Raw genomic sequence first — 57,671 nt, 5'->3', positions numbered from 1 at the left:
GGCTGAGAAGATCAAAGCTGTGAGGAGCACACGATGAGCACACAGGCTGTTCCCGAACAGGACCTGTCCCCGGCGCGCTCCGCTGCAAGGCCGCAGCAGTCCCTCGGCCTGGCTGCGCCGGCCCTGCGTGCGCTGCCGAAGGTGCGCCGCCGCCATCGTGGTCTCACCGCCGGCATCATCGCCCTGATGGTCGCCGCGCTCGCCGTGGTGCTCGCGGTCAACATCCACGTGTCGAACGCCCAGTATCGGGTCGTGGAGCTCAGCAACCAGCACCAGCTGCTCACCCAGCAGAATCAGGCGCTCGAGCAGCAGGTCCTGCACCTGCAGTCGCCCCAGGTGCTCTCCGACACGGCCGTCTCGCTGGGCATGGTGATGCCGTCCGAGGCGGGTGCGTTCGATCTCGCCACCGCTGAGGTCAGCGGATCGGCCGAGGCCGCGGACTCGGCCGATCGCCCGTCCCGCTTCGTCTCGACACCGGTGCAGCCCGGGGACGAGATGGCGCCTTCGCTGGATGTCGCGGAGCAGGCCGGCGGCTCGCCCTCCGGGATGCTCGGGACCGGCGCGTTGAACACCTTGACCCTGCCCGCCCCGGGGCACAATGGACAGCAGGCGGCGGAGGAGCCGGCCACAGATGGCGGATCCGATGACAGTCCTCAGCGGCTCAACGGCGGGACCATCCCGGCTCCCGGACTGAACTGACGGCGTTCGGCCGTCGGGCTCCGCACCGTCGGTGCCCGGTCCCGTCCGCCGACCGCCCCTCAGACCTCGGAGGATCCCAGCAGCGATGGTGACGTCGAATCAGAGCGTGGACGACCGCCGCACGCGTGAGGGGAAGGTCATGTCCCAGCGCATGCGTATCGGCCTCGCGGCACTGATCGCGCTGCTGCTCGTGCTCGGGGTGAGGCTGTTCCACGTGCAGGGGCTCGACCCCTCCGGACACGCCCAGGCCGCCGTCTCCGAGCGTCTGCGCAGCATTCCGCTGCCCGCCGAGCGTGGAGACATCCTTGACGCCGAGGGGCGCACCCTGGCGACCAGCGTGCAGCGCTACGACCTGGTGGTCGACCAGCGGCTCGTCGATGACTTCAGAGTCCGTGACGAGGTCACCGGTCTGTGGACCACCATGCCCCTGCAGACGGCCATCGCGGACCTCGCCGAGATCCTGGATGCCGAACCGGATGACCTGGAGGAGCGGATGAGCGGAGACCGCGCCTATTCGGTCCTCGCGCGTTCCATCACCCCCGACGAGCGTCGACGTGCCGAGGACCTGGACATCCCCGGGCTCTATGCCGAGCCGGTGTCCCAGCGCACCTACCCCTCCGGGGCGGTCGCGGGCTCCATCCTGGGCTTCGTCGGGTCCGACGGCGCCCCGCTGGAGGGCCTCGAGCTCGCTCAGGACTCTGCACTCTCCGGCACCGACGGAGAACGCACCTTCGAGATCGCCGCCGACGGCGTCCGGATCCCCACCGCGCCCTTCGAGGAGATCCCTGCCGAGGACGGACAGGACGTGCGCCTGACGGTGGACCAGGACCTGCAGTGGTTCGCCCAGGAGGCGATCGCCCAGAAGGCCAATGAGTACAGCGCCGTCTGGGGCAACGTCACGATCATGGACGTCCGGACCGGCGAGATCCTGGCGATGGCAGACTCGGAGACGGTGGATCCGGCTGACCCCGGCGCCACCGATGAGCTGTTCCGGAGGCCCATCGCGCTCACCCAGGACTTCGAACCAGGTTCCACCGGCAAGGGCATCACCTTCGCCCTGGCACTGGAGGAGGGCGCAGTCCTGCCCACCGACGCGTTCACGGTGCCGAACCGTCAGGAGTTCGACGGCCAGGTCATCAACGACTCCATGCGCCATGAGACCTTCGACATGACGGCCGCCGGCATCTTCGCCCGGTCCTACAACACCGGCACGGTGATGATCGGCAACGAAGTGTCCGAGCAGGACCGCTACGACTGGATGCGCCGGGTCGGCATCGGAGAGGAGCTCGACGTCGGGCTGACCTCCTCCGCGGACTCCGTGCTGCGTCCTCCCGAGGAGTGGGACGCCCGGCAGCCCTTCACCACGCAGTTCGGCCAGGGCTACACCACCACGGTCCTGCACAACATCAGCCAGTTCCAGACCTTCGTCAACGACGGCGTCCGGGTGGATCCCACGCTCATCGACTCCTACATCGACCCGGACGGCACCGAGCATCCCGTGGAGGGCGGCTCCGAGCGTGTCTTCTCCTCAGAGACCTCCGAGGAGATGCTCAAGCTCATGGAGGGCGTGGTGGATCACGGAACCGCGAGGGCCGCGCAGATCCCGGGCTACCGCGTGGGCGGCAAGACCGGCACGGGGCAGGCTGCCGGAGAGGGGGGAGGCTTCGACGGGCATACGACGTCCTTCATCGGCGTCGCACCGCTGGACGACCCGCAGTATCTGGTGTCCGTGACCGTGCACCGCCCGCAGGGCAACTGGCGGGACTGGACGGTGGCCGACACCTTCTCCGATGTGATGTCCTACGTGCTGAGCACACGGAACGTCCCGCCCTCCGGAGAGGAGTCGGAGGCCTACGACGCCTTCGTCGGTGACGATCAGGACAGGCCATGGTGAGCGCCGCGATGATCGTCCGATGACCCTCGGATGACAGCCGGAAGGGCAGCTCCGTGCAGGTCACCGGCGGTGTCACCGATGTCGCATCCCGAGCTGCCCACCGGAGCTGCGGTGTCGTGATAGAACTTTCAACGGTCCAGCCCATCTGCCCCCCCCCACCGGAACGAGAGACTCGATGCCCACCCCAGACGCCACGCTCTCCATCGCGGAGCAGGACAGCGTGTTCAGGCCCCGGAAGGTGCACGGCACCACTGTGGGCGTCCTCACCGAGGAGCTGCAGGCGGCCGGCTATGAGCCGCTGCTCACGCCTGTGGGGCGTCGCGAACACGAGACGCGGCTGAGCGGAGCCGCCATGAACCCCCAGGCCGTCGGACCGGGGGACCTGTTCGTCGCGGTCAGCGGTGCTCGCGCGCACGGCGCGGACTACTCCCGGCAGGCCGTCGACGCCGGCGCCGCGGCGGTGCTCACCGATGCCGCAGGGGTGGACCGTGTCCGGCATCAGGTGGGCTACCGAGTCCCGGTGCTGCAGGTGCAGCGCGTCCGCGAGGCCGTCGGACCGGCCGCCGCGGTCATCTACGGGAACACCGCGGCCTCCGAGCCGGCGCTGTTCGGGGTGACCGGCACCAACGGCAAGACCACCACCACCTACTTCCTGCGCTCGCTCCTCGAGGAGCTGCATCGTCCGCGGGGCCAGCACACCGGGCTGATCGGCACCATCGAGATCAGCGCGGGCCAAGACGCCATCCCCTCCCAGCTGACCACCCCCGAGGCGGTTCAGCTGCACAGTCTCATGGCGTTGTTCCGGGAGCGTGGCATCGCCGCGGCCGCCATGGAAGTCTCCTCACATGCCATCAGCTATCGGCGGACCGCGGGCCTGTACTACGACGTCGCCGGATTCACCAACCTCACGCAGGACCATCTGGATCTGCACGGCACCATGGAGGAGTACTTCGCGGCCAAGGCGGAGCTCTTCACCCGTCGTCGCACGCGGACCTCGGTGATCACCGTGGACGACCTTTGGGGCCACCAGATGGCCTCGGTGGCCACCGGCCGCGTGGTCACTCTGGCGACTGCTGGGCAGGCCGCGGAGGTGGACTGGCAGGTCGTCGACGTCGAGTCTGACGGGATGGGGCACCGCTTCACGCTGCATCATGCCCGCACCGGTGAGCGCCTCCGGACCCGTACGGGCCTGCCCGGGCTGTTCAACGTCTCCAACGCGGCACTTGCGGCCGTCATGGTCCTGGAGGCGCCTGATGCTCCCTATGGGCGACAGGAGGTGGCCGAAGTCCTTCAGGAGCGTGACCCCTTCACGATCAGCGTGCCGGGTCGCATGCAGGTCCTGTGTGAGACGCCGGCGGCGATCGTGGACTTCGCCCACAACCCCGACGCGATGATCCGTACCCTGGACGCGGCCGCCGCGACGAAGCGAGAGGGCCGGATCATCCTGGTCATCGGCGCCGCGGGGGAGCGGGATCGCAGCAAGCGCCCCACGATGGGGGCGATCGCAGCCCGCATGGCTGATCACGTGATCATCAGCGACGATGATCCCCACGGGGAGGACCCGGCGCAGATCCGCGCCGAGGTGATGGCCGGCGCCCGAGAGGCCGTGGAGTCAGGCGGCCTCACCACGCAGCTGGAGGAGATCGCCCCGCGCGCCGAGGCGATCGAGCGCGCCGTCGCCGTGGCCTCTCCCGACGACACCGTCATACTGGCCGGGCGTGGCCACGAGGTGCACCAGGACTTCGCCGGGGAGCACCGCCCGATCGATGACCGGGTGGAGCTGAGCGAGGCGCTGCTCCGGCACGGCCACTCCCCATGGGAGATCATGGACTCCACCGTGCGGCAGAGCAGCCTCCAGACCGACGGCGTCCGGAACAGTCCAGCCCAGCAGTCCGACGACCATGGGTGACGCCGCCCACCGCCGGACCGCACTGCCCGACACGACCCCACAGATCGGACCCGAGACAGCATGATCGAGCTCTCCGCGGCTGAGATCGCCGAGATCACCTCCGGCCGACTCTCCGGCCTCGATGACCCGCAGGCGGTGATCGTCTCCGCCGCGGAGACGGATTCGCGCGCCATGGAACCGGGTTCCCTATTCATCGCGAAGCCCGGCGAGATCACCGACGGCCACCTGTTCATCGACGCCGCGCTCGCGGCCGGAGCCTCCCTGGTGCTCGCTGAGCGGGAGACCACCGATCCGGCGGGGAGGCCGCATCCGGCCGTCATCGTCGACGACGTCGTCGAGGCGATGGGACGCCTCGCCGCGCAGGTCGTGAGCCGCATCAGGGCTCACTCTCCGACCACCGTCATCGGCATCACCGGCTCGGCCGGCAAGACCACCACCAAGGACCTCCTCCGAGCCGTGCTCGAGAAGGAGGGACCCACCGTGGCGCCGAAGGGCTCTTACAACGGCGAGGTGGGCGTCCCGCTGACGGTCTTCACCGCGTCGTTGGACACCCGATACCTCGTGGTCGAGATGGGCGCGGACGCACCCGGAAACATCCGCTACCTGGCGCAGATGGTGCGTCCCGACGTCGGCGTGGTCCTGATGGTCGGCTCCGCCCACGCCGGCAAGTTCGGCGGCGCGGACCACATCGCCGAGGTCAAGCAGGAGCTGGTCGAGGAGGTCGGCGCCCAGGGGGTGGTCATCCTCAACGACGACGATCCGCAGGTCCGTCGCATGGCCGACGTCGCCTCCGCCCCGGTGACCTGGTTCTCCGCGGACTCCATGGACGCCGTCGAGGGCGCGGTCACGGCCAAGGAGGTCCGTCTGGACGACGACGGCCACGTCCGGTTCACCCTGTTCCTCGGTCAGGAGATGCACGAGCTCACCAGCGGTCTGACCGGCACCCACCACGTGACCAACCTTCTGGCCGCGGTCGCCGCGGCACGAGCCGTCGGAGTGGCGGGCGAGCGCATCGTCGAGAGGCTTGACGGCCTGGGCCCCGGGAGCCGCTGGCGCATGGAGCGCACCGAGCGGCCCGACGGGGTCACGGTCATCAACGATGCCTACAACGCCAATCCTGAGTCCATGCGTGAGGCGCTGCGCACCCTGGCGATGGTCACCCGGCCCTCCGGGCGTCGCTCGGTGGCGGTGCTCGGAGCGATGCTCGAACTCGGTGACGAGTCGATCATCCGGCACGCCCAGCTGGGCGAGACCGTCGTCCGGCTCAACATCGACCGCCTGCTGGTGGTCGGTGACGCCGCCTATCCGCTCTACCGAGGTGCCGTGGCCGAGGGCAGCTGGGGTTCCGAGGTGCACTGGGTCGCCACCGCCGAGGAGGCTGAGGCTCACCTCGACCAGGAGCTGGTCAGCGGCGATGTCGTGTTGTTCAAGTCGTCGAACGGCGCAGGACTTAGACTGCTGGGAGATCGGATCGCCGCGAAGGGCTCCGACGACGTCGACGGCGGGAAGGCAGGTGCCTCGTGGTAGCAGTGGTGATCGGCTCGGTCCTGGGCCTGATCCTGACCCTCCTCGGCACCCCGCTGTTCATCCGGCTGCTGGTGAAGCGCAGCTACGGCCAGTTCATCCGGGACGACGGTCCGACCTCGCATCACGTCAAGCGGGGAACACCGACCATGGGCGGCGCGGTCATCGTGCTGGCCGTGGTGGTCGCCTATTTCGTGACGCACCTGTTCCTGGTGCTGACCCGTGAGCAGACCACCGGACCGACCGCCTCGGGCATGCTCCTGCTGCTGCTCATGGTCGGCATGGGCCTGGTGGGCTTCGCCGACGACTTCGCGAAGATCAGCAGGAAGCAGTCCCTGGGTCTGACCCCATGGGCGAAGATCACCGGCCAGGCCGTGGTCGGTGTGCTCTTCGCGGTGCTCGCGCTGAACTTCCCTGACCCCCGCGGGATCACTCCCGGCTCCACGGCGATCTCCTTCGTCCGGGAGACCGCTCTGGACCTGGCCTTCGCGGGCCCGATCCTCGGGGCGATCCTGTTCGTGATCTGGGCCAACGTCATCGCCACGGCGACCACCAACGGAGTGAACCTCACCGACGGACTCGACGGCCTGGCCGCCGGCGCCACGGCCATGGTCACCGCCGCCTACACGATCATGTCGATCTGGCAGTCGAACCAGTCCTGCGGCGGAGTCCGTGCAGTCGACGCGGTCTGCTACCAGGTGCGAGACCCCATGGACCTTGCGCTGCTGGCAGGCATCGTCACCGGCGCGCTGATCGGATTCCTGTGGTGGAACACGTCTCCTGCGAAGATCTTCATGGGTGACACCGGATCTCTGGCGCTGGGCGGTGCGCTGGCCGCCTTCGCGATCCTCAGCCACACCCAGCTGCTGTTCGTCATCCTCGGCGGACTCTTCGTCATCATCACCCTCTCGGTGATCATCCAGGTCGGATTCTTCAAGATCTCCGGGGGGCGTCGCGTGTTTCTGATGGCGCCGCTGCAGCACCATTTCGAGCTCAAGGGCTGGGCCGAGGTCACCGTGGTGGTCCGCTTCTGGATCATCGGCGCTCTGACCGTCGGCATGGGCATGGCCGTCTTCTACGGCGAGTGGGTGCTCACGCAGTGAGCGGGGCGCTCCACCCCCCGGCACCTCAGGAGCAGGGGCCGCCACAGGATCGTCGGCTCCCGGTCGTCCGTCCCGACCTCCTCGGCTGGGACGCTGGCTGGGAGGGTCTGCGCGTCGTGGTGACCGGGCTGGGCGTCTCGGGCTTCGCGGCCGCGGACACCTTGGCCGAGCTCGGAGCCCGGGTCGTCGTCGTCGACGGCGGGACGGGCGAGGCCCAGCGGAGGTACGCCGAGACCCTGGAGCTCGTCGGCGTGGTCGAGGTCCTGCTCGGCGCCGGACACACCGCCGAGCTGCCCGCCGTGGAGGGCGAGCCTGCCGAGCTGGTCGTCACGTCCCCGGGCTGGAGGCCCGATGCGCCGATCATCGCCGCAGCGCTGCGGCAGCAGGTGCCGGTCTGGTCCGAGGTGGAGCTGGCCTGGCGCCTCGGGGCACGGCCCGGGGCCCGGCAGCCGGACTGGCTGGTGCTCACCGGCACCAACGGCAAGACCACCACGGTGGGTCTGCTGGAATCGATGCTGCGGGCCGACGGCCGCCGTGCTGTGGCCTGCGGCAATGTCGGCACGCCGGTGCTGGACGCCATCCGTGACCCCGAGGGCTTCGAGACGCTGGCGGTCGAGCTCTCGAGCTTCCAACTGCATTACACCGAGCTGCTCGATCCGGTGGCCTCTGCCGTGCTGAACATCGCCGCCGACCACGTGGACTGGCACGGAGGGTTCGAGCAGTACCGGGCGGACAAGGCTCGGATCTTCGAGAACACCCGAGTCGCCTGCGTGTACAACGCGGAGGACCTCGCCACCGAGCAGATGGTGGCCGAGGCCGATGTCCAGGAGGGCTGCCGGGCGATCGGATTCACCACGGCCACGCCCGGCCCCTCCATGCTGGGTGTGGTGGAGGACGTCCTGGTGGATCGCGCCTTCCTCGCGGAACGACACCGCCAGGCCCTGGAGATCGGCCAGCTGGCCGACTTCGGTCCCATGGCGCCTCAGCACCTGGTGGCCAATGCGCTGGCCGCGGCCGCTCTGGCGCGCGCCGCCGGAGTCTCACCGGAGGCCGTCCGGGAGGGCATCCGTGCCTATGAACCGGGGGAGCATCGGATCCAGCCGGTGGCCAAGTCCCAGGACGTGCTGTGGGTCAACGACACCAAGGCCACGAACCCGCATGCCGCGGCGGCCTCGCTGAAGAGCTTCCAGGACGTCGTCTGGATCGCCGGAGGGCTGCCCAAGGGTGTCGTCTACGACGAGCTCGTCGCTGAGGTGGCCCCGCGGCTCAGGCAGGTCATCCTGCTGGGCAGGGACTCTTCCCAGCTGAGATCCAGCCTGGAGCGACACGCGCCCGGCGTGCCGGTGGTCGGTGGACGCGTGGGGGATGATGGGGACGGCGGCCCGCTCCCTGCGCTGGAGCGGCGGCTCCGTGGAGAGGACGGCGCCGACGCGATGCGCGCCGCCGTCGACGTGGCCGTCGAGCGGGCGGAGCCGAACCAGACCGTTCTGCTGGCTCCCGCCGCAGCGTCGATGGACCAGTTCGCCTCCTACGGGGCGCGCGGTGAGGCCTTCATCGAGGCGGTCGCCGCGCTCATGGACCGGCGCCACGCCGGCGAGGCCCGGCCGGGGCCGGCGCACGCGGAACAGGCTGAGCAGGAGCGGACCGAGGACCGCTGAGGAGAGCACCACGGATCAGGAGGACGGCATGGACGACCGACGACCCCGTCTCCCCTCCGTCAGGCGGCCCGCACCATCGGCTCCGGACTCGCGTCCGGAGGCGGCCCCTGCCGAGCACGGGCCGACCACGGCCGCGGATGCGGAGGACGCCGCAGCAGGCGCCTCCCGTCCGGCCGCGGAGCCCTCCCCGGAGGAGCTGCGCAGCCGCATCCACGTCGTCGAGACCGCCGGGCCCCACGCAGGAGGCGTGACGGAGGCGCAGGCGCCCGCCGGGGAGCCCGGCGGATGGAAGGTCGAGCGTGCCTCCCGCTGGTCCGGCAGGATCCGCCGCTTCTGGCGCTTCACGGAGGGTGGCAGCGCCCACACCAACTTCTGGCTCGTGCTCGGCTCCACCCTGGCACTGACCGCCATCGGACTGACCATGGTGCTCTCCTCCTCCTCGGTGGACGCCTTCGGAAACTCCGGAAGCTCCTTCACCCTGTTCATCCGCCAGGGGATGTGGGCCGGAGTCGGGCTGATCGGCATGTTCCTGATCTCCCGGCTGCCCGACCGTGCCCTGGGCCTGTTCGGCTGGGTGCTGATGATCTTCTCCGGGCTGCTGCTGGCGCTGGTCGTCTTCACCCCGCTGGGGCATGAGGTCAACGGCTCCAAGAACTGGCTTCGCCTGGGCCCGGTCCAGGGACAGCCCTCGGAGCTGGCCAAACTCGCGTTGGTCCTGTGGGGCGCGGCGGTGCTCACCCGGAAGGGACGACTGGTCCGGCAATTCGTCCACTGCGTCATGCCGCTGGTGCTGCCCGGTGCCCTGTCGATCCTGGTGCTGGTCCTGCTTGGTGGTGACCTGGGCACCAGCCTGATCATCCTGCTGATGGTGGGCACGCTGCTGTTCACCGTGGGCGTCTCCTGGCGCTACTTCGCGGTGACCGCGGTCTCCGCCGTCGTCGCCGTCCTGCTCCTGGCCTGGACGAGCTCTAACCGGCTCTTCCGCATCCAGGCCTGGCTGGGCATGAACTGTGACCACGCCTCGGACCCTTGCCACCAGTCCCAGCAGGGCATCTACGCGCTGGCCACCGGCGGCTTCTGGGGCGTGGGCCTGGGCCAGTCCCGGCAGAAGTGGCACTACATCCCTGAGGTGGAGAACGACTTCATCCTCACGATCCTCGGCGAAGAGCTGGGGCTGTTGGGCACCCTGGTGGTCCTGCTGCTCTTCGGCGCGCTGATCCTGGGGATCTTCCGGGTCGCTACCAACACCACGGACCGCTTCGCCCGGCTGGCGTGCATGGGCATCGCCGCCTGGCTGGTGGGCCAGGCGTCCATCAACATCGGGATGGTCACCGGTCTGCTGCCGGTCATCGGGGTGCCTCTGCCGTTCATCTCCTATGGCGGCTCCGCGCTGACCTGTGCCCTGCTGGCGGTCGGGGTGGTGCTGAACTTCGCGCACCGACGCCGCCGCGAGGATCGCGATCGGGGCCATGCTCGACCCGAGGAGACTCGAACAGGGGAGAGCCGCACCTCCTCTCGCGTGACCCGCTCCCGGGTCCCGGAACACAGTCCAGAACGGAGTCGGCGTCCTGCCGGCCAGAACAGGAAGAAGGCCGTCTCTCCATGAGCACACCCTCTGTGGTCCTCGCCGGCGGCGGCACCGCCGGCCACGTCAGCCCGATGATCGCCGTCGCCCGAGCCGTGGAGCGGCTCGCGCCCCAGGCGCGAGTGGCGATGATCGGCACCGAAACAGGGCTGGAGACGCGTCTGGTGCCGGAGGCGGGATATGCGTTGGAGACCATCGAGAAGGTCCCCATGCCCCGGCGGCCCTCGCGGGACCTGGTGCGCTTCCCCGGACGATTCCGGAAGGCGGTCGACGACGCCGCCGCGATCCTCACCGCCCGGGACGCCGATGTGGTCATCGGTGTCGGGGGATACGTGTGCACTCCTGTCTATCTCGCGGCCCGGCGTCTGGGAGTGCCTGTGGTCATCCACGAGGCCAACGCCCGGCCCGGTCTGGCGAACCGCCTGGGCTCCCGGCTGGCGATGTTCAGCGGTGTGGCCTTCGAGGGCACCCCGCTCAAGGGAGCCCGGTGGGTGGGCATGCCGATGTCCCGGGAGATCTCCCAGCTCGACCGCTCCGCAGCGCGCGAGACGGCTCGCCGTGAGCTGGCCCTGGATCCGGAGCAGGTGACGCTGGTGGTCACCGGAGGCTCCTCGGGCGCGGCTTCGGTCAACCGAGCGGTCGCCGACTCGCTCGACGAGCTGCTGGCCGCCGGGGCACAGGTGCTGCACCTGACCGGCCGGGACAAGATCGTGCGTGACGAGTCCGGCGTGCCCGTGGCGCGTGAGGGGTATCATCAGCGCGAGTACCTCGACGGGATGCAGCAGGCCTATGCGGCCGCGGACCTCATCGTCGCCCGGTCCGGGGCGGCCACCGTCTGCGAGATCGCCGCGGTGGGCTTGCCGGCGGTCTTCGTCCCGCTGCCCATCGGCAACGGTGAGCAGGAGCTCAACGCCCGAGAGCTCGTCGACGCCGGAGGGGCTCTGCTGGTCAAGGACGAGCACTTCACCAAGGACTGGATCAGGCGCAATGTGGCCCCGCTGCTGGCCGACCCGCGGCTGCTGCGCACCATGGAGGGTCACGCCGCCGAGCGAGGGATCACCGACGCCGACGAACGCATGGCCCGGGCCGCGCTGGACGCCGCAGGACGCGGGGAGGGAGAGCGATGAGCGACGGAACCGCCTCTGAGGAGCCCATGCAGGAGCCCGTGCAGGAGCCGCTGACCCCCGCACAGCTGGGACGGGTCCACCTTCTGGGTCTGGCCGGTGTCGGCGTCTCGGCCGTGGCGCGTCTGCTGCAGGCCGCCGACGTGCCGATCTCCGGCACGGACGGCAAGGAGCTGCCGGTGCTCGACGAGTTCCGCGCGGCAGGGGCCGCAGTTCGCGTGGGCTACCGTTCCGAGAACATCGCGTCCGTCGAGCGGGAGACCGGGGAGAGGATCAGCACGATCATCGCCTCATCGGTCGCCGCCGAGGGGAACCCGGAGTACGACGAGGCCCAGCGCCGTGGCCTGCGCGTGCTGCACCGCTCCGAGGGGCTGGCCGCGGTGATGGTCGGACGCCGCTCCGTGGCGGTGGCCGGCACCCATGGCAAGACCACCACCTCGTCGATGACCACGGTGCTGCTGGAGCAGAGCGGACTGGAGCCGAGCTTCGCCGTGGGCGCGACGGTGGCCGGACTCGGCGTCAACGCGGCCTCTGGGGCGGGTGACTGGTTCGTGGCCGAGGCCGACGAGTCCGACGGGTCGCTGCTGAACTATCGCCCGGAGGTCGCGATCATCACGAACGTGGAGGCCGATCACCTGGACCATCACGGCACCGCCGAGGCCGTCCACCAGGTCTTCGTGGACTTCACCCAGCGCATCCTCGACGGCGGTGAGCTCATCATCTGCCGTGATGACTCCGGAGCCCGCCGACTGCTCGAGCAGGTCTCGTCCGACCTGACGGCCCGGGGCGTCACGGTGACGTCCTACGGGACGTCCTCGGAGGCGGATCTGCGCCTGGAGGGCCACGCCGAGGCGGCCGTCGGCGCGCTCGGGCAACGGTTCACCGTGCGCACCGGGCAGGGGCCCGATGCCGAGCAGGCGCAGGTGAGCCTCGCCGTGCCGGGTCTGCACAACGCCATGAACGCGCTGGCAGCGCTGGCCGTGGGCCTGCGCGCTGGTCTGGACCTCCACGAGGGCGCCCAGGCGCTGGAGCACTTCCAAGGCGCCGCGCGGCGCTTCGACCACCGCGGCGAACACCGCGGTGTGCGGGTCTACGACGACTACGCGCATCACCCGACGGAGGTCGCCGCCGTCCTGACGGCCGCTCGCTCCGCAGTGGGGGAGCAGGGCCGGGTCCACGTGGTCTTCCAGCCGCACCTCTTCAGCCGGACCCAGCTCTTCGCCCAGGACTTCGCCCAGGCGTTGGCGGCCGCGGACACGGTGGCGGTGCTCGACGTCTATCCGGCTCGGGAGGAGCCCATCGCTGGAGTGACCTCCGAGCTCATCGCCGAACCCCTGTTCGCCCGTGCCGGTGCCCCCGCGGGAGGACGGCTGGATCGCCGGGAGGCGATCCGAGTCGTCGCAGGAGCAGCCGGTTCCGGGGACATCATCCTCACGCTCGGGGCCGGTGACGTCACCGCGCTGGGCCCTGACCTGGTGGAGGCGCTGCGCGGATGAGTCCCCGCCGCCCTCGTCGCCCCTACGCACCGCGTCCCGGGGGGACCCCGTCAATCACGCCCATGGAGCCCGATGCCGAGGAGTCCCGGGAGGATCTCCGCGCAGCGGATCCTGGCGGTACGGACCCCAGTGGTGACGTGCCGGGATCTGAACGTCGTGCCGCCGCTGACCCGCAGCTGGAGGAGGACGGCACGGTCGTCGCCCTGGGGGCGGAGCGGCCACGCCGCGCGAGGATCGCCGCTGAGGAGGTCTTCGACGACGGAGGCGGGCCCGAGGAGGACCAGCAGTGGAGCTCTGCCGACTCGGAGACTGCCGATTCGGAGACTGCCGAGCCGCTGCCGTTCCCCGAGCCGGAGGTCGTCGGGGCGCGCCGCCGCCGTCGTCGGCGCTTCGGCTGGGCCGCGGGCGTGCTGGGTGTGCTGGTCGCCGTCGTCGCGGTGCTCTATTTCTCCCCGCTGCTGACGATCCAGCAGGTGCAGGTGGAGCGCAACGACCTGCTCACCGATGAGCGCGCCCAGGAGCTGCTCCAGCCCCTCTACGGCCGACCCCTGCCGCAGGTCGGCAACGCGCAGGTCCAGGACCTGCTGGCCGAGGAGGCGGTCGTCGAGGACGTCATCGTCCAGGGAGAGCTGCCGGACACGCTGACGGTGGAGGTCGTCGAGCATCCGCCGGTGGCGGAGGTGCGTGAGGGCGACGGGCTGCTGTTCTACAACGAGCACGGCGAGGTCATCCGCAGCTTCGAGGACGCCGGCGACGATGCTGCGCAGGGGTACGCCACGCCGCGGATCAGCCACCAGGCGGCGCTGCAGGACGAGGCGGTGTTCCGCACGATCGTCTCGGTCCTGGGAGAGCTTCCCCCCTCAGCCCGGGAGGCGATGGACTCCGCCACCGCGGACTCCATCGACTCGGTGCAGCTCATCCTCGACGACGGGCGCACCGTCCTGTGGGGCGGGGAAGACCTGGGCGAGGCGAAGGCCACGGTGCTGGAGGCGATCCTGGCCTCCTCCGCCGAGGATTTCACCGAGGCGGAGATCATCGACATCTCGACACCGGACACGCCCGTGACCCGGTGAAGCTGCTGGTCGAAGGCATGCTGACGCGCCGCATGGCCGATGGTCGGGCCGTGTCCAGTCAACGCCGGTAGAGTGGCGGAGAAGGCAACCTTCGACCCAGGTCGAACGTTCGCGAGAGATCTAAGGTTCAAGTGCAACGTGAACGTTGCCGAGGGTTGTGGACCACAGAACAATGGCAGGGGTACGGAGGCTCCCGTCTGCTCGACGAGCCGCTGCGACGTCTGGGCTTCCTGATCACCGGCCCGGTGTGACCGCGAACCACACCGGTCCGGCCGGGGAGGCCGACGGGTCAGCAGGATTCCCCGCCTCGGCGGAGGGTCCGGCAGACTGACAGTGAGGAGTCGCGCTGGCGGCTCGCAGGGCGGCGGGGGTCTCCGTGCCTATGACGTGAGAGACGAGCAAGGGACACACAACGTGGCAACACCGAACAACTACCTGGCCGTGATCAAGGTCGTCGGCATCGGTGGCGGCGGCGTGAACGCCGTCAACCGGATGATCGAGGTGGGCCTGCGGGGCGTCGAGTTCATCGCGATCAACACCGATGCCCAGGCCCTCCTGATGAGCGACGCCGACGTCAAGCTCGACATCGGTCGTGAGCTGACCCGAGGTCTCGGCGCGGGCGCCAACCCCGAGGTCGGCCGCCAGGCCGCCGAGGACCACGCCCAGGAGATCGAAGAGGTGCTCACGGGCGCTGACATGGTCTTCGTCACCGCCGGCGAAGGTGGTGGCACCGGCACCGGCGGCGCGCCCGTGGTGGCACGCATCGCCCGGTCCCTGGGAGCCCTCACCATCGGTGTGGTCACCCGGCCCTTCACCTTCGAAGGCCGTCGCCGCGCCAGTTCGGCCGAGACCGGCATCGAGGGGCTGCGCGACGAGGTCGACACCCTGATCGTGATCCCCAACGATCGGCTGCTCTCGATCTCGGACAAGAACGTCTCCGTCCTCGACGCTTTCCGCTCGGCGGACCAGGTGCTGCTCTCCGGCGTCCAGGGCATCACCGACCTGATCACCACCCCGGGGCTGATCAACCTGGACTTCGCCGATGTGAAGTCCGTGATGCAGGGTGCCGGCTCGGCGCTGATGGGCATCGGCTCGGCCAACGGCGAGGATCGGGCGGTCAAGGCCGCCGAGCTGGCGATCGCCTCTCCGCTGCTGGAGGCCTCCATCGACGGCGCACACGGCGTCCTCCTCTCGATCCAGGGCGGCAGCGACCTGGGCCTGTTCGAGATCAACGAGGCCGCGCGCCTGGTCCAGGAGGTCGCCCACCCCGAGGCCAACATCATCTTCGGCGCCGTCATCGACGACGCTCTGGGGGACGAGGCCCGGGTGACCGTCATCGCCGCCGGCTTCGATCAGGTCGACGCCACGTCGGCCCCGCAGCAGGCCCCGGCCCAGTCGGCTCCGCAGCAGGCCAACCGGGCCTCCTCGCCCGCGCCCGCCGCACGCCCACAGCCGTCCACCGTGCCCGGCACGACGCCGATCTCCGGTGGCTCCGTTCCCGGGACGACTCCGGTCCATCAGCCCGCCCACTCGGTCCAGCAGCACCACGCCGGTGAGCATGAGACTGCTCCGCAGCAGCAGGTGCCGCGTCAGGCCCAGCAGGAGCAGCAGGACATCCCGGACATCGTGGAGTCGGACTACACCGGCAGCCGCAGTGACGATCTGGACGTCCCCGACTTCCTGAAGTGACGGGCGTCCGATGAGGGCGACAGGCGACGCGGACTCGCCGTTCTGGTGGCATGGCATGACCGCCGACGGCGAGGTCCACGTCGCCTTCACGTCTGTCCGGGCGGGAAACCTCGCACGCCACGTCGGGGAGCAGCAGCGGGACGCCGTCGCCAGCCGGCGCCGCGGCCTGGAGGCTCACATGGGTGTGGGCTCAGGGACACTGCGCTTCCTGGATCAGGTCCATTCCGCCCTGGTCCTGGATGCCGCGGAGCACCCTGCTGATTCCGCGCATGCGCCCACCGGGGACGCATGGATCTCCCGTGGAGGCGCCGAACCGCTGGCCGTCATGGTCGCCGACTGCCTGCCGGTGCTGCTGGTAGGCCAGGGTCAGGGCGGCGAACCGCTGATCACCGGCGCTGCGCATGCCGGCCGCGAGGGGCTGATCGGCGGAGTGCTGGAGAACACCGTGACGGCGATGCGGGAGCATGGCGCCGAGAGCGTTCAGGCCTGGGTCGGGCCAGGGGTCTGCGGCTCCTGCTATGAGGTCCCGGCCGCCATGCACGAGGAGCTCGGGACCGTGCGTCCCGCCCTGGCCTCGCAGACGACCTGGGGAACCCCCGCACTGGATCTCCGCTCCGAGGCGGAGGAGATCCTCCGTGAGCTCGGCGCGGGGATCGCGGAGTTGGCCGGCTGCACGCTCGAGGACGAGACGCTCTACTCCCATCGGAGGGCTCCCGGAGAGGGGCGTTTCGCAGGGCTCGTCTGGCGCGCCCGCTGAACTCCTCGGGACCCGCTGCGGACTCGCCTACAGTGGAGGGGTGGACCTGAAGAGCATCCCCGCACCCGAGATCGATGACCGCCGCACCGAGGAGCTTCGCACCTGCCTGGCCGCTGTGCACGAGCGCATCGATCGCGCCGTGGAGCAGGCTGGACGGACGGAGCGTCCCGAGCTGATCGTGGTCACCAAGTTCTTCCCTGCCGAGGATGTCCTGCGGCTCCTGCGCCTGGGTGTCCGGGACGTCGGGGAGAACCGGGACCAGGAGGCCGCCGCTAAGGCCGAACAGGTCGCCCGCCTGGTGACGGCGCACGAAGCGGCCAGCCCTGCGGTCCGACTGGAGCTGCCGCGGTGGCACTTCGTCGGCCAGCTGCAGTCCAAGAAGGCCCGCTCAGTGGCCCGCTACGCCTCGACCGTGCATTCGGTGGACCGGACCTCCCTGCTGAGATCCCTGCGCACCGCGGCGGATCCAGCGTCCCCGCTGGAGTGCCTCATTCAGGTCGACCTGCGTGAGGAGATCCCTGAGGACTCCCGTGGAGGCGCGGCGCCGTCTGAGGTCCCCGCCTTGGCGGAGGGGATCGAGTCCGCCGAGGGTCTGCGGCTGGCCGGCGTGATGGCGGTCGCTCCGCTGGGGGAGCCGGCCGCTCCTGCGTTCGCGCGACTGGCCGAGCTGTCGGCCCTGATGCGTGTCGACCATCCCCAGGCAGACATGATCTCGGCGGGGATGAGCAATGACCTGGAGGACGCGGTGGCCCATGGCGCGACACACCTGAGGATCGGTCGCGATGTCCTCGGGAACAGGCCCCCGCCGCGATAGTGTCAGAAGCGCGCAGTGACAATCCCAGGACCTTCAGGACAGAGCCCGATGCCTGCTCGCGTCGAGGTTCGACCATCCGAGGTCCAGACTTCCCCCAGGAGAATCCTCATGGCCGGTGCATTCAAGAAGACCATGATCTACCTCGGCCTGGCCGATGGAGATGACTACGAGGACGACCGCTTCGGTGCCGAGGAGCGAGGCTCGGCCCGCGGCGAGGCTGGCTCTCCCGCAGCCGAGGCTCCCCGTCAGGCCGCAACGGCCGCCCGGAATGCAGGATCGACGGCGACGGCGCAGTCGACCCGCACCGGAGCAGTGCCTGCCGTCCCGGCAGCCTCCGTCTCCCGCAGCTCGGAGGTCGTCTCCCTCGACGCCGCCCACGGCGTGGGCGGGCAGGGACCGGCCTCTCAGGCCGCCGGGGCGCACGGGGGGTCGGAGGAGGGCACTGTCGGCGCCGGCCGCTACAACAGCTCCAGCCTCGCCGTGGATCCCGAGTACCGGGCTCCGGTGACCCCGATCAAGCGTGCCCCCTCCTCCCGGGATGAGAGTTCCGCAATGCGTAGAATCACGACCGTCCACCCGCGCTCCTACAACGATGCTAAGGTCATCGGTGAGTCCTTCCGCGACAGCATCCCGGTGATCATGAACGTCACCGACATGGGAGAGGCGGAGGCCAAGCGTCTGGTCGACTTCTCCGCGGGCCTCGTCTTCGGCCTCGGAGGTTCGATCGAGCGAGTGACGAACAAGGTCTTCCTGCTGACTCCCAAGAACGTGGAGGTGCTCACCGAGGAGCGCGCGGCAGGCGACTCACCGACCTCCGCGCAGTTCTTCAACCAGAGCTGAGCCCCAGGGCTGACACGAGGTCCTGAGGGCCGCACTGCTGAGCCCTGAGATGACCCCGCCCCTGATCAGAGGAACGACGCCGAACTGTGGACCTCATCGCCGCCCCGATCTATCTGCTGCTGACCATCTTTCAGCTGGCCCTGGTGATTCGGATCATCTTCGACATCACCCAGCAGTACGCGCGCCAATGGCGCCCCCGCGGGCTTCCCCTGGCGCTGGCCATGGGGGTCTACGCGGTGACCGACCCCCCGATCCGCTGGCTCCAGAAGCGCATCCCGCCGCTGAACCTCGGGGGGATCGCCCTGGACATGGGCTTCATCATCGTCTTCCTCGGGGTGGTCATCGCGAAGATGATCGTCCGTGCTGTCGGCGCGGGCTGACCGTCCCTCGCCGAGGTGCCCGGAGGTGGGGCTCCAAGCCTCGCTTGAAGGTTGAGGTCGAACCTTGAGGCGGCGAGCAGGTATCCTTTTCGATGACCGCATGACATTCCCCAGGACGCTGTAGGCCCGCGGACCGACGCTGAGTTCCGCTCCTTCACGCTAAACCGCTTCTCGACGAGGTGACACTGCATGGCCCTGACTCCCGACGACCTCCTGAACAAGGAGTTCCCGGAGACCAAGTTCCGTCCCGGCTACGAAAAGGACGCGGTCGACGACTTCCTGGACGACGTCGTCGTCGAGTTCCGTCGACTCATCCAGGAGAACGAGGATCTCAAGGCGCAGGTCGCCGCCCTCGAGGAGCAAGTCGAGGAGAACCCCGCCAACCTGGAGCCCGACGAGCTCAATGACGCCGGTCTCTCCGGCTACGCCGGCACCGCGGCCGAGGTCACCGGGACGTTCTCCCCGGTCACTGAGGACCCGGAGGGCGAGGGTGGCGACGACGACGCGACGGAGTCCGTCCCCGAGGAGACCGCCGCAGAGGCTTCGTCACCCGAGGACGAGGCGGAGGACATCAGCTCCGTCACGGCGTACCCGGAGTATCCGCTGGGCACCCGCCCGGCCCAGCCGGCCCCCGAGGCTCCCGCCGCCGCGTCGTCCCACGAGGGCGGAGAGAACGCCGACGGCGTGGCCTCCACCGCCACCGGCGTGCTGGCCATGGCCCAGAAGCTGCATGACCAGTACGTGGCTGAGGGTGAGCAGACCCGCGCGGCGTACATCGCCGAGGGCGAGCAGACCCGCGCCGCGTACATCGCCGAGGGCGAGCAGACCCGGACGGCCCACATCACCGAGGGTGAGCAGACCCGGACGGCGTACATCGCCGAGGGCGAGCAGACCCGTGCGGCCTACATCGCTGAAGGTGAGACCACGCGCGACCAGTACATCGCTGAGGGTGAGAAGACCCGGGCGGAGTACATCGCGGAGGCTGAGCGTCGGCGCGCAGAGATCGTCACGGAGGCGGAGACCCGCGCGGAGAACATGATCGAGGAGGCTGAGCTCACCTCGTCCCGCACGCTGTCCGTCCTGGAGCGCAAGAAGGCTGACCTGGAGACGAAGGTCAGTGAGCTCACCAGCTTCGAGCGCGACTACCGCGCCCGCCTGAAGGACTACATCGAGGGCCAGCTGACGGACCTCAACAGCCGGGGCTCCATCGAGAAGGAAGCCACCGGCGCCGAGCTGTGAGCGCCGGTCAGCTCCCGTCCGTGTCAGCGCAGCCGTCGGCCAAGGGGCCGTCTCGTCGGGTCGCGATCCTGACTGCCGCGGTGATCGCGACGCTCGCCTGGGGCGTGGACCAGCTCACCAAATGGTGGGTCGAGTCCTCCATGGTCCTCGGCGAGCAGATCGAGGTGCTGCCGCCGGTGCTCTACTGGCGCTACCACCTCAACCCGGGCGCCGCCTTCTCCCTCGGCACCGACCACACCTGGTTCTTCACGTTGGTGATGACGGGTGTGCTGGGCTTCGTGATCTGGCATTCTCGCCGACTCGGCGGCTCTTGGCTGTGGGCGTTGGGGCTCGGCGGGCTCGCCGGGGGTGTGGCCGGCAACCTCACTGATCGCCTCTTCCGCCCCCCGGCCTTCGGGCTCGGTGAGGTGGTCGACTTCATCGCCGTCCCGAACTTCGCCATCTTCAACGTGGCCGACTCGTTCATCGTCTGTTCGATGATCGCGGTCTGCGCCATGATGGTCTTCGGGCTGAACATCGACGGCACGCGGGAGACGACGCGAGATCGAGGTGCTGACGCGAGCTCCTCGGAGGACGAGGAGGACCGATGACCGGCGAGCAGGAGCCCTCGGAGGTGCTCCTCGAGGTTCCTGCCGATCAGGACGGAGCCCGAGCCGACGCCGTCTTGGCGGTACGGTTCGGGCTCTCGCGCACTGAGGCCGCCTCCTGGCTGGCCTCGGGGGTGGCCCGGCACCGCGCGGGCCGACGAGCCGGGCAGCCGGTGAAGAAGTCCGAGAAGCTGGCGCAGGGGGTCGTGCTCCAGGTGACGGTGCCTGATCGTGACGATCCGTTGGAAGTGGTGGAGGAAGTCGTGGAGGACCTGCACCTGCTGCATGAGGATGACGACATCGTCGTCGTCGACAAGCCCGTGGGCGTCGCCGCCCACCCGTCCCCGGGGTGGACCGGCCCCACCGTGGTCGGAGGCCTTCTGGGGCTGGGCGTGAAGCTCACCACCTCGGGAGCGCAGGAGCGCCGAGGCATCGTCCACCGGCTCGACGTCGGCACCTCCGGTGTGATGGTGGTGACCAAGACGGAGCATGCCTACAGCGTGCTCAAGGACGCCTTCCGCACCCGCACACCGTCGAAGACGTACCACGCTCTGGTCCAGGGGCTTCCCGACCCCGTGGACGGCACCATCGACGCTCCGATCGGCCGACACCCAGGTCATGAGTGGCGCTTCGCCGTCGTGGAGGAGGGGCGCGAGTCCCGCACGCACTATCGGCTGCTGGAGGCCTTCGGGAGGGTCAGCCTCATGGAGGTGGCGCTGGAGACGGGCCGCACCCACCAGATCCGGGTCCATTTCTCAGCGCTGGGGCATCCCTGTGCCGGCGATCTGACCTATGGCGCGGATCCCACCCTGGCCGCCGAGCTCGGACTGACCCGGCAGTGGCTGCATGCCTCGGAGCTCGGTTTCACGCACCCCTCGTCCGGAGAGTGGGTGAGCTTCCGCTCGGAGTATCCTCAGGATCTCGCCGGGGCCCTGCACATCTTGGAGGATCGATGACCACGACTGGCGATTTCGTCCACCTGCACAACCACACCGAGTACTCGATGCTCGACGGCGCCGCGAAGATCGACGAGCTCTTCGAGCAGACCCAGCGCCTGGGCATGCCGGCGGTGGCCACCACCGACCACGGCTTCCTCTTCGGTGCCTATGAGTTCTGGAAGACGGCGCAGAAGTACGACGTCAAGCCGGTGATCGGGCTGGAGGCGTATCTGACCCCGGGCACCCATCGCACGGAGCGCCGACGCGTGAAGTGGGGCGAGGGCGTCGCCGGGGAGAAGGACGTCTCCGGCGGCGGCGCCTACACGCACATGACGATGTGGGCCGAGGACACCCGCGGGATGCACAACCTCTTCCGCATGGGGTCCCTGGCCTCCATCGAGGGCTACTTCTACAAGCCGCGCATGGACCGCGAGGTCCTGGAGACCTATGGCAAGGGAATCATCGCCACGACCGGATGCCCCTCCGGCGAGATCCAGACGCGCCTGCATCTGGGCCAGTACGAGGAGGCGAAGAAGGCCGCCGGCGAGTTCCAGGACCTCTTCGGCAAGGAGAACTTCTACTGCGAGCTCATGGATCACGGCCTGGAGATCGAGCGCAAGGTCAAGGGCGACCTGCTCAAGCTCGCCAAGGAGATGAACCTCCCGCTGCTGGCCACCAACGACCTCCACTACACGCATCAGCATGACCACAAGGCCCATGGGGCGCTGCTGTGCGTACAGTCCAACTCCACCCTGGACGACCCGAAGCGCTTCAAGTTCGACTCGGAGGAGTTCTACCTGAAGTCCGCCGCGGAGATGCGCGCGCTCTTCCGCGACTTCCCGGAGGCCTGCGACAACACGCTGGCGATCGCGGAGCGCTGCCAGGTGGAGTTCAACGAGTCGGCGTCCTACATGCCGCGCTTCCCGGTCCCGGAGGGGGAGACCGAGGAGTCCTGGTTCATCCAGGAGGTCGAGCGGGGGCTGGCCTACCGGTACCCCTTCGGAGTGCCGGACAAGGTCCGGAAGCAGGCCGAGTACGAGATCGGCGTCATCACGCAGATGGGCTTCCCCGGCTACTTCCTGGTGGTCGCCGACTTCATCACCTGGGCCAAGGAGAACGGGATCCGCGTGGGGCCCGGGCGAGGTTCCGGAGCGGGCTCCATGGTGGCGTACGCGATGCGCATCACCGACCTGGACCCGCTGGAGCACGGGTTGTTCTTCGAACGGTTCCTCAACCCGGACCGCGTGTCCATGCCGGACTTCGACATCGACTTCGACGACCGTCGGCGCAGCGAGGTCATCGACTACGTGGTGCGCAAATACGGGGATGAGCGTGTCGCGATGATCGTCACCTACGGCACCATCAAGTCCAAGCAGGCGCTGAAGGACTCGGCGCGCGTGATGGGTGAGCCGTTCTCCACTGGAGATCAGCTCACCAAGAAGATGCCGCCGGACGCGCAGGGCAAGCCCATGCCCCTGTCGCAGATCTACGACGAGAGCTCCCCTCGGTATTCCGAGGCCGGGGAGATGCGGGACTTCCTGGATTCCGATCCGCGGATGAAGGAGATCTTCGACCTCGCGTCGGGTCTGGAGGGGCTGAAGCGTCAGTGGGGCGTCCACGCGGCCGGGGTGATCATGTCCTCGGATCCGCTGATCGACATCATCCCGTTGATGAAGCGCGAGCAGGACGGCGCGATCATCACCCAGTTCGACTACCCGATCTGTGAGTCGCTGGGCCTGATCAAGATGGACTTCCTGGGTCTGCGCAACCTGACGATCATCTCCGATGCCCTGGAGAACGTCCAGAAGAACCGAGGCGTGGAGATCGACCTCGAGACCCTGGAGCTGGACGACCGGCCCGCCTATGACCTGCTGGCCAGCGGCAAGACGCTGGGAGTCTTCCAGCTCGACGGCTCCGGTCTGCAGTCCCTGCTGAAGGCGATGAAGCCGGACAACTTCGAGGACATCTCCGCGACCATCGCCCTCTACCGCCCGGGTCCGATGGGTGCGAACTCGCACACCAACTACGCGATGCGCAAGAACGGCGGACAAGAGGTCACTCCCATCCACCCGGAGCTCGCGGAGCCGCTGGAGGAGATCCTCTCCACGACCTATGGCCTCATCATCTATCAGGAGCAGGTCATGGCCATCGCCCAGAAGGTGGCGGGCTACTCCCTGGGCCAGGCGGACATCCTGCGGCGCGCGATGGGCAAGAAGAAGAAGTCCGAGCTGGACAAGCAGCAGGTTGGATTCTTCGGTGGGATGGCGGAGAACGGCTATTCCGAGGAAGCCGCCCAGGCCCTGTGGGACATTCTGCTGCCCTTCTCCGACTATGCGTTCAACAAGGCCCACTCCGCAGCCTATGGACTGGTCGCCTACTGGACCGCATACCTGAAGGCCAACTACCCGGCCGAGTACATGGCCGCGCTGCTGACATCCGTGGGGGAGAACCGCGACAAGCTGGCCCTCTATCTCGCCGAGTGCCGTCGCATGGGCATCACCGTCACCCCGCCGAGCGTGAACGAGTCCACGCTGAACTTCACCCCGGTCGGCGATGAGATGATCCGCTTCGGCATGGGCGCGGTGCGCAACGTGGGCGCCAATGTGGTTGCCGGCCTGGTGGAGGCCAGGGAGGAGCAGGGGAACTTCCAGTCGTTCTCGGACTTCTTCAAGAAGGTCCCTCAGCAGGTCTGCAACAAGCGCACGATCGAGTCGATGATCAAGGCCGGGGCCTTTGACGACATGGGCCAGACCCGACGCGCGCTCGTGCAGGTCCACGAGCAGGCGGTGGACCAGGCGGTCAAGAAGAAGAAGGACTCGCTGCAGTATGAGACCGACATCTTCGGGGCCATGTCCACCGGGGAGGACGACATGGACGACTTCGACGCCGTCCAGGTGCCGGACCTGCCCGAGTGGGACAAGAAGGACAAGCTGGCCTTCGAGCGCGACATGCTCGGCCTCTACGTCTCGGATCACCCTCTGCAGGGCCTGGAGCGGGTGCTCGCCCAGCACGCCGACCGGTCCATCAGTTCGCTGCTCAGCGAGGACGGCCCGGCAGACGGTGCCTCGGTGACGATCTGCGGGATGATCACCACCCTGCAGCGGCGCATCGCGAAGTCCTCCGGAAACCCCTACGCGCGGGTGGAGGTCGAGGACCTGGCCGGTTCCATCGAGGTCATGTTCTTCGGCAAGGCCTACCAGCCGATCTCCACGGTGCTCGCCGAGGACCTCGTGGTCGCCATCAAGGGGAGGCTGCAGCGGCGCGACGACGGCGCGGTGTCCATCTCGGCTCAGGAGATGATCGTGCCGGAGCTCGACGGCGAGGCGGGCAGCGGACCGGTGGTGCTCACCGTGCCCAGTCAGCGGGCCAGCGAGAAGGTCGTCACTCAGCTCGGGGAGGTGCTGCGGCGTCACCGCGGAAGCAACGACGTCCATGTGCAGCTGCTCTCCGGGGACAAGGTCGAGGTCATGCGCCTGGGTCCGCACTATCAGGTCACGCCGTCGCCATCGCTGTACGGCGATCTGAAGGTGCTCCTGGGCCCGAGCTGCCTGCAGGGCTGAACACCGTTCATCAACACAACATCTTGTGGTCCACATTTCGTTGCGGCCCATATGTTGTAGGTAGAATGTTCACGTCACAGCCGTTGTGACTCGGCGCTCGATAGTGAGGACGAGAGGAGGGTGCCGAGATGTTCTGCCCCTATTGTCGGCATGACTCCTCCCGAGTCGTGGACTCACGGACGCTCGAGGACGGATCCGGGATCCGGCGTCGTCGCCAGTGCCCGCAGTGTGCCAAGCGATTCACCACGATGGAGACCACCTCGCTGAACGTCATCAAACGTTCCGGGGCGGCCGAGCCCTTCGACAGGTCGAAGGTCATCAACGGTGTGCGCAAGGCCTGCCAGGGACGGCCCGTCTCCAGCGACGACCTCGCCGTGCTCGCCCAGGAGGTGGAGGAGGCCGTCCGGGCCTCCGGCAACGCCGAGGTCGACGCCAATGACGTCGGGCTGGCGATCCTGGGGCCGCTGCGGAAGCTCGATGTCGTCGCCTATATGCGCTTCGCCTCCGTCTACCGGGGGTTCGACAACCTCGATGACTTCGAGGAGGCCATCGAGGGGCTCCGGCGTGAGGAGCTGCATCCCAGCGGGGGCGACGGCGCCACCGTGGTGCAGCCGCGGTTTGGTTTCCGCTAGACTCTCAGGTGTACCGGCGGTGCTCTCTTCAGGGGAAGGTTGAGAGCGCCGCCGGTTCTTCTGTCCGGACGGTCAGTCGGCGAGCAGGCCGCGGAGGTCTGCGATGGCGGCGTCGGGGTCCTCGGCGGAGTAGACGGCCGACCCAGCCACGAAGGTGTCGGCCCCGGCCTCAGCGGCCCGCAGGATCGTCTCCGCGTTGACTCCGCCGTCGATCTGGATGGCGATCTCGCCGCCGAGGTCGTCCACGGCCCTCCGGGCGCGGCGGATCTTCGGCAGCACGAGGTCCAGGAAGGTCTGCCCGCCGAACCCGGGCTCCACGGTCATGAGCAGGACCATGTCCAGCTCCCCGAGCATGTCGAGGTACTGGTCGATGCCGGTGGCGGGCTTGAGGGCCATTGCGGCCTTCGTCCCCCGGGCATGCAGCTCTCGGGCCAGACGCACCGGTGCCTTGGCGGCCTCGGCGTGGAAGGTGACCGACTCACAGCCGAGCTCCGCGTACTGCGGTGCCCACTGGTCGGGGTCCTCGATCATCAGGTGGATGTCCATCGGAAGGTCCGTGGCCTTCCGCAGCGACTCCACCACCGGCAGCCCCAACGTCAGGTTCGGCACGAAGTGGTTGTCCATGACGTCCACGTGCACCGCGTCGGCGGTGCTGATCCGAGAGAGTTCGCGCGCCAGGTTCGCGAAGTCCGCGTTGAGGATGCTGGGGTGGATGCAGGGTGTGCGGGGGCTCGGTGTCGAAGTGTTCACAGATCGATCCTATGCCTCAGGCGTCCTCGGCGGGGCGGTGGAGCAGGGCGAAGAACATCGCATCGGTGCCGTGGACGTGCGGCCACAGCTGGACCATGCGACCGGCGGTCCCGCCAGTCCCGTCGTCAGCCCCCTGAGAGGCCGGGGTGAGCAGCTGCGCCGCCTCCGGCGTCCCGGTGTCGCGCATCGCGTCGTGGGCGTCGAGCAGGCGCAGGTCGGGGCGACGTCGCAGCAGGTCCTCGACCTGCACCACCGATTCGGCCATATGCGGAGAGCAGGTCGCGTAGCCCAGCAGCCCGCCGGGCGCGAGGGCCTCGGCGGCGGCGTCGAGCAGCTCCTCCTGCAGCACGGTCAGCTCGGCCAGGTCGGAGGGGCTGCGCCGCCAGCGGGCCTCCGGACGACGGCGCAGCGCACCCAGTCCGGTGCATGGCGCGTCCACCAGGATCCGGTCGAACCCGCCGCGCGCAGCGATGCGCCCGCGCACCTCCGGGTCCTTCCCGATCCCGCGGCCGTCACCTTCGCGGACCTGCCACGCCGAGTCGCTCACGGGGGAGAGCGCACGGCGCACGAGCTCAGCGCGGTGTGCGGCCGGCTCGTTGGCGACCAGGACGGCCCCCTGCTGGGCGGCCAGTGCCGCCAGCAGCGCCGCCTTTCCTCCCGGGCCCGCACACAGGTCCAGCCAGTGCTCCCCGGCGGCGTCGGGCTCCCGAGCTTCTGGGGGACGGGCGGTGGCCAGCGCACGGGCGATCCACTGGGAACCGATGTCCTGGACGCGCAGCTCACCCTCACGCACACCGGGGAGGCGCCCCACGTCGCCGCCGCGGAACACGGCGGCACCGTCGAGGAGCGTGCTGCGTTCGGCGCCGGCCTCCACCGCAGAGGTGAGCCGGTCCTCTCCGGCACCTGGGAGATCCACCAGATGCACCTCCGGGGCGGCATTGTCGGCGGCCAGCAGCTCAGGCAGTTCCTCGCCCCTGCCGGCCAGCCGCAGCGCCTGCTTCAGAGAGCGGACCACCCAGGCGGGATGGGCGTGACGCAGGCCGAGCTCCTCATCGGAGCCGGCGGTGAGGCCCCGCTCCCGGATCAGCTGCGCGAGCCAGGCGTCGCGGTCCTGGGCGCTGATCCGACGCAGCACGGCGTTGACGAACCCTCCCGGGCCGGCACCGATCTCTCCACGCACCAGGGCCACGGTCTCCGAGACCGCGGCGTGGGCGTCCACGCGCATGCCGAGGAGCTGATGGGCTCCGAGGCGCAGCGCGTCGAGGACCGGGGCGTCGAGATCCTTCAGGGGGCGGTCCACGCAGGCGGCGATGATCGCGTCGTAGGTGCCCTGGCCGCGCAGCGCGCCATAGGCGAGCTCGGTGGCGAAGCCGGCGTCTCGGCGATCCAGCCGCGCACGGCGGATCTCCGCGGGCAGGGTGAGGTTGGCATAGGCGTCGTCGCGGCTCACGGCACGCAGCACCCGCCAGGCGGTGCGCCGGGCCGCGTCGGCCTCCCGCCGACGGTGGCTCGGGGCCTCCGCACTGCGATTCCGTGCCCGCGAGCCATCTGCCCCGCCGCGGTGCCGCTGTCGACCGGCGGCGTCCCGGCGGTCGGCGCCCCCGCTCTCGCCTGTGTCCCCGCCGTGGCGTCGCGGGCGGCCTCGCCCGGGTCGCTGCTCGCTCATGCCTGATCCTCCTCGTCGTGGCCGCCCAGCACGACGCGGCCGCGCAGGCCGCGCAGCCAGTCGGCGGCGCTGATCATCCGTTTGCCGGCCGGCTGCACCGCGCTGAGCACGACGCCGCCCTCGGCGGTGCGCAGGACGACCACATCGTGGGCAGCGGCGCGGTCCGTGGGAGCCCGGGCGACGTCGCCGGGCACGGCGCGGGACAGCGGCTCCGGCAGCTCGGCCTCGTAGACCCGGGCGGGTCCCAGCTTGATCCGCTGCTCGCCGTGCAGGGTCCAGGCGCCAGGTTCGGGGATGGTGGCGTTGATCCGACCCGCCACGGCCTCGGCCTCCTGCCGCGGGTCGATGAAGGCGTCCTCACGACCGAGCTTGCCGGCGAAGGTGGGCTCGCCACGCTGGGGCACCGGCACGGAGGTGCCCTGCAGCAGCTCGGGCAGCAGCGTGGTCAGCAGGGTCGAACCCAGCCGAGTGAGGTCCTGCAGGACCGCCCCGGCGCTGGCCTCGGGGGAGAGCGGAACCTCGCACACGGCGTGGATCGGGCCGGTGTCCATCCCCGTCTCGAGCTGGAAGACGGTGGCCGCAGCGGTGGCGTCACCCGCCAGGATCGCGTGCTGCACCGGGGCGGCCCCGCGATGGCGGGGTAGGGCGGAGTAGTGCAGATTGACCCAGCCATGCGGCAGCGCCTCCAGCGCGGTCCGCGGAAGCAGCGCCCCGTAGGCCACGACGACGCCGAGGTCGACGTCCCAGGCGGTGATCGCCGCCAGAGTCTGCTGATCGATCCGGTCGGCCTTGACCACCGGCAGCCCCAGCTCGTCGGCGGCCTGGGCCACCGGGGAGGGGGTGAGACGCCGTCTGCGCCCCACCGGGGCATCGGGGCGTGTGAGGACACCGGCGACGGCGACACCGTCGGCGATCAGCGTGTGGAGGCAGTCTGCGGCGATCTGCGGGGTGCCGGCGAAGAGCACCCGCCCCTCCCGCGGGCCGGTGATCAGCTGGTCCCGTGTGACGGCGGCATGGGCCTCATGGAGTTCGTCGAGGGTGTAGGTGCGGGGGCTCGGAGCAGCGGTCATGGTGTCCTCTCGCGTCATCGACGGGGTCCGCTGTGCGGCGCGGCGGGCGGCGCGGCGAAGAAGCTGCTGCCGGCGCCGACTCCGGTCGGAGGTGACGGTGCGGCGGTCTCGCGCAGTGTGCGCATGGCCCGGCGTCGGTCCTCGCCGGTGAGCCGATCGATGAACAGCCGGCCGTCCAGGTGGTCTGTCTCGTGCTGGAAGCAGGCCGCCAGCAGACCCTCGGCCGCGATCCGAAGTGCAGCGCCGTCCGGGGCGGTGCCGGTGAGCACCACCCGCTGAGCGCGGTCCACCGGCGAGTAGACGCCGTCCACCGAGAGGCATCCCTCGCGCAGCAGGTTCTCCCCCTCGGCGGGGTGGTCCGCGTCGCGCGGGGTGGGGCCGATCGGCCCCACCGAGACGAGCTCAGGGTTGATCACGGCGCCTCGCGAACCCATTGCGTCATAGGTGAAGATCCGCAGCCCCACGCCGATCTGCGGGGCGGCCAGGCCGATGCCCCCGGCTGCGTCCATGGTCTCGTACATGGCGGTGACGAGCTCGGAGATGCGTGCGTCGAGCGCGCCCACGGGCGCGGCGGGGGTGCGCAGGACGGGATCGCCGAGCTTGCGGAGCGGGAGAACAGCCATGGAGACGATCCTACTGCCGTGACATGCGGTGGCCCCGGGCTCACGCCCTCGGTGTGACAGGTGGCACAGCGTCGGTGGGGGATCCGGCGCCGGCCGGTGCCGGGGCGCCGACGGCCGCCCGTGCAGCCGCGGGGGCCGGGGGAGGAGGCAGGGGCCGCAGCGCGGGCCCGGCCTCGGCAGTGCGTCGGGTGTGCTCCCAGACCTGTCGCAGCGCCCAGAACTTGTGCCAGTGGGGCTTCAGCGCGTCAGGCGAGGCCTGGACGGGGACCACCTCGGCCTCGGAGATCGCCACCGCCATGAGCAGAGACTCCTTCCCGTGGGTCCAGGGCTCCCAGATGCCGGCCTGCGCATCGACGAGGCGTTCCTCGGCCTGCATCCCGGCCACCAGCTGCATGACCACCGACTCGTTGAGCGGCTTCGCCCGTCCGCGCCGGTCAAGCCCTTTCGTCTTGAAGTCGATGACGCAGGTGCGGCCGGCGATCTCGGCGACCAGGTCCAGGGTGCCGGCGTAGCCCACGGCATGGTTCCAGACCGTGATCTCAGCGGCGATCGGGCGCACGTCATAGAGCTGCCACCACTCGTCGAACCGGTCGGCGAAGGCGGACTCCCCGTGCTCTGTCAGCACTGCGCGGGCCGACTCGGCCTCGTGGGCACCTCCCAGGGAGCGCAGCGCGACCTGCTCCGCATAGTGGTGGACCCGGTCTCCGCGGCGGGCGGCGGCGTCCCGGAAACGTTCGGCGGCGGAGGAGGCATGTCGCGCCAGGGTCTTCAGCTGGGAGGCGGAGCCGACCGCCCCCGTCAGCCGGTCGTCCTGGACGAGCTCTGTGGTGGCCAGGTGTCCGGCCCAGCCGGTGAGGTCCTTGGGTTCCTGGCCGATCACCGTGGTGATGGAGGGGACCTCGGGGGCGGAGGTGAGCGAGCGGGAGTACATCCGGCCGAACTCTGTGGCATGGGCGAGGGTGGGCTGTGTCATCACGGCCCAGTCTGCCACGCGCCTCTGATGCGCAGCGGGGCCGCGGCGTCGTGTCCGAACCGATCCAGGACGGTCTGAGCTGCTCCGGATCCTTGGAAGGACGGGGATTCGCCAGGTCACAGCGCCGAGTGTGACGGCGGACACGCCACGCCGATTGGACGAGCGGCCGAGGGCTGGGCTAGAGTTTCATGTCGTCGGAGAGCGGACATTCGGGCAGGCCGAGAGGCACGTCAGAAGGTCAGCTGGAAGCCGACGTGCGGATGTAGCTCAGCTGGCTAGAGCATCACCTTGCCATGGTGAGGGTCGCGAGTTCGAATCTCGTCATCCGCTCGATGGGCTCGAAGGAGTCGATCCCGACTCCCGGAGATGGGTACGGTGGGGTGGCCGAGTGGCGAGGCAGCGGCCTGCAAAGCCGTCAACGCGGGTTCGATTCCCGTCCCCACCTCGCTCGGGCCGCCTTGGCGGGCCGAACAGCTGAATAGGCGCGATTGGCGCAGCGGTAGCGCGCTTCCCTGACACGGAAGAGGTCACTGGTTCGATCCCAGTATCGCGCACTGAGTGGTCTATACTGATCACTCGTGCGGATGTAGCTCAGCTGGCTAGAGCATCACCTTGCCATGGTGAGGGTCGCGAGTTCGAATCTCGTCATCCGCTCCAGAAGAAGGGCCCGGAATCCTCAGGATTCCGGGCCCTTCTCGTCTGTGTGGCAGACTTGTCCACGACACACTTCGTGCTCCGGGGTCGGTGAAAGTCCGAACCGGCGGTGAAAGTCCGCGACCCGAGGCCGTTCGCGGCCACGGTTGAACCGGTGGAACTCCGGTACCGACAGTCAGAGTCTGGATGGGAGAAGCACGAAGGCCGGTCGACGGCCGGGGCGCCTTATGCACCCCTTGTCGGGCCGGCCGCCGCGCAGGCATCGTCGCCCCGGAGCCGACTCCACCGTCGGGCCTGGGAAGGACACATCGCTCATATGGACGGCCTGCGCCGGCTCCTCGAAGCCGCCTCTCCGAGCACTGGACGCCTCCTGCAGCCGTCTGCCGCCGACGTCCCGGTCCGCGCCCAGGAGCAGGCTCGGCATGGCTGATCAGCTGGACGAGACCCGCATGCGCGCGGCGGTGGAGGCGGCCTACCGCGGTCCGCGCGGTGCCAACCCGTTGGTCGGGGCCGTGCTCGTTGCCGCCGACGGCACCGTCCTGGCCGTCGGACATCACCGTGGTGCCGGGAACCTCCACGCCGAGCGGGAGGCACTGACCCGCATCGCCCGCACCGCACCCGGCATGGACCTCTCGGACGCGACGCTCTACTGCAGCCTCGAGCCCTGCCGCCACCACGGGCGCCAACCTCCGTGCACCGAGGCGATCCTCTCCGCCGGGGTCGGGCGCGTCCTCTACGGCGCCGACGATCCCACCCCCGACGCCTCTGGAGGGGCCACGGTGCTGCGCGCGGAGGGGGTCGACGTCGTGGCCGGCGTCCTCGCCGAGGAGTGCCGGCGGATCAATCAGCGCTGGGCCCGGGCCCAGCGTGAGAGACGCCCCTTCGTCACGGTCCACCTGGCGCAGAGCCTGGACGGTCGCATTGCGGCCGCTGACGGCACCAGCCAGTGGATCACCTCGGCGGCTTCGCGGGAGCACACCCACCGGATCCGTCGGCGGATCGATGCGATCCTGGTGGGCAGCAACACGGCCGCAGTGGATGATCCGCGGCTCACCGCCCGGCTGCCCGACGGGACGCTTTCCGAGCATCAGCCGCTGCGCTGCGTGATGGGCCGGCGTCCGCTGTCCGAGGACGCCCGGCTGCGCCGGGGCCGCCCCGAAGGCGAGGGCTGGGTCCAGCTGCGCACCCATGACCCGCTCGAGGCTCTGCAGCGCCTCGGCGAGATCCAGCACGAGGGACACCCGGTGCGGCATGTCCTCATCGAAGGGGGATCCCGCGTGCTGGCCGCCTACTTCGCCCAGGATCTGGTGGACGAGATATTCGCCTACCAGGCGCCGCTGATCCTCGGCGCCGGACCCTCCAGCGTGGGGGACATCGGCGTCACCACGCTCTCCGCGGCCCGACGCTACGCCCAGGACCCCGCCGAGGGCGGGGCGGTCCGGATCCTCGACGACGACGTCTGCGTCCACCTCCAGCCGGCGGAGGACGCCTATGTCCCCGACTCATCCGACGCTCCGGCCGATCAGGCCGGTGCACCAGCAGACAGGAGCAGCTGACCATCATGTTCACCGGAATCGTGACAGGTCTCGGCCGGGTGGTCTCCCGGCGGCCGGACCCGGCCCGCGGGGTCGAACGACTGAGCTTCGAGGCGCCCGGACACGTCGAGGGTCTCGCCCTGGGCGGGTCCATCGCCGTCAACGGCGTGTGCGTGAGCGCCACCGCCATCGAGGGTGAGACCGTCAGCGTGGACCTCATCGTCGAGACCCTCAAACGCACCACCATGGGGCAGCTCGACGTCGGGGCCCAGGTCAATCTGGAGCGCTGCCTCCCCTCGGGCGCCCGCCTGGACGGACACGTGGTCCAGGGCCACGTGGACGGCATGGGGTCGCTCCTGGAACGTGACGTCAACGAGGGCCGGCACCGCTTCGCGGTGGGCCGGGACCTGGCCCCGTTCATCGCAGAGAAGGGCTCGATCGCCGTCGACGGCGTGTCGCTGACCGTCACGGCGGTGTCCCACGCGGGCGCGCCCGAGGCATGGTTCGAGGTGGGGCTGATCCCCACCACGTTGGTCGAGACCACGCTGGGCGCGCTGCCCGACGGCGGACAGGTCAACCTCGAGGTGGACGTGCTGGCCAAGTACACCCGCCGGATGCTCGACCTCGACGCTGTCGCTGAGGCCGCTGAGGCCGCTGAGCACGATGACCCGGGCGCCCCCGAGGTTCCGGTGCCGGCCGTCCGGCGGCCGGACACGCCGGCTCCGGTGCTCGACCCGATCGAGGTCGCCCTGAACCAGCTGGCCAAGGGGCGACCCGTCGTCGTCGTCGACGATGCCGACCGGGAGAACGAGGGTGACATCATCTTCCCGGCGGCCGCGGCCACCGAGGAGCTCATGGCGTTCACCGTGCGGCACTCCTCCGGGGTGATCTGCGTGCCGATGAGCCGGGAGCGCGCCGAGCACCTGCGTCTGCCCCCGATGGTGGAGGCCAACCAGGACCCGAAGGGCACCGCCTACACGATCAGCTGCGACGCCGCCTCCGGGGTGAGCACGGGCATCAGCGCCGCAGACCGGGCGCGCACCGCCGCCCTGCTGGCCGATGCCGCCGCCGAGCCGCACGACCTCACCCGGCCCGGCCACCTGTTCCCGCTGATCGCCGACGACGCCGGCGTGCTGGGACGGGACGGCCACACCGAGGCCGCCGTGGATCTCTGCCGGCTCTCCGGACACCCGGAGGTCGGGGTCATCGCCGAGCTCGTCCATGACGACGGCCGGATGATGCGGCTGCCGGCGCTGCGCGAGTTCTCCGACGACCACCAGCTGGCGCTGATCTCCATCGCCGACCTCATCGCGTATCGCGGGGGAGAGCCTCGCCCGGAAGCCGTCATGGACGCCGTGCAGGCCTCCTGGGAGCGCCCCGAGGAGGAGTCCAGCGCATTGGTCACTCCGGGTCCGGTGGTGACGCTGCCCACCGTGCACGGGATCTTCGCCGCCCAGGTGTGGACCGAGCACGCCACAGGCCACGAGCACCTGCTCATCTCCGCCCGGTCCCGGCCGGCCTCCGAGACCGGTGCCGCGGAGGACCGACCGCTGATCCGCATGCATTCCGAGTGCGTGACCGGAGACGTGCTGGGCTCCCACCGCTGCGACTGCGGCACCCAGCTGGCCTCGGCCCTGGAGTCCATCCAGCGCGACGGCGGCCACCTCCTCTACCTGCGCGGGCACGAGGGACGCGGCATCGGGCTGGCCAACAAGCTGCGCGCCTACAGCCTCCAGGAGCAGGGCGCGGACACGGTGGAGGCCAACGAGATGCTCGGCCTCGCCGCGGAGCTGCGTGACTACACCGGCGCCGCGGCGATCCTGCACAGCTGCGGGATCACCCGGCTGACCTTGCTGACGAACAACCCGGACAAGGTGGAGTCCCTGCTGAAGGCGGGGCTCGACGTCCAGCAGATCCCCTCCAACGGCGTGGTGCACGAGGAGAACCGGAGGTACCTGCGCACCAAACGGGACCGGATGCGCCACCTGATGGACCACCTCGGCCTGGAGGACCGCGAGGCCCGTGGGGCCTGGACAGGAGAGGATCCGGGGGCCGCGGAGGAGCAGATCGCCGACCACGAGGAGCCTGCGGAGCGTTCGCGCCCGCTCGACGAACAAGGAGAGAGATGAGCAGCACCGGAACCCCTGAGATCGACACCGCCGAGCTGGAGAGTCTGCGCGCGGCCGCCGCCGAGAAGCCGCTGCGCGTAGCAGTGGTGGCCTCGCGCTGGCACACCCAGGTCATGGACGGCCTGATCGCCGGATCCCGCCGCTTCCTGACGCAGATCGGAGTGGAGGACATCACCCTGGTCCGAGCCCCGGGCAGCTTCGAGCTGCCGGTGCTCAGCGCCGCGGCGGCCTCCGAGCACGATGCCGTCGTCGCGCTGGGGGTGGTCATCCGCGGGGGGACCCCGCACTTCGACTACGTCTGCCAGGCCGCCACCGATGGTCTGCTGCGGGTCGCCCTCGATACCGGTGTGCCCGTCGGCTTCGGTCTGCTGACCTGCGATGACGAGCAGCAGGCCCTGGAGCGCGCAGGCCTGGAGGGCTCCCGGGAGGACAAGGGCTTCGAAGCAGCGCACGCCGCGGTCTCCGCCGCCGTCGAGGCGGCCCGGCTCTCCTCATGACGGGGGAGGCGACGTATGACGCGTCAGAATCGTCGTCGGCCCCCGGGAGGGAATACCCTGGGACGGTGAAGAACTTCGACCAGCTCTACGCCGAACTCGCCGAGAAGGCGGCCAGCCGCCCGGAGGGGTCCGGCACGGTGGCCGCGCTCGACGCCGGCGTCCACAGCATCGGCAAGAAGATCGTCGAGGAGGCCGCAGAGGTGTGGATGGCCTCCGAGCACGAGTCCGACGAAGCCGCCGCGGAGGAGATCTCCCAGCTGCTCTACCACCTCCAGGTGATGATGCTCGCCAAGGGTCTCAGCCTGGAGGATGTCTACCGACATCTGTGAGCAGCCGGCCCCTGGGCCGACAGCCCGCGAACCATACTCGAACGACATCCGAACAGGGAACGACACCTCCATGCTGCGTGTAGCTGTACCGAACAAGGGCGCCCTCTCCGAGGCTGCCATGGCCATGCTCTCCGAGGCCGGATACGTCCAGCGCCGTGACAAGCGCGAGCTGGTCATGATCGATGAGGAGAACGACGTCGAGTTCTTCTACCTGCGTCCCCGCGACATCGCCGTCTACGTCGGCTCCGGGACCCTCGACGTCGGGATGACAGGCCGCGACCTCTTCCAGGACGCCCGGGTCGACCATGGCGCCGAGGAGATCATGGGGCTGGGATTCGGCGGGTCCACCTTCCGGCTGGCCGGCCCGGCCGGCAGATTCCGTTCTGCCGAGGATCTGGCGGGCAAGCGCATCGCCACCAGCTATGACGGTCTGCTGAGCCGCTGGCTGGAGGAACAGGACCTCCCCGACGTCGAGGTCGTGCACCTCGACGGCGCGGTGGAGACCGCCGTGCGCCTCGGGGTGGCCGACGCGATCGCCGACGTCGTGGAGACTGGCAACACCCTCAAGGCCGCCGGCATGGAGACCTTCGGAGAGCCGATCATGCGCTCCGAGGCGATCATGATCTCTCGCCACGGGGAGCGTCCCGCAGGCATCGACCGGGTGAGCCGGCGTCTGCAGGGCGTCCTGGTGGCCCGCCAGTACGTGATGATGGACTATGACATCCGCCGCGAGCACCTCGAGGCGGCCAGCGCCATCACGCCGGGGCTAGAGTCGCCCACCATCTCGCCGCTGGCCGACGAGAACTGGGTCGCCGTGCGCTCCATGGTGCTCGCCAAGCGGACCAACCAGCTCATGGACGAGCTCTACGAGCTCGGCGCCCGAGCGATCTTGGTCACCTCCATCCACGCCTGCCGGGTCTGAGCGGAGAGGCTCCACGAGATGTCACTGGCCGTGAGAGTGATCCCCTGCCTCGACGTCGACGCCGGCCGGGTGGTCAAGGGCGTGAACTTCGAGAACCTGCGCGACGCCGGAGATCCGGTGGAGCTCGCGCACCGGTACAACGACGCCGGAGCGGACGAGCTGACCTTCCTGGACGTCACGGCCTCCTCCGCGGACCGGGAGACCACCTATGACGTGGTCACCCAGACCGCGGAGGAGGTCTTCATCCCGCTGACCGTCGGCGGCGGAGTCCGCACCCAGGAGGACGTCGCCGCGCTGCTGCGCTGCGGGGCGGACAAAGCCTCGATCAACACCGCTGCGGTGACCCGTCCGGAGGTCATCGATGAGATCACCGGCCGCTTCGGCTCCCAGGTGCTGGTCCTGTCCCTGGACGCCCGGCGTACCGAGGATCCCGGCGTCGCTTCCGGCTTCGAGGTGACCACCCACGGCGGACGCCGGGGGACCGGGATCGATGCGATCTCCTGGTGCCGCGAGGCAGCGGAGCGCGGAGTGGGAGAGATCCTGCTGAACTCCATCGACGCTGACGGCACCCAGACCGGCTTCGACGTGGAGATGATCCGCGCGGTCCGTCAGGTGACCACCGTCCCGCTCATCGCCTCGGGGGGAGCCGGCCGCCCGGAGCATTTCCCGGCCGCCATCGACGCCGGCGCCGACGCGGTGCTGGCCGCCTCGATGTTCCACTTCGGCCCGGTCGACATGATCGCCCAGGTCAAGGAAGCCATCCGCGCCGCCGGGCACCCCGTCCGCTGAGCTGGCTCGTCCGCCCGCCCACCGCCCATCCGCCGAGGACCTCGCCATGACCCAGACACCGCTTCCCGCCGAGATCCGCGAGAAGGTCACCTTCAACGACGCCGGGCTGCTGCCGGCCATCGCCCAGGACGCCGCCAGCGGCGAGGTGCTCATGCTGGCCTGGATGAACGCGGAGGCGCTGGCGTCCACGCTGTCCTCGGGCCGGGCGACGTACTGGTCCCGATCGCGGGGAGAGCTCTGGCGCAAGGGGGAGACCTCCGGGCATGTGCAGCAGGTCCGTCAGGTGTCGTTGGACTGTGACGGGGACACTGTGCTGCTGACTGTGGACCAGACCGGTCCGGCCTGCCACACCGGCGCCCGGACCTGTTTCACCGGGCGCGAGGTCGTCCGGGAGGGAGGACATGATGACAAGACCTGATCGTCGATTCGGCACCGTCTCTCCCAGCGCGGAGGAGTTCGCCGAGCTGGCCCAGGACCACCGTGTCATCCCGGTGACGATGCGGCTGCTCGCCGACGGGCACACCCCCTTGAGCATCTACCGCGCGCTGGCCGACGGCAGGCCCGGCAGCTTCCTGATGGAGTCTGCCGCCCCGGGGGCCGCATGGTCCCGCCATTCCTTCATCGGAGTGCGCTCACAGGCCACGCTCTCGGAGCGGGCGGGTCTTGCCGTCTGGCTGGGGGAGCCGCCTGCCGGAACGCCCCAGGAGGGCACCACCGCCGAGGTGCTGCGTGAGAGCCTCGAGTTCCTCGGCGGGGACAACGGCAGGGCGCGCAGCGGGCAGCTGCCGCACCTGACCTCCGGACTGGTCGGATACGCCGGCTGGGACGTCGTCCGGCACTGGGAGCGGCTTCCGCACCCTCCGGTGGACGATCTCCACGTCCCGGAGATGGCGATGAACCTGGTCAGCGACCTGGTCGTCCATGACAACCGAGACGGCACCGTCACCCTGGTGGCCAACGCCTTCAACCGCGACGGGCGGGACACCGGGGTGGAGCAGGCCTACGCCGACACTGTGGCTCGGCTGGAGCAGATGCGTGCCTCGCTCGCCGAGCCGGTGCAGCCGGGAGTCTCCGTGGGCGAGCCGGACTGGCAGGAGGCCGTGGAGGGCGATCTGGAGGATCGGGTCGAGCTTGCCTGGGACCAGGACGAGTACCTGGCGACGCTGGGGAAGGCCAAGCAGGCGATCGTCGACGGCGAGGTCTTCCAGATCGTGGTCTCGCGCCGCTTCGAGGTGGCCACCCAGGTGGACGCGTTGGCGGTGTATCGGATGCTGCGTCTGCTGAATCCGAGCCCCTATATGTACCTGCTGCACTTCGAGACGCCCGAGGGCGAGCCGTACCAGGTGGTGGGCGCCTCTCCGGAGGCGCTGGTCACCGTGGAGGACGGCACGGTGGTCACCCACCCGATCGCCGGCACCCGCCCGCGCGGGGAGACCCCGGCGGAGGACGAGCGGCTGGCTGAGGACCTGCTCGCCGACGAGAAGGAGCGGGCCGAGCACATCATGTTGGTGGATCTGGCGCGCAACGATCTTGCCAAGGTCTGTGTGCCGGGCTCGGTGCAGGTCACTCGGTTCATGGCGGTGGAGCACTTCAGCCACGTGATGCATCTGACCACGCACGTCCAGGGCGAGCTCGCGCCGGGATCCTCCTCTTATGACGTGCTCGCGGCCACCTTCCCCGCGGGCACCCTGTCCGGGGCGCCGAAGCCTCGTGCTTTGCAGCTGCTCGATGCCTGGGAGCCGACCGGTCGGGGTGTGTACGGGGGAGTCGTCGGCTACTTCGATTTCTCCGGCCGCATGGACGCGGCCATCGCGATCCGCAGCGCGCTGCTGAAGGGCGGCCGTGCTTACGTGCAGGCCGGCGGAGGGATCGTCGCGGACAGCGACGACGACGCGGAGCGTCTGGAGACTGTGAACAAGGCGGCGGCCCCGCTGCGTGCGGTGCTGGCCGCGGATCGGTTGGAGGACGTGCGATGAGCCGACGCACCGTGGTGCTGGCCGGGCTGGTCGCCGGAGTGCTGCTGCTCGCATCGGCCACGCAGCCCTGGGTGATCGCCTCCGGGCTGGGCGACGTCTCGGCGATGGATCGGGTGGAGATCCCCGGCTCCGACATCGCCGACACGGTGACCGCGATGGCGCTGGTGGGCCTGGCTTCCGCGGTCGCGGTGACGATCGCCAGGCGCATGGCGCGGTTCGTGATCGGCCTGCTCCAGCTAGGGGCCGGCGCGGTGGTCACCGTGACGCTGCTGCAGGTGATCGCCGCACCGGGCGAGGCGTCCTTGGGAGCGCTGGGAGAGGTCACGGGGACGACTGAGCAGGCCCAGGACTATGCCCTCGGACCGGCGGTGTGGGTCGGACTGGCCGGAGCGGTCCTGCTGGTGCTCGCCGCGCTCGCGCTGCTGGTCTTCTCACGGCGCTGGCCGGACCGGAGCTCGAAGCGGTATGAGAAGTCCCGCGCACCTGCGGGCAGCGAGGAGGATGAGGACGACCCCGACGAGTTCGACCTCTGGGACGGACTCACCGCGGGGGAGGACCCCACCTCCGGCCGTCGCTGAGGATCTCCTGCCCCGGGATTCCCCGGTCGTCCTCGCGGGTGCTCAGCTCCCCACCTCCACCTCCAGCTCAGGGTCCTGGGCCCACTGGCTGAAGCTGCCCGGATACAACACCGCCTCGAAGCCTGCCAGATGGGCCGCCAGGGTGGCGTGCGCCGCGTTGACCCCGGATCCGCAGTAGCTGATCACAGGCCGGTGCTCCTCGGCCCCGCCCGAGTGCAGCCGGGTGCGCAGCTCCTCGGCGGGCAGGAAGCGGCCGGCGTCGTCGACATTGCCCGCGGTGGGCAGGTTGACCGCACCCGGAATGTGTCCGGCCCGAGGGTCGACCGGTTCATGCTCGCCGGTGAACCGCTCCGGGGCACGCACATCCAGGAGCACACCCGCCGCCGGGCGCCCGGTCTGCAGATCTGCGGACAGCCGGCGGACGGTCTCACGATCCACAGAGGCGGCGGCCGGCACCCCGTCCGGCTCCCGGAGCGGGTCCTCGAGCACGATGGTGCTGGGCTCGGGGGCGACCTCCCCGGTCTCCAGCGGCAGGCCGGCCCGTCGCCACGCCTCGAGGGCCCCGTCGAGCACCCGCACGTCCTGCACTCCGGCACGCCGGAGGAGCCACCAGGCCCGCGCCGCGGCCAGGTTCTGGAGATCGTCATGGACCACCACGGTGGTGCCGGACCGCAGCCCCCAGCGTCTCGCCGCCTGCTGCAGCGTGGCCCGGTCGGGCAGCGGGTGCCGTCCCTGGGCGGCGGGCCGTCCGTGGGCGCTGAGCTCGTGGTCCAGGTCCACGAACACCGCGCCGGGGATGTGGCCCGCACGGTGGTCCTGCCGTCCGTCCGGCCTGTCCAGCCGCCAACGGACGTCCAGCACGGTCGGAGGAACGGGGGAGCACAGCAGCGCGTGAAGCTCTTCGGCGGTGATGAGTGTCGGCATGGACACCACCCTGCTCCGCATCCGGGGCGCTGTCCAGCAGGAGCAGAGTGCCGGGAGTCCCCTGGTGCGCAGGAGGACATCTGGTCGGAGTCCGGCGGGCGGGCATGGCAGAATGGAGGGCGAGCAGACGTGATCGAGAGAGGACTCTGATGACCACCACGCAGCAGCGGACCGTGCGCGACGTCGAGCAGCAGCCGGCCGCCGGTGAACAGCCCGGCGACGCCCACATCCACCACGACCACATCGGTCATGGATCGACCCCTGCCGCCTGGGCGCTCAGCCTCACCCTGATCGTGGGCTCCATCGTGGCGGGCATCGGCTTCGTGATCGAGGTCTGGGTGCTGGCCTACATCGGTGCGGCCTGCGTCCCTCTCGCGCTGATCCTCGGCTGGGGCCTGAAGAAGGCCGGCTACGGTGTGGAGATGGACAGCTGGTCCGTGCTGGAACGCGGCGAGGACCCGCGTGACCACCAGGGGCCCGCCATGCCTGACAACACCTCCGGCACGAGCCAGCGCGTCCCTGACGCCTCCACCAGCTGAGCCGCCGGTGAGCACCGAGACCCCCTCCTCCGCCGCGGCCACAGGTACCGTCCTCGACGGCATCATCGCCGGCGTGCGTGAGGATCTCGCCGTCCGCCGGGCCGCGGTCCCGCTGACCGATCTCGTCGCCCGCGCCGCCGATGCCCCCGCTGCTCGGGATGGTCTCGCTGCCCTGCAGGGAGGCCGCTCGGACGCTCACGGTGTGCGCATCATCGCCGAGGTCAAGCGATCCTCGCCGTCGAAGGGCGCACTGGCCGACATCCCGGATCCGGCCGAGCTGGCCCGTGCTTATCAGGTCGGTGGCGCCGCCGTCGTCAGTGTGCTGACCGAGCAGCGTCGCTTCGCCGGTTCCCTGGCGGACCTCGACGCGGTCCGCGCGGCCGTCGACCTGCCGATCCTGCGCAAGGACTTCATGGTCGAGGAGTACCAGTTCCACGAGGCGCGGGCCCACGGCGCCGACCTCGTGCTGCTCATCGTCGCCGCGCTCGACGACGCCCGCCTCCGCGATTTCCTCGCCCTCACCCACGAGCTCGGGATGGAGGCGCTGGTCGAGGCGCACACCGAGGAGGAGATCGCTCGCGCCGTCGATGTGGGCGCGCGCATCGTCGGAGTCAACGTACGCAATCTGAAGACCCTCGACGTCGACATCGCCCACTACGGCACCATGGCGCGCCATCTGCCCGAGGGCGTGGTCCGCATCGCCGAGTCCGGCGTGGACGGACCCGGGGTGGTTGCCGACTACGCCGCCCAGGGTGCCGATGCGGTGCTCGTGGGGGAGGCTCTGGTCCGCGACGGGGACCCCGCCGCCGCACTGGGCCGCTTTCGCGCCGCCAGCCGCTCCTGAACCCCGCGCCTCGGCGGGCCCGGGCGTGCGGCACGCTTCACCACCTGAACAGGAGAACCTCATGACTGCAGAGTCCGCCTCCGGGAGCTTCCGCGACGCCGCGGGTCCGTACTTCGGGCCCTATGGCGGGCGATGGATGCCCGAATCCCTGGTCGCGGCCCTCGACGAGGTCGAGACGACCTTCCTCGAGGCCCGTGAGGACGAAGAGTTCCTGGCGGAGTTCCACCGGCTCTGCCAGGACTACACGGGCCGGCCCTCGCTGCTGGCGGAGGTGCCGCGCTTCGCCGCAGAACAGGGGGCAGCTCGGATCTTCCTGAAGCGTGAGGACCTCAACCACACCGGTTCGCACAAGATCAACAACGTCCTCGGGCAGGCGCTGCTGGCCCGGAGGATGGGCAAGACGCGGCTCATCGCGGAGACGGGCGCCGGTCAGCACGGGGTGGCCACCGCCACCGCCGCGGCTCTGATGGGCATGGAGTGCGTGGTCTACATGGGCGCAGAGGACACTCGTCGCCAGGCGCTGAACGTGGCACGGATGAGGCTGCTCGGGGCAGAGGTCGTCCCCGTGGAGCACGGAGCCCAGACTCTGAAGGACGCGATCAACGAGGCGCTGCGTGACTGGGTCGCCACGGTGGAGACCACCCACTATCTGCTCGGCACCGTCGCCGGTCCCCACCCGTTCCCCGCCATGGTGCGCTGGTTCCATCAGGTGATCGGGGAGGAGGCCCGCGAGCAGATCCTCGAACAGACCGGCCGGCTCCCGGACGCGGTCTGCGCCTGCGTGGGCGGGGGCTCCAACGCGATGGGCATCTTCCACGGCTTCCTCGACGACGCCGACGTGGACCTCCACGGTTTCGAGGCCGGCGGGGACGGCGTGGACACCGGTCGGCACGCGGCGGCGATCACCCTGGGACGGTCCGGGGTGCTGCACGGAGCGCGCTCCTACCTGATGCAGGACGAGGACGGGCAGACCGTCGACTCGCACTCGATCTCCGCCGGTCTGGACTACCCCTCGGTGGGTCCGGAGCATGCGCATCTGGCCGACGTCGGTCGTGCCGTCTACGAGCCGGTCACCGACGCGGAGTGCATGGTCGCCTTCGAGACGCTGTGCCGCACCGAGGGCATCATCCCGGCCATCGAGTCGGCCCACGCCCTGGCGGGCGCCGCCCGGCTCTCGGCGAGCTGGACCGAGGCGGATCCGGAGGCCGCCGCCGAGCGGATCATCATCGTGAACCTCTCCGGTCGTGGGGACAAGGACGTGGCCACCGCTGCGGAGTGGTTCCGGCTGCTCCCCGGTCAGGCCGATGCGGCTGAGGCCGGACAGACGGACCAGGATGCCGGCCGCGCGCCGGAGACGGGAGTTCAGGCATGAGCGCAGAGAAGATCTCCGGCGCGGCAGCATCGTCGAGCACTGCGCCCTCTTCCAAGACCGCGGCCAGGATCGAGGCCGCCCGGGCCGAGGGCCGAGCCGCGTTCGTGGGGTACCTGCCCGCCGGCTATCCGGACAAGGAGTCCTCCATCGCTGCGGCGCTCGAGCTGGTCCGCAACGGCGCCGACGTCATCGAGATCGGCATCCCGTACTCGGACCCGGTCATGGACGGCCCGGTCATCCAACAGGCCACCACGGAGGTCCTGGCGCGCGGGTTCCGCATCGACGAGGTCTTCGAGATCGTCCAGGCCGTCACTGACGCCACGGAGGCGGCCGTGCTGGTCATGACCTACTACAACCTCATCGACCGCATGGGGGCTGAGGAGTTCGCCCGCCGTCTTGCTGAGGCCGGGGGAGCCGGGGCGATCACCCCGGACCTCATCCCGGACGAGGCGGAGGACTGGATCGCGGCGACCGAGGCCCATGGTCTGGACCGGGTGTTCCTCTCCGCGCCGACCTCGTCCCCTGAGCGGGTTGCGGAGATCGTCCAGGCCTCCCGCGGGTTCGTCTACGCGGTCTCCCTGATGGGTGTGACCGGCGCCCGTTCGGAGGTCTCCCACGCTGCGGAGCGGGTCGTGCGTGCCGCCCATGACGCAGGTGCTGAACGGGTCTGCGTGGGGCTCGGCGTCTCCACGCGGGCGCATGTCGAGGAGATCGGCCGCTACGCCGACGGTGTGATCGTCGGCACGGCGCTGGTCGCCGCCCTGCGCGACGGAGGGCCGGAGGAGGTCGGCCGCCTGGCCGGCGAGCTCTCCGGCCGTCCGGCCTGAGCGAAGTCCCGGCCGCGCCCGGGGCATCCTGCCTGATCACATTGCACAGCCTGAGCGCCTAGACTGCTCCCCGGTCGGCTCCACGTCAGGAGCGACCGGGCATCCACCACGGAGAGGACGACGCGTCAATGACTTCCACTGCAGCGGCTGCCGCGACGGACGGCGACCTGCTCGCGGGGTTCCCCGCACCGCCCTCCAGCGGTCTCGACCTCGGACCCATCACCCTGAACTTCTATGCGCTGTGCATCGTGGCGGGCATCGTCGCCGCGATCCTGCTGACCTCGCGCCTGTGGAAGTCTCGGGGCGGCAGCGCCGACAACGTCATGGACGCGACCTTGTGGGCCGTCCTGCTGGGCATCATCGGAGGGCGGCTCTACCACGTCTTCTCCTCGCCTGACGCGTACTTCGGCCCGAACTTCGACGGCTCGGGCGATCTTTCGCTGATCCCGCAGATCTGGCGGGGCGGTCTGGGGATCTGGGGTGCGATCCTGCTGGGCGCGGTCGGTGTCTGGTTCGCCTGCCGCCGTTACGGCATGAAGTTCGGCGGATTCGCCGACGCGGTCGTGCCCGGGGTGCTGCTGGCCCAGGCCATCGGGCGCTGGGGCAACTGGTTCAACCAGGAGCTCTATGGCGGTCCGACGGACCTTCCCTGGGGCCTGACGGTGGACATGGAGCACCGGGTGCCGCAGGTCTCGCACATGAGCGAATCCACCCTGTTCCACCCGACGTTCCTCTACGAGAGCATCTGGAACCTCCTCGGCGTGGTGGCGCTGCTGTTCCTGTATCGGCGGTTCCAGTTCAAGCAGGGCATGCTGGCCTGGACCTACGTGGCCTACTACACGCTGGGCCGCTTCTGGATCGAGAGCCTGCGCATCGACGAGCTGGACAAGTCGACACAGTTCATCAACATCCTCGGGCTCAACTGGCGCCTGAACATGTGGGCCGCCGTGCTCACCTTCCTGGTCGCCGTCGCGATGCTCTACGTGCTGTGGTCGAAGCGTCCGCGCACCGCGGAGCAGCTCGCCGAGGAGCAGGAGGTGTTCACCCCCGGTCACGGCCCCCGCGCGGAGATCGCAGACAGCGCAGGCGACGGTGATGAAGACAGCGCAGGCGATGAAGACAGCGCAGCTGACGCCCACGACACTGCCGATGCCGACGGTGAGGCTGCCGACGACGTCGACGCCGAGGATGCCTCCTCCCGTCCGGATCCTGAGACTGTCTCTTCGGATCCGCGAGGACAAGCCTCGGAAGGCTCCGCGAAGGAGAGCTGAGCCACGCGTCGCAGGCGCTCCGTGTTCCAGATCGTGAGATGCGATTTGCGTCCATGGTGCCTGCGCGCGGAAGATTGGTCTGATCAGCCTGAGACTCAGGCAACACCGGTGTGCCCGTCGACTCGCATCCGTTGACGACGGCCACCCGAGGCTGGCCACGGCCCATGCGCGAGCGCGAACCACGCTGCTCCGCCTGAGCGCCGATAAGCATGAGACGCACGACGAGGGCGCCCGGCCCGTTCGCGAGAAACAGCGGTGGGCGGTGCGACCGCCCCGGCGGAACGCGTCCCTCCAGCACACAGGGGTCGATGATGTCCCCTCCCATGGAACGTCCGTATGCGGAGGAAGGAACACCGTCATGTCCACACAGGGATCGCTGGGCACTTACAGCCCTGCTCCTGCCGATGGCGCGCAGAGTCCTGCCGAGGGGGTCGTGAGCCCCTTCGTGCGTTTCTCCGCCTACCCGGAGAAGAACGGCCTCTACAGCCCGGAGAACGAGCACGAGAACTGCGGCATGGCCGCCGTCGCGACACTCCGCGGCGAGCCCGGCCACGACATCGTCGACCATGCTCTGGTGGCGCTGCGCAACCTCGAGCACCGCGGTGCGGTGGGCAGCGACGTCGGCACCGGTGATGGTGCTGGACTGCTGACGCAGATCCCGGACGAGTTCTTCCGTGCTGTGGTCGACTTCGAGCTCCCCGCCGTCGGCGGCTACGCCGCCGGCACGGCGTTCCTTCCGCAGTCGGAGTCTGAGCGTGAGCAGATGTGCCTCTCGCTGGAGGACCTGGCGGCAGAGCAGGGCCTGACGGTGCTGGGCTGGCGTGAGGTGCCCATCGACGATTCGATGATCGGAACCCTGGCCCGGGAGTCCATGCCGCATTTCCGGCAGCTCTTCGTGGCGCTGGCCCCCGAGGGTTCGGAGGAGTTCAGCTTCTCCGCTCCGGGCACCCTGGACCAGCGCGCGTGGCGTCTGCGCAAGCGCGGCCAGAACCGCCTCGGTGTGTACTTCCCCTCCCTGTCCTCGAAGACGATCACCTACAAGGGCATGCTGACCACCGCGCAGCTCGAGCCGTTCTTCCCGGATCTCTCTGACGAGCGGTTCAAGACGACCCTGGGCATCGTCCACTCCCGCTTCTCCACGAACACGTTCCCGTCCTGGCCGCTCGCCCAGCCGCTGCGCAATATCGCGCACAATGGCGAGATCAACACGGTCAAGGGCAACCGGAACTGGATGCGCGCCCGTCAGTCGATGATGGCCGGCGAACTCCTGGGGGAGGACCCGGAGTACCTCTTCCCGATCTGCACGCCGGGTGCCTCGGACTCCACGTCCTTCGACGAGGCCGCCGAGCTGCTCATGCTCTCCGGTCGTCCGTTGGCCCAGTCGATGCGCATGATGGTGCCGGAGGCGTGGGAGAACCACGAGTCCATGGACCCGGATCTGCGCGCCTTCTACCGCTACCACTCCATGCTCATGGAGGCCTGGGACGGACCTGCCGCCATCGCGTTCACCGATGGTCAGCAGGTCGGCGCGGTGCTGGACCGCAACGGCCTGCGTCCGGCCCGCTACTGGGTCACCGACGACGGACTGGTGGTGATGTCCTCGGAGGTCGGCGTCGTCGACCTGGAGCCTTCTCGCATCGTCCGCAAGGGTCGGGTGGCCCCGGGCATGATGTTCCTGCTCGACACGGTCGAGGGCCGGATCATCGAGGACGAGGAGATCAAGTCCGGATTCGCCTCCTCCCAGCCCTGGCAGGAATGGGTGGACGAGAACCTCATCGAGCTGGAGGACCTCCCGGAGCGTCTCCACGTGCGCCACCCCAAGGAATCGGTGCGTCTGCGTCAGCAGACCTTCGGCTACACCCACGAGGAGCTGCGGATTCTGGTGGGCCCGATGGCCTCCACCGGGGCGGAGCCGCTCGGCGCGATGGGCACCGACACTCCGATCGCGGTGCTCGCAGACCGTCCGCGGCTGCTCTTCGACTACTTCGTGCAGAATTTCGCCCAGGTGACCAACCCCCCGCTGGATGCGATCCGCGAGGAGCTGGTGACCTCATTGGGGCTGCACATCGGCCCCAACGGCAACGTGCTGACCACCGACAAGGTGAGCGCGAAGCAGGTCGCCCTGGACTTCCCCGTCATCGACAACGACCAGCTGGCCAAGATCGCCAACATCCGCAGCGAGGACGGCCACAAGATCGCGATGAAGGTGCGCGGCCTCTACCGGGTCGGCAGCACCGAGGAGGAGTTCCGTCAGCGCATCCGTGATCTGTGCGAGCAGGTCTCGGCGGCGGTGAACCGCGGCGTCAGCTACATCGTGGTCTCCGACCGTGACTCCAATGCGCAGTGGGCCCCGCTTCCCTCGCTGCTGCTGCTCTCGGCCATCCATCATCATCTGCTGAAGTCCGCCAACCGGACCCGAGCCTCGCTCATCGTGGAGGCCGGCGACGTCCGCGAGGTGCACCATGTGGCCTGCCTGATCGGCTACGGCGCGGCCGCCGTCAACCCCTACCTGGCCATGGAGTCGGCCGAGGACATGGTCCGCCGCGGCGAGATCACCGGCGTCTCCGAGTCGCAGGCGGTGCACAATCTGCTGACCGCTCTGGGCAAGGGCGTGCTGAAGATCATGTCCAAGATGGGCATCTCCACCGTGGCCTCCTACTGCGGCGCGCAGACCTTCGAGGCGGTCGGTCTGGCGCAGAACGTGGTGGACCAGTACTTCTCCGGCACCCATTCGCCGATGGGCGGGGTGGGTCTCAAGGTCATCTCCGCGGAGGCCATGTCCCGGCATTCCACGGCCTATCCGCAGGATGGCAATGACATGGGCCGCGGCGACGAGCTGGAGGTCGGCGGAGAGTACCAGTGGCGCCGTGAGGGCCCGCCGCACCTGTTCAACCCGGAGACCGTCTTCAAGCTGCAGCACTCCACGAAGACGCGGCGCTACGACGTCTTCAAGCAGTACACCAAGGCGGTGGACGATCAGTCCCAGGCCCTGATGACGCTGCGCGGGCTGATCAAGCTGCAGGGGAACCGCAGTTCGATCCCGGTCTCCGAGGTCGAGCCGGTCAGCGAGATCGTCAAGCGTTTCAACACCGGGGCGATGAGCTACGGCTCCATCTCCCAGGAGGCCCATGAGACCCTGGCGATCGCCATGAACCGCCTGGGTGCGCGCTCCAACACAGGGGAGGGCGGGGAGCACCCGGCCCGACTGGTGGATCCGGAGCGCCGCAGCGCGATCAAGCAGATCGCCTCCGGCCGGTTCGGCGTGACCAGCCAGTACCTCACTCATGCCGACGACCTGCAGATCAAGATGGCCCAGGGCGCCAAGCCCGGTGAGGGTGGCCAGCTGATGGGCAAGAAGGTCTATCCCTGGGTCGCCGAGACCCGTCACTCCACACCGGGTGTCTCGCTGGTCTCCCCGCCTCCTCACCATGACATCTACTCCATCGAGGACCTCGCCCAGCTGATCTATGACCTCAAGCGGTCGAACACGGGTGCCCGGGTCCATGTGAAGCTCGTGGCGCTCAACGGCGTGGGAACGGTGGCGGCCGGCGTGACCAAGGCCAAGGCAGACGTCGTGCTCATCTCCGGGCACGACGGCGGCACAGGCGCCTCCCCGCTGAACTCGCTCAAGCATGCCGGCGCCCCCTGGGAGCTCGGATTGGCCGAGGCTCAGCAGACACTGATGCTCAACGGCCTGCGCGAGCGGGTCACCGTGCAGGTCGACGGCCAGCTGAAGACCGGCCGCGACGTCGTCATCGCTGCGCTGCTGGGTGCGGAGGAGTATGGCTTCGCGACCGCCCCGCTGGTGGTCTCGGGCTGCATCATGATGCGCGTGTGTCACCTGGACACCTGCCCGGTGGGAGTCGCCACGCAGAACCCGGTCCTGCGTGAGCGCTACACCGGCCAGGCCGATCATGTGGTGAACTTCTTCGAGTTCGTCGCCCAGGAGGTGCGCGAGTACCTGGCAGAGCTGGGCTTCCGCACCCTGGACGAGGCGATCGGACACATCGACTCCCTGGACCTCGATGACGCGAAGCGCCACTGGAAGACCGACGGCCTCAACCTGGACTCTGTGCTCGGCGGCTATGACCCGGAGGACCCGGCGATCCGCGGAGGACTGCGTCGCACCGGCGGGCAGGACCACGAGCTGGAGAAGCACTTCGACGTGGCGCTGATCGAGCAGGCCCAGCCGGCGATCCGCCACGGGCAGCACGTCACGCTGCAGCGCAAGATCATCAACACCGACCGTTCGGTGGGGACCATGCTCGGCCATGAGGTGACCAAGGCGCTGGGGCTCCGGACCCTCGACCCGGACACCATCGAGGTGGACCTGGTCGGCGAGGCTGGCCAGTCCCTGGGGGCTTTCCTGCCGCATGGGATCACCCTGCGGCTCTCCGGCGATGCGAACGACTACGTCGGCAAGGGGCTCTCCGGAGGACGCGTCGTCGTCCACCCGGACGCCTCGGCGCCGCTGGTCGCCGAGACCAATGTCATCTCCGGCAACGTGATCGGCTACGGAGCGACCTCCGGCGAGCTGTTCCTCCGTGGACAGGTGGGGGAGCGGTTCCTGGTGCGAAACTCCGGGGCGACCGCCGTCGTGGAGGGTATCGGAGACCACGGCTGCGAGTACATGACAGGTGGTCAGGCGCTGATCCTCGGCCCGACGGGCCGGAACTTCGGTGCCGGCATGTCCGGCGGCACCGCCTTCGTGCTGGACTTTGATGAGGACCGCATGAACAACCAGGCCCGGTCCGCCGGTGACCTGCTCCTGCTCCCGCCGGACGAGGAGGACCAGCAGATCATCCTGGACCTGCTCCGCCGCCATGTGGAGGAGACCGGCTCGGCAGTGGGCGAGCGCCTGCTGGCAGACCCTGCCGGCACCTTCGGGCGCATCACCAAGGTGCTGCCCCGCAACTACGACGCCGTGCTGCGTGCCCGCTCCTCCGCCCTGGATGACGGGCTGGACCCGGACGGGGACGAGACGTGGCAGAAGATCCTGGAGGTGACCCGTGGCTGATCCGCGCGGATTCATGAAGCACCGTGAGCGCCAGGACCGGCCCTCACGTCCCGTGCCCGTACGCATCATGGACTTCAAGGAGGTCTACGAGCGACAGCAGAAGGGCACGGTGCAGACCCAGGCCAGCCGATGCATGGACTGCGGCATTCCCTTCTGCCATACGGGCTGCCCGCTGGGGAACCTCATCCCGGAGTGGAACGACCTCATCTGGCGGGACCAGATGGAGGAGGCCTCCGCCCGGCTGCACATGACCAACAACTTCCCGGAGTTCACCGGTCGTATCTGCCCCGCCCCCTGCGAGACCTCCTGCGTGCTGGGCATCAACCAGCCTGCAGTGACGATCAAGCAGTCCGAGGTCTTCATCGCCGACGAGGCCATCGCCAACGGGTGGGTGGAGCCTGTCCTGCCGCAGCGGCTGACCGGGAAGACCGTGGCGGTCGTCGGTTCCGGGCCGGCTGGCCTGGCCGCGGCCCAGCAGCTGACCCGTGCCGGACACACCGTGGCCGTCTACGAGCGGGACGACAGGCTCGGCGGCCTGCTGCGCTACGGGATCCCGGACTTCAAGATGGAGAAGCACCACGTCGACTTCCGGGTCGAGCAGATGGAGGCGGAGGGCACGCGCTTCTACACCTCCACGGCCATCGGTGAGGACATCACCTGGGACTCGCTGCGCGAGAGCTACGACGCCGTCGTGGTCGCCACCGGCGCCATGGTGCCGCGAGACCTGCCGATTCCGGGCCGAGGCCTGGACGGTGTGCACTACGCCATGGAATACCTGGTGCAGTCGAACAGGGCGACGCACGGAGACTCGGTGCCGGAGCAGATCCATGCCGAGGGCAAGCACGTGATCGTGCTCGGCGGTGGTGACACCGGTGCGGACTGCATCGGTACCGCGCATCGTCATGGCGCGGCCTCGGTGACCACGCTGGCCATCGGCACGCAGCCCCCGGAGTCCCGCGCGGCTCATGAGCCCTGGCCCATGGATCCGAAGATCTTCGAGGTCACCTCGGCCGACCAGGAGGGCGGGGAGCGTCGCTACCTGGCCTCCACGGTCGAGTTCCTCGGCGATGAGCACGGTCGGGTGCGTGCGCTGCGCGTGGCTGAGACCGAGTACAACGCGGACGGTTCGCGCACGCCGAAGGCAGGCACCGAGCATGAGATCCCTGCGGATCTGGTGCTGCTCGCGCTCGGCTTCCTCGGCGCGGAGCAGGCCTCCCTGTCCGACCAGATCGGCACGACCTTCGATCGTCGCGGCAACGTGGTCCGCTCGGAGGACTACATGACGTCCTCGGACGGCGTCTTCGCCGTCGGCGACGCCGGACGGGGGGCATCGCTGGTGGTCTGGGCCATCGCCGAGGGGCGCGCGGCCGCCAAGGAGGTCGACGAGTACCTGGAGGGGTCCTCGCGCCTGCCGGCCCCGGTCAAGCCCTCGGACCGGGCGATCTCGCTGAGCGGGTGAGCGTCCGGGCCTCCGTGAGATAGGCTCATGGTGTCGGCCGCCGGATCTCCGGCGTGCCCTCCAGCTGGCCCAGCGTCGTGCCAGAGGATCGAGAACTTGACAGTCCTATACGACAAAGGGTGAGGCATGAGACACGCGAAGATCGTCGCCACCTTCGGACCGGCGACCGCCGGCTATGAAGTGACGCGCCAGCTCGTCGAAGCAGGGGTGGACGTCGCCCGGGTGAACATGAGCCACGGCGACTACACCGTCCATGAAGAGACCTACCGCACCGTCCGGGAGGTGTCCAAGGATCTGCGCCAGGCGGTGGCCATCTTCGCTGACCTGCAGGGACCCAAGATCCGTCTGGGGCGCTTCATCGAGGGCGAGCACGTGCTCGCCGAGGGCGATCGGTTCACGATCACCATCGACGACATCGACGGCACCAAGGAGCGCTGCTCCACGACCTTCAAAGGTCTGCCCGGTGATGTGAAGCCCGGCGACACCCTGCTGATCGACGACGGCAAGGTCTCCCTGCGCGCCCTGGAGGTGACCGACACCGACGTCCTGACCGAGGTGGAGGTCCCCGGCAAGGTCTCCAACAACAAGGGCATCAACCTGCCCGGTGTGGCCGTCTCCGTGCCGGCGCTGAGCGAGAAGGACGAGGAGGACCTGCGATGGGCCCTGCGCATGGGCTTCGACATGGTCGCCCTGTCCTTCGTGCGTGACGCCACGGACATCGAGGCTGTCCATCGGATCATGGATGAGGAGGGTCGGCGCGTGCCGGTCATCGCCAAGGTCGAGAAGCCGCAAGCGGTGGACGCGCTGCAGGACATCGTGGACGCCTTCGACGCGGTGATGGTCGCCCGTGGTGACCTGGGTGTGGAGCTTCCGCTGGAGGAGGTCCCGATGGTGCAGAAGCGCGCCATCGAGCTGGCCCGCCGCTGGGCGAAACCGGTCATCGTGGCCACCCAGGTGCTGGAGTCCATGATCGACAACCCCCGTCCTACCCGCGCGGAGGCTTCGGACTGCGCCAACGCAGTGCTCGACGGCGCTGACGCGGTCATGCTCTCCGGGGAGACCTCGGTGGGCAAGTACCCCGTCAAGACCGTGGAGACCATGGCCTCCATCATCGAGGCGACCGAGCGCAAGGGCCTGGGTCGGATCCCACCGCTGGGTTCCACCCCTCGTACCCGTGGAGGCGCGGTCACCCGCGCGGCCGCCGAGATGGCGGAGCAGCTGGGTGTGAAGTATCTGGCCACGTTCACTCGCTCAGGCGACTCGGCCCGGCGGCTGTCCCGTCTGCGTCGCGAGCAGCCGATCTTCGCCTTCACCCACGTGGAGCACACCCACAACATCATGTGCCTCAGCTGGGGCGTGCAGCCTCGGTGGGTGGAGTTCGCCTCCCACACGGACAAGATGACCGCACAGGTGGACAAGCTCCTGCTGGAGGAGGGCATCGCCCAGCCGGAGGAGCTGGTCGTCATCGCGGCCGGTTCGCCTCCAGGCCAGGCCGGCACCACGAACATGGTCAAGGTGCACCGCATCGGTGACATCTCGGACGCGGCGGACATCGATTCGCTGCGGCGCGGTGACGCCCCGCCGAACCGCGAGCCGGTGGGTCCGTGGCCCGCGCGCAGCGCGGACAGCGCGCTCTGAGGGGATCAGCCCTCTCTGCATGACGGAGCCCCGTGGCGATCTGGCCACGGGGCTCCGTCATGCCCGGGTCGGCGTGTCCGCCGTGGCCGGCTATCCGGGGTAGTGCGGAGCCCAGGTGAGCAAGGCGACTCCGACCCCGACGCCGAGCAGGCTCCCCAGCGCCACCTCGAGGGCGCTGTGGCGCTGCAGGACGAGCCGGGACCAGCACACGAGCATCCAACAGGCTGCCCCGAGCGCCCACCAGGTGTCTCCAGGAAGTCCGGCGGGCACGACGAGCCCGGTCAGCGCGGCCAGGATCGCGTGCACGCTGATCTTGACGCGGGTGTTGACGGCCATGACGGCGAGCAGCGTCCCGACGCCGAGGCCTGCGGCGAGGCGGACGTCGACGGTGGTCGGAATGATCAGCAGCAGAGCAGTCCCGAGCAGCATGGAACCCAGGGCGAGGGCATAGACCAGGTGCCGCTGGCTTCGGTGGCGGACGTATCGGTCAGTGGCCGCCCCGCGACGGACCAGCACGAGGATGATCGCCCACGGGACGACCGCGAGGAACGTCACGGCGATGAGCGATGCCCACCACCACAGGGGGTCGGTGAGCACCGCCACCTGGACCAGCAGCACGGCGATGAGCGGGGAGGGGCTCAGCACGTCAGTGAGCAGCTGGGCGAGGCGGAGGCGAGCGCGACGACGCATGATGTCAGAGTCTAGGCCGCCGAGGCTTCCACGAGGCGCCGCGGGAAGATCCCTGCGTCATTCTGGTGCACCTCGCTGGGTGGTTCTCAAACCCGCGCAAGCCCCTCACGACGCTGATTCGCCGGGTTCTGAGGGGAACGCGGCGCTCGGTGTCGCGTCCTGAGCGTCAGCCTATCGAGGATGTGCGCGGCCCGGTCACGAAGAATTCGCCTCGTCCTCAAACCCGTTTGAGTGTCCCGAATCGGGCTGCGCTGGCGGAGCAGTACGCCAAGGGAGTACCGGTCGACGAGCTGGTGCGGCGGTTCGGGATACATCGCACGACTGTGCATCGGCTCGCTGCACAGGCAGGTGTCGCGGTGCGTCGTCGTGGTCTGGATGAGCGCGGGCGTCGAGAAGCTGCGCGGCTGTACGAGAAGGGCATGACGCTCGAAGAGGTCGCTGCCAAGTTGGGTGTCGGTGACGAGACGGTGCGCTCTGCGGTCGTCACTTCTGGCGGGACGATTCGCCAACGTGGCCGCCGTCCGTCTCTCTAGTCAAGTTCGGAGAGGGACGATGTCATCCCTGTTGGCGACCGACCCAAGCCAGATGCCTGTTGGCGACGAGCTTTCCTTGCCGCTGACGACCGCGCAGGATGCCGACGCGAGTGCGTCCTTCCACAAGTTGAACGCCGCTCGATGCGGGGTGAAGCAGCGCCTGATCTATGACGATCGGCCAACGCTTCCAAGTGCCGTGAACCTCCCAGGCGAGTCCCACGCCCAGGTGCTGGCCTTGGTTACGCACGGAGATCCAATGATCCGGATCGTCCGCGACGACCTCAATAACATTCCGGTCCGATGGTCCAGTTTGCATCGTCATGAACCTGTCAACTGGCAGCGCTTCAACCTGCCAGCCGACCTGTGCGAGATCGACGTTCTCGTAATCTCGGAGGAAGGAAGCATTGCCTGCGTGGTCGTAGATCCACTGCTCGATGACATCGGCCGGCCAGCGCAGGTCGGCGACCATGTCTTGTCGTTGGAACTCTGTGAGGCCGTAACCGCTCTCGCGGCATCGCTGCGCCAGGTCAGTGAAATCAACAAGGCGCATACCGATATCCTTCTCAACCCTCTGGCATCATCGAGGTCTTTAGCCAAGCAAGCTACCCGGGTCTATCTAAGCTACGGTCAAAATGGCTGTCATTGTCAGTGCCGCATGTTGACTCGGATTCCGCCGAGTAGTTTTGCTGGACCGAAGGAACTGACTCTGTTGCGACTCTGCAACGCTTTGAGCAGTTCCTCAGTTCCGTCGCGGTCCTTCAAGCGCGGACGATGGTGTCCGGTTCTGGTCAGAGGCTCATAGTCGTCGCCCAATCCGAGCAGGATTTGATCTAGTAGCCCGAGTTCTATGTCGGGGAGATGCGGCTCTAGCAGACCCAGAACGTGCTCGGCCGGCGCACCAGCCTCGGCAAGCTTGACTAGTAGTTCAACAGAGACGTTGTTGCCTTTGCTTGCCCACTGGCAAAACGCGATCACGCTCTGCCGGGACAGACGATCAGTGACGAAATCTACGTCGTCGGCGATCGCGCGCTTCACAGTTGGTGTCAGGCGTCGACTCCGCATCACTTGAGCCAGATCGTCGCTCGACAACTCCAACTCGCATACGTACGACGCCAGTTGCTTGGACGCTGCGAAGTACTCCTCGCGGAATGCGAACGGGCGGTCACTCACGAGGGCGTACGTGTCGGCGGCATCAGGCACCAGGTCCTTCTCTAGCAGCGTTGGAAGGAGGGCGAGGCCGACATCGGACAAGTGTTCGGGGTCCAAGCCGTCGGCCAGGTCGAGCTGCCCGAGTAGGCGGACGGCTGCTGTCGACTCCAACGCACCGGAGTTGGCCAGTGCATATGCAAGCCCCAGCCTGGGCTCTTCTTCCACTTCCTCGGCCTTGGTGAGGTTGACCGTGCCGAGGTTCTCGATCAGTTCTTCGTTGACTCCGAACTTGCTGACGAACTGGCTCACGTTCCAGACAGTCGGCGCGAACCGACCTGCCGACACCACTTGTCCCCATGCTCCGTCGTCGAGGTCCGTAAGGTCGGCAACTTCGCAGGAGTCCGCCGCACGTACCGCGACGAGGCGCACGGCAAACTCGGCTGCATCTGCGACGTCACCGAGCACAGCAACGAATGCGTCTGGACTCTCGACTGTCACCTCGTCGTCTTGGAGGATGTCAAGGTAGTCGTCCAGGTTCGCGAGCACATGCCTGTAGACCGAGTCATCGGCAGCGTTCATGGCGTCAAGCGCTAGACCGGTGCTTTCGCCGAGAGCGACCGACAGGTTCATCCGCGTGACCGGGTAAAGGCCTGCGGCCACCGCCGCCTTGCACTGTGTCTCTCCGAGCAAACTGAGATCGCTTATCTGCGCGCCGAGACGACGCAGAAGAGCAATCAGGTCGGTCGCCTTCACCGCGTCCGTCTCGCCAACAAATGCCTGCATCTGGGCGTAGTGCTCCGACACGAACTCCGCGACCTGGTCAGACGCTTCGTAGTCTGTGTCCTGCGCGGCGCTCGTGATAGCCGCATCAACGAGGGCCACGACTACTTCGAGTTCTAGTGGTGCCTTCTCGACCAGATGAATGAAAACACCGTCCCAGCGCGGAGCCAATCGACTTATGAGCCCATCGCGAGATTCGCCGTCTATCAGGTAGGCGTCGAGGAAAGAGGAGTCATCCCCCGAACGCACGGCGAGCTTATCGATGGCCTTGTCGAGGTGTTCGGGACGTGCAGGCAAGTAGTAGTCAAACACTTCGACGTTAAAGACACTTTCGCCGTCGAGGAAGCGGGAACCCATCTCCTTCTCAACTGCTTCGATCGAGCTAGCCTCATCGAAGTGAAAGTGGGGAGCTGCGCGATCGGCTTGGACGCAGTGAAGGATGAAGTTCATCGCACTCACGCTGATCGCGATGTCATGGTAGTCCGAGCAGTACAGAGTGAAGTTCTCGTGGGTCTTCCCAGATGACGGTGTAGGTCGGCCGGGCGCGTCGGTCCGCAGATAGACGTCGAGGTCTCCCGATGACGGAGGTTCCTACGCCATCCATCCGAAAGACCTCGACGTGTCCGACGCTACCCC

Annotated in this window: 46 protein-coding genes, 4 tRNA genes, 1 pseudogene and 1 riboswitch (1 of these 52 running past the window's edge); of the genes and pseudogenes, 42 read left to right on the top strand and 9 right to left on the bottom strand. The window is 69.0% G+C overall.

The genetic code is table 11. From position 1 onward, the window contains the following. The 21 genes and pseudogenes from rsmH to nrdR all read left to right on the top strand — a co-directional run. Positions 1-37: the final stretch of a 16S rRNA (cytosine(1402)-N(4))-methyltransferase RsmH gene (rsmH, locus tag ODE13_RS00255; RefSeq protein ID WP_322477474.1), read on the top strand. The gene continues 968 nt to the left of window position 1, outside the view; the window shows 37 of its 1,005 coding nt (coding positions 969-1,005); its start codon lies off the left edge, out of view; its stop codon occupies positions 35-37. Then, entirely contained in the window at positions 34-699 is a 666-nt protein-coding gene (locus ODE13_RS00250; protein ID WP_322477473.1) for a hypothetical protein, read from the top strand. The genes rsmH and ODE13_RS00250 overlap by 4 nt, the downstream gene beginning before the upstream one ends. An 85-nt stretch (positions 700-784) precedes the next feature. After that, positions 785-2,593, top strand: coding sequence for a peptidoglycan D,D-transpeptidase FtsI family protein (locus ODE13_RS00245; RefSeq protein WP_246348841.1), 1,809 nt, complete (start codon positions 785-787; stop codon positions 2,591-2,593). A gap of 175 nt (positions 2,594-2,768) precedes the next feature. Next, entirely contained in the window at positions 2,769-4,502 is a 1,734-nt protein-coding gene (locus ODE13_RS00240; protein ID WP_322477472.1) for a UDP-N-acetylmuramoyl-L-alanyl-D-glutamate--2,6-diaminopimelate ligase, read from the top strand. A gap of 60 nt (positions 4,503-4,562) precedes the next feature. Next, positions 4,563-6,029, top strand: coding sequence for a UDP-N-acetylmuramoyl-tripeptide--D-alanyl-D-alanine ligase (locus tag ODE13_RS00235; protein WP_322477471.1), 1,467 nt, complete (start codon positions 4,563-4,565; stop codon positions 6,027-6,029). Beyond that, positions 6,023-7,129, top strand: coding sequence for a phospho-N-acetylmuramoyl-pentapeptide-transferase (gene mraY, locus ODE13_RS00230; RefSeq protein WP_179542496.1), 1,107 nt, complete (start codon positions 6,023-6,025; stop codon positions 7,127-7,129). The genes ODE13_RS00235 and mraY overlap by 7 nt, the downstream gene beginning before the upstream one ends. A 107-nt stretch (positions 7,130-7,236) precedes the next feature. After that, positions 7,237-8,787: a UDP-N-acetylmuramoyl-L-alanine--D-glutamate ligase gene (gene murD, locus ODE13_RS00225; protein WP_322477874.1), complete on the top strand. Its 1,551-nt coding sequence runs from the start codon at positions 7,237-7,239 to the stop codon at positions 8,785-8,787. 28 nt (positions 8,788-8,815) lie between these two features. Continuing rightward, a complete protein-coding gene (ftsW, locus tag ODE13_RS00220; RefSeq protein ID WP_322477470.1) occupies positions 8,816-10,393 on the top strand; it encodes a putative lipid II flippase FtsW in 1,578 nt (525 codons plus the stop codon). Then, positions 10,390-11,499: an undecaprenyldiphospho-muramoylpentapeptide beta-N-acetylglucosaminyltransferase gene (murG, locus tag ODE13_RS00215; RefSeq protein WP_322477469.1), complete on the top strand. Its 1,110-nt coding sequence runs from the start codon at positions 10,390-10,392 to the stop codon at positions 11,497-11,499. The genes ftsW and murG overlap by 4 nt, the downstream gene beginning before the upstream one ends. A 26-nt stretch (positions 11,500-11,525) precedes the next feature. Continuing rightward, positions 11,526-12,992, top strand: a complete 1,467-nt coding sequence (gene murC / locus ODE13_RS00210) for a UDP-N-acetylmuramate--L-alanine ligase (protein WP_322477873.1) — start codon at positions 11,526-11,528, stop codon at positions 12,990-12,992. A gap of 62 nt (positions 12,993-13,054) precedes the next feature. Further along, positions 13,055-14,065, top strand: coding sequence for a cell division protein FtsQ/DivIB (locus tag ODE13_RS00205; protein ID WP_322477468.1), 1,011 nt, complete (start codon positions 13,055-13,057; stop codon positions 14,063-14,065). A gap of 414 nt (positions 14,066-14,479) precedes the next feature. After that, positions 14,480-15,754: a cell division protein FtsZ gene (gene ftsZ / locus ODE13_RS00200; RefSeq protein WP_322477467.1), complete on the top strand. Its 1,275-nt coding sequence runs from the start codon at positions 14,480-14,482 to the stop codon at positions 15,752-15,754. Positions 15,755-15,764: 10 nt separating this feature from the next. After that, on the top strand, positions 15,765-16,511 hold the full coding sequence (locus ODE13_RS00195) for a polyphenol oxidase family protein (protein WP_322477466.1): 747 nt from the start codon (positions 15,765-15,767) through the stop codon (positions 16,509-16,511). 40 nt (positions 16,512-16,551) lie between these two features. Beyond that, the gene (locus tag ODE13_RS00190) at positions 16,552-17,325 is read left to right on the top strand and encodes a YggS family pyridoxal phosphate-dependent enzyme (RefSeq protein WP_416210487.1); all 774 of its coding nucleotides are present in this window, start codon (positions 16,552-16,554) and stop codon (positions 17,323-17,325) included. Between the two features lie 483 nt (positions 17,326-17,808). Then, positions 17,809-18,165: pseudogene (locus tag ODE13_RS00185) on the top strand (cell division protein SepF); the annotation flags it as partial. An 86-nt stretch (positions 18,166-18,251) separates the two neighbouring features. Further along, positions 18,252-18,545, top strand: coding sequence for a YggT family protein (locus ODE13_RS00180; protein ID WP_179542502.1), 294 nt, complete (start codon positions 18,252-18,254; stop codon positions 18,543-18,545). A gap of 189 nt (positions 18,546-18,734) precedes the next feature. Further along, complete coding sequence (locus ODE13_RS00175) at positions 18,735-19,784, top strand: DivIVA domain-containing protein (RefSeq protein ID WP_322477465.1); 1,050 nt, start codon at positions 18,735-18,737, stop codon at positions 19,782-19,784. 20 nt (positions 19,785-19,804) lie between these two features. Continuing rightward, entirely contained in the window at positions 19,805-20,374 is a 570-nt protein-coding gene (gene lspA / locus ODE13_RS00170; protein WP_322477464.1) for a signal peptidase II, read from the top strand. Then, on the top strand, positions 20,371-21,327 hold the full coding sequence (locus ODE13_RS00165) for an RluA family pseudouridine synthase (protein WP_322477463.1): 957 nt from the start codon (positions 20,371-20,373) through the stop codon (positions 21,325-21,327). The genes lspA and ODE13_RS00165 overlap by 4 nt, the downstream gene beginning before the upstream one ends. Next, positions 21,324-24,869, top strand: a complete 3,546-nt coding sequence (dnaE, locus tag ODE13_RS00160; protein ID WP_322477462.1) for a DNA polymerase III subunit alpha — start codon at positions 21,324-21,326, stop codon at positions 24,867-24,869. The genes ODE13_RS00165 and dnaE overlap by 4 nt, the downstream gene beginning before the upstream one ends. Positions 24,870-24,997: 128 nt before the next feature. Then, the gene (gene nrdR / locus ODE13_RS00155; RefSeq protein WP_179542506.1) at positions 24,998-25,501 is read left to right on the top strand and encodes a transcriptional regulator NrdR; all 504 of its coding nucleotides are present in this window, start codon (positions 24,998-25,000) and stop codon (positions 25,499-25,501) included. A gap of 72 nt (positions 25,502-25,573) precedes the next feature. Here nrdR and rpe read toward each other — a convergent pair whose 3' ends face one another. The 5 genes from rpe to ODE13_RS00130 are packed head-to-tail and all read right to left on the bottom strand — an operon-like array spanning position 25,574 to position 30,583. Next, the gene (rpe, locus tag ODE13_RS00150) at positions 25,574-26,251 is read right to left on the bottom strand and encodes a ribulose-phosphate 3-epimerase (RefSeq protein ID WP_322477461.1); all 678 of its coding nucleotides are present in this window, start codon (positions 26,249-26,251) and stop codon (positions 25,574-25,576) included. Positions 26,252-26,267: 16 nt separating this feature from the next. Then, positions 26,268-27,917: an RsmB/NOP family class I SAM-dependent RNA methyltransferase gene (locus ODE13_RS00145; RefSeq protein WP_322477460.1), complete on the bottom strand. Its 1,650-nt coding sequence runs from the start codon at positions 27,915-27,917 to the stop codon at positions 26,268-26,270. Further along, on the bottom strand, positions 27,914-28,987 hold the full coding sequence (gene fmt, locus ODE13_RS00140) for a methionyl-tRNA formyltransferase (RefSeq protein ID WP_322477459.1): 1,074 nt from the start codon (positions 28,985-28,987) through the stop codon (positions 27,914-27,916). Before fmt ends, ODE13_RS00145 begins: the two co-directional genes overlap by 4 nt. Before the next feature lie 14 nt (positions 28,988-29,001). After that, entirely contained in the window at positions 29,002-29,610 is a 609-nt protein-coding gene (gene def, locus ODE13_RS00135; protein WP_322477458.1) for a peptide deformylase, read from the bottom strand. Between the two features lie 40 nt (positions 29,611-29,650). Continuing rightward, positions 29,651-30,583, bottom strand: coding sequence for a cytochrome (locus ODE13_RS00130; RefSeq protein ID WP_322477457.1), 933 nt, complete (start codon positions 30,581-30,583; stop codon positions 29,651-29,653). 256 nt (positions 30,584-30,839) lie between these two features. Here ODE13_RS00130 and ODE13_RS00125 point away from each other — a divergent pair. From ODE13_RS00125 to ODE13_RS00065, 13 genes are all read left to right on the top strand, one after another. Then, positions 30,840-30,913, top strand: a tRNA-Gly gene (locus tag ODE13_RS00125). Positions 30,914-30,957: 44 nt separating this feature from the next. Next, positions 30,958-31,028 (top strand) — tRNA-Cys (locus tag ODE13_RS00120). 37 nt (positions 31,029-31,065) lie between these two features. Continuing rightward, positions 31,066-31,137, top strand: a tRNA-Val gene (locus tag ODE13_RS00115). Between the two features lie 26 nt (positions 31,138-31,163). Continuing rightward, positions 31,164-31,240 (top strand) — tRNA-Gly (locus ODE13_RS00110). Between the two features lie 69 nt (positions 31,241-31,309). Continuing rightward, a riboswitch (FMN riboswitch) is annotated at positions 31,310-31,440 on the top strand. A 219-nt stretch (positions 31,441-31,659) separates the two neighbouring features. Next, positions 31,660-32,793 (top strand): bifunctional diaminohydroxyphosphoribosylaminopyrimidine deaminase/5-amino-6-(5-phosphoribosylamino)uracil reductase RibD, encoded by a 1,134-nt coding sequence (gene ribD, locus ODE13_RS00105; protein WP_322477456.1) that lies wholly within the window; start codon positions 31,660-31,662, stop codon positions 32,791-32,793. 5 nt (positions 32,794-32,798) lie between these two features. Further along, positions 32,799-34,901 (top strand): 3,4-dihydroxy-2-butanone-4-phosphate synthase, encoded by a 2,103-nt coding sequence (gene ribB, locus ODE13_RS00100; protein ID WP_322477455.1) that lies wholly within the window; start codon positions 32,799-32,801, stop codon positions 34,899-34,901. Next, positions 34,898-35,398, top strand: coding sequence for a 6,7-dimethyl-8-ribityllumazine synthase (gene ribH / locus ODE13_RS00095; RefSeq protein ID WP_322477454.1), 501 nt, complete (start codon positions 34,898-34,900; stop codon positions 35,396-35,398). The genes ribB and ribH overlap by 4 nt, the downstream gene beginning before the upstream one ends. Positions 35,399-35,463: 65 nt before the next feature. After that, on the top strand, positions 35,464-35,727 hold the full coding sequence (locus ODE13_RS00090) for a phosphoribosyl-ATP diphosphatase (protein WP_322477453.1): 264 nt from the start codon (positions 35,464-35,466) through the stop codon (positions 35,725-35,727). Between the two features lie 70 nt (positions 35,728-35,797). Then, positions 35,798-36,649 (top strand): ATP phosphoribosyltransferase, encoded by an 852-nt coding sequence (hisG, locus tag ODE13_RS00085; RefSeq protein WP_322477452.1) that lies wholly within the window; start codon positions 35,798-35,800, stop codon positions 36,647-36,649. Positions 36,650-36,667: 18 nt separating this feature from the next. Beyond that, positions 36,668-37,438: an imidazole glycerol phosphate synthase subunit HisF gene (hisF, locus tag ODE13_RS00080; RefSeq protein ID WP_322477451.1), complete on the top strand. Its 771-nt coding sequence runs from the start codon at positions 36,668-36,670 to the stop codon at positions 37,436-37,438. Between the two features lie 46 nt (positions 37,439-37,484). Continuing rightward, entirely contained in the window at positions 37,485-37,856 is a 372-nt protein-coding gene (hisI, locus tag ODE13_RS00075; RefSeq protein WP_322477450.1) for a phosphoribosyl-AMP cyclohydrolase, read from the top strand. Further along, entirely contained in the window at positions 37,843-39,414 is a 1,572-nt protein-coding gene (locus ODE13_RS00070; protein ID WP_322477871.1) for an anthranilate synthase component I, read from the top strand. Before hisI ends, ODE13_RS00070 begins: the two co-directional genes overlap by 14 nt. Beyond that, positions 39,411-39,992: a Trp biosynthesis-associated membrane protein gene (locus tag ODE13_RS00065; protein ID WP_322477449.1), complete on the top strand. Its 582-nt coding sequence runs from the start codon at positions 39,411-39,413 to the stop codon at positions 39,990-39,992. Before ODE13_RS00070 ends, ODE13_RS00065 begins: the two co-directional genes overlap by 4 nt. Positions 39,993-40,034: 42 nt before the next feature. Here ODE13_RS00065 and ODE13_RS00060 read toward each other — a convergent pair whose 3' ends face one another. Continuing rightward, positions 40,035-40,916, bottom strand: coding sequence for a sulfurtransferase (locus ODE13_RS00060; protein ID WP_322477448.1), 882 nt, complete (start codon positions 40,914-40,916; stop codon positions 40,035-40,037). A gap of 149 nt (positions 40,917-41,065) precedes the next feature. On the opposite strand from ODE13_RS00060, the gene ODE13_RS00055 reads away from it, so the two are divergent. The 8 genes from ODE13_RS00055 to pyk all read left to right on the top strand — a co-directional run bounded on the left by ODE13_RS00055 (position 41,066) and on the right by pyk (position 53,883). Beyond that, a complete protein-coding gene (locus ODE13_RS00055; protein ID WP_179542520.1) occupies positions 41,066-41,455 on the top strand; it encodes an HGxxPAAW family protein in 390 nt (129 codons plus the stop codon). Positions 41,456-41,462: 7 nt separating this feature from the next. After that, positions 41,463-42,299 carry an indole-3-glycerol phosphate synthase TrpC gene (gene trpC, locus ODE13_RS00050; protein ID WP_322477447.1) on the top strand — a complete coding sequence of 279 codons (837 nt, stop codon included), beginning with the start codon at positions 41,463-41,465 and terminating at the stop codon, positions 42,297-42,299. Positions 42,300-42,360: 61 nt separating this feature from the next. Continuing rightward, the gene (gene trpB, locus ODE13_RS00045; RefSeq protein WP_322477446.1) at positions 42,361-43,671 is read left to right on the top strand and encodes a tryptophan synthase subunit beta; all 1,311 of its coding nucleotides are present in this window, start codon (positions 42,361-42,363) and stop codon (positions 43,669-43,671) included. After that, a complete protein-coding gene (gene trpA, locus ODE13_RS00040; RefSeq protein WP_322477445.1) occupies positions 43,668-44,498 on the top strand; it encodes a tryptophan synthase subunit alpha in 831 nt (276 codons plus the stop codon). The genes trpB and trpA overlap by 4 nt, the downstream gene beginning before the upstream one ends. A gap of 128 nt (positions 44,499-44,626) precedes the next feature. Continuing rightward, positions 44,627-45,769 carry a prolipoprotein diacylglyceryl transferase gene (lgt, locus tag ODE13_RS00035; RefSeq protein ID WP_322477444.1) on the top strand — a complete coding sequence of 381 codons (1,143 nt, stop codon included), beginning with the start codon at positions 44,627-44,629 and terminating at the stop codon, positions 45,767-45,769. A gap of 358 nt (positions 45,770-46,127) precedes the next feature. Beyond that, a complete protein-coding gene (gltB, locus tag ODE13_RS00030; protein WP_322477443.1) occupies positions 46,128-50,786 on the top strand; it encodes a glutamate synthase large subunit in 4,659 nt (1,552 codons plus the stop codon). Beyond that, complete coding sequence (locus ODE13_RS00025) at positions 50,779-52,245, top strand: glutamate synthase small subunit (protein WP_179542526.1); 1,467 nt, start codon at positions 50,779-50,781, stop codon at positions 52,243-52,245. Before gltB ends, ODE13_RS00025 begins: the two co-directional genes overlap by 8 nt. Before the next feature lie 126 nt (positions 52,246-52,371). Further along, the gene (gene pyk, locus ODE13_RS00020) at positions 52,372-53,883 is read left to right on the top strand and encodes a pyruvate kinase (protein ID WP_179542527.1); all 1,512 of its coding nucleotides are present in this window, start codon (positions 52,372-52,374) and stop codon (positions 53,881-53,883) included. 90 nt (positions 53,884-53,973) lie between these two features. On the opposite strand, the gene ODE13_RS00015 is transcribed toward pyk, so the two are convergent. From ODE13_RS00015 to ODE13_RS00005, 3 genes are all read right to left on the bottom strand, one after another. Then, entirely contained in the window at positions 53,974-54,573 is a 600-nt protein-coding gene (locus ODE13_RS00015) for a hypothetical protein (protein WP_322477442.1), read from the bottom strand. Between the two features lie 555 nt (positions 54,574-55,128). Beyond that, positions 55,129-55,656, bottom strand: a complete 528-nt coding sequence (locus ODE13_RS00010; protein ID WP_322477441.1) for a hypothetical protein — start codon at positions 55,654-55,656, stop codon at positions 55,129-55,131. A 95-nt stretch (positions 55,657-55,751) separates the two neighbouring features. Beyond that, positions 55,752-57,485: a hypothetical protein gene (locus tag ODE13_RS00005; RefSeq protein ID WP_322477440.1), complete on the bottom strand. Its 1,734-nt coding sequence runs from the start codon at positions 57,483-57,485 to the stop codon at positions 55,752-55,754. Positions 57,486-57,671 lie beyond the last annotated feature (186 nt).

Origin of the sequence: Nesterenkonia sp. HG001 (genome assembly GCF_034438835.1) — a bacterium.
Taxonomy (GTDB): domain Bacteria; phylum Actinomycetota; class Actinomycetes; order Actinomycetales; family Micrococcaceae; genus Nesterenkonia; species Nesterenkonia xinjiangensis.
The sequence above is the reverse complement of the archived record's forward strand: the minus strand, read 5'-3'. Positions and strand labels throughout refer to the sequence as shown.

What these genes read in the sequence shown, in the direction of transcription:
- ODE13_RS00145 (WP_322477460.1), bottom strand. Translation starts at nt 27,917, where the DNA reads ATGAGCGAGCAGCGACCCGGGCGAGGCCGCCCGCGACGCCACGGCGGG.
- ODE13_RS00240 (WP_322477472.1), top strand. Translation starts at nt 2,769, where the DNA reads ATGCCCACCCCAGACGCCACGCTCTCCATCGCGGAGCAGGACAGCGTG.
- ODE13_RS00195 (WP_322477466.1), top strand. Translation starts at nt 15,765, where the DNA reads ATGAGGGCGACAGGCGACGCGGACTCGCCGTTCTGGTGGCATGGCATG.
- gltB (WP_322477443.1), top strand. Translation starts at nt 46,128, where the DNA reads ATGTCCACACAGGGATCGCTGGGCACTTACAGCCCTGCTCCTGCCGAT.
- ODE13_RS00205 (WP_322477468.1), top strand. Translation starts at nt 13,055, where the DNA reads ATGGAGCCCGATGCCGAGGAGTCCCGGGAGGATCTCCGCGCAGCGGAT.
- ODE13_RS00060 (WP_322477448.1), bottom strand. Translation starts at nt 40,916, where the DNA reads ATGCCGACACTCATCACCGCCGAAGAGCTTCACGCGCTGCTGTGCTCC.
- hisF (WP_322477451.1), top strand. Translation starts at nt 36,668, where the DNA reads ATGTCACTGGCCGTGAGAGTGATCCCCTGCCTCGACGTCGACGCCGGC.
- ribH (WP_322477454.1), top strand. Translation starts at nt 34,898, where the DNA reads ATGAGCAGCACCGGAACCCCTGAGATCGACACCGCCGAGCTGGAGAGT.
- murG (WP_322477469.1), top strand. Translation starts at nt 10,390, where the DNA reads ATGAGCACACCCTCTGTGGTCCTCGCCGGCGGCGGCACCGCCGGCCAC.
- ftsW (WP_322477470.1), top strand. Translation starts at nt 8,816, where the DNA reads ATGGACGACCGACGACCCCGTCTCCCCTCCGTCAGGCGGCCCGCACCA.
- ODE13_RS00055 (WP_179542520.1), top strand. Translation starts at nt 41,066, where the DNA reads ATGACCACCACGCAGCAGCGGACCGTGCGCGACGTCGAGCAGCAGCCG.
- fmt (WP_322477459.1), bottom strand. Translation starts at nt 28,987, where the DNA reads ATGACCGCTGCTCCGAGCCCCCGCACCTACACCCTCGACGAACTCCAT.
- trpA (WP_322477445.1), top strand. Translation starts at nt 43,668, where the DNA reads ATGAGCGCAGAGAAGATCTCCGGCGCGGCAGCATCGTCGAGCACTGCG.
- hisG (WP_322477452.1), top strand. Translation starts at nt 35,798, where the DNA reads ATGCTGCGTGTAGCTGTACCGAACAAGGGCGCCCTCTCCGAGGCTGCC.
- ODE13_RS00005 (WP_322477440.1), bottom strand. Translation starts at nt 57,485, where the DNA reads ATGAACTTCATCCTTCACTGCGTCCAAGCCGATCGCGCAGCTCCCCAC.
- ODE13_RS00235 (WP_322477471.1), top strand. Translation starts at nt 4,563, where the DNA reads ATGATCGAGCTCTCCGCGGCTGAGATCGCCGAGATCACCTCCGGCCGA.
- nrdR (WP_179542506.1), top strand. Translation starts at nt 24,998, where the DNA reads ATGTTCTGCCCCTATTGTCGGCATGACTCCTCCCGAGTCGTGGACTCA.
- ODE13_RS00015 (WP_322477442.1), bottom strand. Translation starts at nt 54,573, where the DNA reads ATGCGTCGTCGCGCTCGCCTCCGCCTCGCCCAGCTGCTCACTGACGTG.
- dnaE (WP_322477462.1), top strand. Translation starts at nt 21,324, where the DNA reads ATGACCACGACTGGCGATTTCGTCCACCTGCACAACCACACCGAGTAC.
- ODE13_RS00065 (WP_322477449.1), top strand. Translation starts at nt 39,411, where the DNA reads ATGAGCCGACGCACCGTGGTGCTGGCCGGGCTGGTCGCCGGAGTGCTG.
- lgt (WP_322477444.1), top strand. Translation starts at nt 44,627, where the DNA reads ATGACTTCCACTGCAGCGGCTGCCGCGACGGACGGCGACCTGCTCGCG.
- ODE13_RS00245 (WP_246348841.1), top strand. Translation starts at nt 785, where the DNA reads ATGGTGACGTCGAATCAGAGCGTGGACGACCGCCGCACGCGTGAGGGG.
- ODE13_RS00175 (WP_322477465.1), top strand. Translation starts at nt 18,735, where the DNA reads ATGGCCCTGACTCCCGACGACCTCCTGAACAAGGAGTTCCCGGAGACC.
- ribB (WP_322477455.1), top strand. Translation starts at nt 32,799, where the DNA reads ATGTTCACCGGAATCGTGACAGGTCTCGGCCGGGTGGTCTCCCGGCGG.
- ODE13_RS00070 (WP_322477871.1), top strand. Translation starts at nt 37,843, where the DNA reads ATGACAAGACCTGATCGTCGATTCGGCACCGTCTCTCCCAGCGCGGAG.
- trpB (WP_322477446.1), top strand. Translation starts at nt 42,361, where the DNA reads ATGACTGCAGAGTCCGCCTCCGGGAGCTTCCGCGACGCCGCGGGTCCG.
- def (WP_322477458.1), bottom strand. Translation starts at nt 29,610, where the DNA reads ATGGCTGTTCTCCCGCTCCGCAAGCTCGGCGATCCCGTCCTGCGCACC.
- ribD (WP_322477456.1), top strand. Translation starts at nt 31,660, where the DNA reads ATGGCTGATCAGCTGGACGAGACCCGCATGCGCGCGGCGGTGGAGGCG.
- hisI (WP_322477450.1), top strand. Translation starts at nt 37,485, where the DNA reads ATGACCCAGACACCGCTTCCCGCCGAGATCCGCGAGAAGGTCACCTTC.
- ODE13_RS00250 (WP_322477473.1), top strand. Translation starts at nt 34, where the DNA reads ATGAGCACACAGGCTGTTCCCGAACAGGACCTGTCCCCGGCGCGCTCC.
- ODE13_RS00165 (WP_322477463.1), top strand. Translation starts at nt 20,371, where the DNA reads ATGACCGGCGAGCAGGAGCCCTCGGAGGTGCTCCTCGAGGTTCCTGCC.
- murC (WP_322477873.1), top strand. Translation starts at nt 11,526, where the DNA reads ATGCAGGAGCCCGTGCAGGAGCCGCTGACCCCCGCACAGCTGGGACGG.
- ODE13_RS00130 (WP_322477457.1), bottom strand. Translation starts at nt 30,583, where the DNA reads ATGACACAGCCCACCCTCGCCCATGCCACAGAGTTCGGCCGGATGTAC.
- pyk (WP_179542527.1), top strand. Translation starts at nt 52,372, where the DNA reads ATGAGACACGCGAAGATCGTCGCCACCTTCGGACCGGCGACCGCCGGC.
- ODE13_RS00010 (WP_322477441.1), bottom strand. Translation starts at nt 55,656, where the DNA reads ATGCGCCTTGTTGATTTCACTGACCTGGCGCAGCGATGCCGCGAGAGC.